The organism is Citrobacter sp. CK202, from assembly GCF_030333225.1.
GTDB lineage: Bacteria > Pseudomonadota > Gammaproteobacteria > Enterobacterales > Enterobacteriaceae > Citrobacter_B > Citrobacter_B koseri.
In genome coordinates, this window is the sequence record NZ_JAOWGI010000020.1 from 171,877 (window position 1) to 228,887 (window position 57,011).

Genomic DNA, 57,011 nt, shown 5'->3' on the forward strand with positions numbered 1-57,011 from the left:
ATATTAATGCCATTGAACGACAGAGTTCCCCCGGACTTATTAGCGGGACGATGCTTGTCATCGCAACAGTAGTCGGCGGGGGAATGTTCTCCCTGCCTATTGCGATGGCGGGAGTCTGGTTTCCCGGCGCCTCTGTTATTCTGATCGTTATTGCCATCATGATGTTATTAACCGGCCTGATGCTGGTGGAAGTGAACCTTCACTATGGTGCCGGAGCCAGTTTTAACACCTTTACTCAGGATCTATTAGGGCGAAAGTGGAATATCGTGGTTGGCATCGCCTTTGGTTTTGTACTCTATATTTTAACCTATGCGTATATCTCCGGGTCATCGGCGGTGATGGCGCAGACGGTGTTTAAATATAGCGGTTTTCGTTTCCCGGCAAACATCTCCGTTATTGTCGTCAGTATGCTGGTTGGCGTAATCGCCTGGTATAGCTCGCTGCTGGTCGGGCGGATCACCACCATTCTGATCGTCGGTAAGTTTGTGGCGTTCTTTGCCACGTTCTCCGGGCTAATCGGCCATATTGAGGTGGCGAAACTGGTCGATAGCGTCGCCATCGCACTGCCGAATACGCAATATCTGCCCTATATTCTGATGACGCTGCCGTTCTGCATTATCTCCTTTGGTTTTCACGGCAATGTGCCGAGTCTGGTGAAACTGTATGGCACCCACGGCGTATCCCATATTACGCGCTCCATCGTGATTGGCACCCTGTTTGCCGTGCTGCTCTATATCTTCTGGCTGGCGGTGACGATGGGCAATATCAGCCGCGCCGAGTTTTCGCCGATCATTGCCAAAGGCGGCAATATTGATGTGTTTGTGGAAGCCATCAGTGGGCTGTTTACCAGTCGCTATATGGATTTAATCCTGACCTTTTTCGGTAACTTTGCCGTTGCCAGTTCGCTGCTGGCCGCTACGCTGGGTCTGTTTGATTATATTGCCGATCTGTTCCACTTCCCGGATAACGGCATCGGCAGACTGAAAACCGCGCTGGTGACCTATTTCCCGCCCGCTGCCGTCTGTTTCTTTTTCCCGAATGGTTTTGTCCACGCGATTGGCTATGCGGGACTGGCGTTTACCATCTGGAGCGTGATCCTGCCGCCATTTCTGGTGAAAGCGTCCCGTAAGCGTTTTGCCACGGCGCGTTATACCGCCCCCTGTAACAATACGGTGCTGAATCTGGTGATTGTCGGCGGAGGGATTGTGTATCTGACGGTGGTGCTGGATGTGTTTGGTTTACTGCCGACGTTCCGTTAGCGGGAGGCGCTATGTTTCTGACATTACTCAGGTTACAGCATCCGCTGGTTTATCGTTACGCCTGGCTGAGGGTGTGGGTGGTGGTGTTAAGAAAATGCGGACTGCGCAAGAATAAAACTCACAAAAGCAATCAGGCCTGTCGCTGACAGGCCTGCCTGGATTTACACCCGGAAGTAGCGTGGTGGAATCAACGTTGAGAATGCGTCGATCTTCTTCACCATCTTTTTCCAGAACAACATAACAACAATCCTCTGTTTAAAATGCAGGCGCTATTTTAGTCAGCGCAGGCATTGCGTAAAAGATCGCCGCGTCGTTCTTATCGTGTGCGCGGTGTAAAGCTTTTTGTTCACTCTGCAAAATGTGGAGGAGTAACACGATCGGCAACCCTGCCGCCGGGTTGACAAGCGTTAAAATAGTACGGGCAATCCCAGCCCGCGTTTCACTTCCCGTAGCGTTGTCTGTGTGACCTCATGCGCCCGTTCACTGCCTTGTTGCAGTATCTGCATCAGCATGCCTTTATCCTGAATATAGGTTGCCCGCCGCTCGCGCATTGGGGCAATCAACTCCTGCAAACAGGTTTCCAGTTCGTTTTTACAGGTGCGATCGCCAAGCCCGCCCTGCTGATAATGCGCTTTCATCGCCGCGACTTTCGTTTTGTCCGGGTGAAAGGCATCCAGCCAGGTGAACACGACATTTCCTTCGATCTGACCCGGATCGCTGACGTTAAGGTGGTGAGGATCGGTGTACATGGCGCTAACCGCTTTGTGGATCGCATCTTCACTGGCGGAGAGTTGCAGGGTATTGCCGAGAGATTTTGACATTTTAGCGCCGCCATCAATGCTGGGCAGACGGCCGGTGTCGCTCAGAATCGCCTGACAGTGGCGTAGTAGCGGGGCAGGCAACAGGCTGTTCATCTTGTGTACGATTTCGTTAGTCTGCTCGATCATCGGCAACTGATCGTCTCCTACGGGCACATATTCCGCTTTAAACGCGGTGATATCCGCCGCCTGGCTGATGGGGTAGACCATAAATCCGACCGGTAACGAGCGGGTAAAGCCTTTCTGCGCAATTTCATTTTTCACCGTCGGATTACGCTCTACGCGGGCGACAGTGACGACATTCATATACAGCATGGTCAGTTCCGCCAGTGCAGGTAAGGCGGATTGCAGGCAGAGCGTGGTGAGTTCAGGGTCGATACCGGCGGCCAGATAATCCGCCAGCACTTCCGGGATGTTGTCGCGGATCTTTTGCGGGTTCGTACCGTTATCGGTCAGCCCTTGCAGGTCGGCAATCAGCACAAATTGTTGATGGGTATGCTGCAAAGCAACGCGCTGGCGCAGTGAGCCAATGTAGTGCCCGAGGTGCAGGGCGCCCGTAGGGCGATCGCCGGTCAGAATGGTGGGTTTTGTGTTCATTAAAGACTCCTTTACGTGAAAAAACCGAAAGACGTCTCTGGAACGCAATAGCCGCCTTTCGGCGGCTATTAATACGAGGATAAAACAGAACCGTGCCGCCTTTAGTCAGGCAGCCACCAGCGGTTATGGCGTTGGGGAATCGCAGTCTGTTTGTTCATAAAAATGACCGTATCACGGTTAAACGCAGGGGTAAACCTGCTATGTCAGGGTTGTTAATGGGCAACCTGTTCACTCTGCTTGCCATCAGCGCTCTTCAGCATTCTCTTTTTTGCGTAAACTGCCGCTGCTTAACAAGCTGAATCATGCTGATGACGGCGCCGAAAAATAAGGCCGCAGCGCCGCAAAGCGTTGCGCTGGCGATCGCCTCCGTGCCGCTGCCTAGCAGGCTGGTTAACAGTGGGCCGACGATCTGACCGATGCCGTAGGTAAGCGTGACAAGACCCAACAGATTGATATTCCCAGGCACGCTCAGTTGCCGCGCCAGCGGCATCACCAGAGAGGTTGTCCCCATGAACGTCGCGCCAAAACCAATGCTGCTGATAATGAGAAGCGGCAGTGCGTCGCTGGCGAGCGTGAGTATGACGCAGACCCCCTGAATCAGCAGATTCGCCGTCAGGCATTGTAATACGCCCCAGCGCTTTGCCGCCCACAGCCAGCCAAAACAACCGGGAACGATCGCCAGTCCCACCAGTGACCAGAGATGGGCGGTGAGTAGCGGCGAGCCCGCGTTTTTCGCCATCAGCGGCAGATAGGTGGCGACGATGATGTAGCCAAATCCGGCGAAGCCATACAGCAGCGCCAGTTGCCACCAGCGCATCAGCGGATTATGCGTCGGCGCCGGAGGAGCGGGCGGCAACGCGTGGGCGCGGGCAGGGATAAGGAACGCCAGGAGCAGCAGTAACACGGCGGAGATAACGGCAGCGCCTGACCACAGCGCATGGGAAGAAAGCGCATAGCGTAAACCGGTGATAACATACTCGTTGCCCAGCAAGATACCGGCGCCAACGCCGGAGAAAAGCGACGCAATCACAAACGGGTGACGGGTATGTTGCAGGACGATCATCGAGCCAAAAATCATCATTCCGGCGCTGGCGACCCCGGCCAGAAAACGGATCAGCATCACGATGGCAGGTTGCGTAAATATCGCCATCGCAAGGATTAATCCTCCGGTTGCTACCGCCGATGTCAACAGCATTGGCCGTAAGCGAGAAGGGAGGTGAAAGGCGCCGAAGGAGAACAACAGGCTGCCCGCCAGATACCCCGCGTAGTTGGCGCTGGCAATCCAGGAAAGCGCCGCGAAGGTAAACTGACCTTCAGACAGCAGGACCGGTAGCATAGGGGTATACAGAAAACGTCCGATCCCCATTCCCAGCGTTAGTACCATTAAGCCGAAGAGTGCCGTACTGATGGCATGACGGTTTGAATCGGCATTGCCCTGAACCATACTTGCTCTCACTTAGCGCGTTAATTTGTGTTTGTTATATTACATGTGTAAATGATAATAAAAAGTAAAAAATAGAGGGTGTGTGAGAGCCCGGCAAGGTATACGCGTTGGGAAATTCAGCAGGCGTCGATCGTTTTTACGCAGTGCCAGCCATCATCCACACAGCGATAGATGGATTCGGTATGACCGGGGATAATCCACCGCGTTTCTTCGCCGGGGGGACAGCGCAGGTAAATACATAACCCGCAGCCGCCGCGTAGCTGGCGTGGAATATCCGCCACCCGAAAGGTCATTCCCGCAGCCTGAAGCGCTTTGCGGGTCTGAATGACGCCCACCGTCGAATGAAATAAAAACAGATATTCCGTCATCCGCGTTTTCTCTGGCGTTGACCAATCAGCGCCGCACCAATGGCCCCGGCAAACTGCGCGTCAGGATGGGTGTAAACCGGCATCGCAACGTGTCTTTCCAGCATACGCGCGAATGCCGCACAGTGGCTGACGCCGCCGGTAAACAGCAAAGGTCCCCCGGCAGACAGTCGCCCGATAAAATTGGCGCTACGTCTGGCCATCGCGTTGATCACGCCGGAAAGAATAGCTTCTGGCGCAACGCCCGCAGAGCGCAGGCTGATCACTTCAGACTCGGCAAAAACCGTGCACATGCTGGTGATGGCATGAGGCTCAACGCCGTCGGTGATCGTATCCAGTTGATCCACGCTGGCGCCGAGGGTGCGCGAAATCACCTCCAGAAAACGCCCGGTTCCGGCGGCACATTTATCATTCATCAGAAAGTCGGTGAGATTACCGTCGTTATCCAGTTGAATAACCTTGCTGTCCTGGCCGCCAATGTCGATGACCGTGCGGGTTTCAGGAGCCAGGAAGCGCGCCCCCAGCCCGTGGCAGGAGATTTCCGTCACCTGTTTATCGGCAAAATCAACCAACTGGCGTCCGTAGCCGGTTAGCGTCAGAAACGGGCGCATGTCCAGCCCTGCGCTTAGCGTTTCCCACGCCTCGTGGATAGCATCGGCGGGGCGAAACGGCGTGGGGCAGAGGAAACGGCGTGTGATAACGCCCTCCGCCAGCAAAACGCCTTTTGTCGCCGTGGAGCCGGAATCAATGCCAATCGAATACGTCACGGGCGCTCCTTACAGCATTTCGATAAAGGCCGCGACGCGGGTGCTGAGTTGCCCGATATCCGAAGTGGAGTAGTCCGTTTCGATGGCGATATAAGGGATGTTGTGCTGCTGGCGTACGTGGCGCTTAATCGCCATAGACTCAACGGCATAGGTATGACAGGCCTGCAAAATCACATCCACGACGCCGTCCGCCTGATACTCCTTTACCATCTGGCTGAGCAACGTCAGCCGCTGGTCGTTGGGCGAAATGCAGGAACAGCCAATTGCGAGGTATTTGTCGGTCAGCGCGTCATAGACATCGCCCGTCTCTTCAACGCACTGTTCGGTGGCTTTTGCCCCCGTGCAGTTTTCAAATCCGACGACCCAACCGCCGTTTTCTTCAATGGCGCGTACCACTTTTTCTGCCGCGCCGCCAATCGGGCAGCCGGTGATCAGAATACGCGGACGGGCGTCCAGCCGCTTGCCGTCCTGCCACTCCTGGCGCACGCGGTCAGCCATGCCGTTGAGCTCGTCGATAAGCGCTTCTTTATCAAAACGAAACGTCGCGCCGTACACCACTTTCAGGATATCGCTGCCGCTAAGAGCAGGAGGATTAAGCTGGCCGACGCGGTAGAAATTGACCAGCGCGCGGCGTTCGCGGTTTTTCAATACGATCGCGTCGCGCAGGGCGGCTTCGCTGATGGGGTGGCCAAAACGCGTTTCCACAGCCTGTTGCAGACGCAGGATCTCTGCTTTCCATAACGCACGGGAGGCGGCGTCATTGGCGCTGTTGGGTAGTTGCATGACGTGTACGGCCTTAAATTCGGCCATGTATTCGTACATTTTCTTTTTGCCGTCGCAGGTGGTTTCGCCCACCACCAGATCGGAAAAATAAAAGTAGGGGCATTTGTCCGTTTTGCCGAAGCCGTAGCTGCTTTTGATTAGCGGACACAGGTTGCGCGGCAGATCCTTTTCGGCTTCTTCGATGGTTTCGTCCGATGTTGAACACAGGGAAACGACAACCGCGCCAGCCGCCATCGGGATCTCCTGCGGCATAAACGTGCAGTAGGTGCCGACCAGTGGAACCCCCTGTTCTTTAAGATCCATGACGGTGAGAAAGCCTTTCTGACGGGCGTCGGAGAACTGGTTAAAAATGGCGGGTAGATCGGTGATAAGCGACATGGTTTTCCTTCCCCGTAACACGGGAGACAATGAAAAGACCACGCATTATAACCCTGTAAAAACCAGGTGTTTATTGATCTGCTTAAAAGTTGGGTAACGTCAGCAGGGACGGTATTTGCGACAGCAGATACAACACCAGCCCGATGGAGCCGCCGACCAGCGTGCCGTTGACGCGGATAAACTGCAAATCTTTGCCGATGTTCAGCTCTATCTGGCGTGACATATCGCGGGCATCCCAGCTTTTTACTGTGTCGCTGATGTGGCGCGTCAGAAACGCGGCGAATTCCGGCGCGACCCGGTGCGCAGCCTGTTCCAGATGGCCGTTGAGCGAAGCGCGAAGGGCATCATCCGCCACCAGCGTTTCGCCGAACCATTGCCCGGCATGGGCGATCCGCTGCTTCACGCGGGAACCCTCTGCGTTAATATCTGCCTTCAGCCACTGGCGTAAATCAGCCCAGAGTTCACCAAGATAATGGTTAAACGCCTCATCTTCTTTCAGGTACGCTTTGATGCTTTCCGCCCGGGAGGCCATCTCTGGATCGTTTTTGAGTTTGTCGATCAGCTTAAAGGTGGCGCGATCGAAGGCGTGGCGGATCTGGTGCGCCTGGTCGTGGCTGATATCATCCAGCAGCGAATTCACTGCATCGGAAACCAGTTCTGCGCTGTGTTCCCCCAGCCATTCGGTCGGTAAAATTTTTGCTTTTAGCGGATGTTCCGTCTCCAGCCAGCGCACGATTTGCTGCGCGATAAACGCGCGTGAGCTGTCGCGCTGAAGCAGGGCGATCAACTGCGCGATCAGGGTGTCCAGCAGTACCTGATGACGATCGTTTTTGGTCATGCTCTCCAGCATTAACGCGCTGGTGCCAGAGAAGTCCACTTTATCGATCGCTTTGTGTACCGCCCGCTTGAGCAGGCGCTGAATACGTGCGTCGTCCGTCAGTTCGAGAAAACCGCTCATGATTTGCAGCAAATGCATCCCAACCCGCCGGGCGTTATCCGGCTGACTGAACCAGTTGCCGATCAGCAAGGCCGGTTCATGACGGCGAATGAGCGCGACCAGCGACTGGGTATCAAGAAATTTCTCCTGCACGAACTGGCCAAGATTTTCGCCGATTCGATCCTTATTACGCGGGATAATGGCGGTATGCTGCGCGATAAACGGGATCGGCACCCGACGAAACAGCGCCACGACGGCGAACCAGTCCGCCAGTGCGCCCACCATTGCCGCTTCCGCAATGGCTTTAATGCCGAGTACCCAAAAATTTGGCGGCAGGAAAAGCGTCGTGATGAACGTGGCGGCGGCAATCAGCAGCAGCGAGAGCGCCAGTCGTTTGGCGCGTTTGAGTTCAGCAATTTTATTCATAGCGTTAAGAATAGAGCCAGACGGGGGGATCGTGCAAAAGATCATCCCGGGCTACCTGCGGTGAAGGCCTTCTGGCGTAGCGCTATCAGGCATGAGTTTATTTCTCAGTTGCCAGTTCAGTCACCTCATACTGACGCACGCGCTGTAATAGCCCTTTCAATGTGAACACCGCCGCAATTCCTGCCACCACCGCCAGCAGATGAAACGGAATCTTGCCGCCGTTAAACCACAACCCACGTCCGACTTCGATAGCGACGGCCATGACTGTCAGGATGACGATATTCAGCGACGCTGAGACGGTGCCTTTAGGCAGAGTGTTGGAAAACAGCGTAAAGCGGAACAACGTCGAGAAAATCATCCCGATCCCGAAAGCGTACAGACTGGTGCCCAGCACTGACCACAGCCAGACATGAGGCCACAGCAGATTTCCTGCGATCAGGATGGCCAGACCGACAAGCTGTATCGGCGGCGCGCGCCAGATAAAACGCGGATCGCCGGGATCTTTCACCACCCGAGCGACCATCATATTGGCGATGATTACCGCACCAAACACCGGCACCTGCGCCCAGGCGAACTGCGCGGTGGTCATGCCGCCCGCGTCGATTAAGATTACTGGCGAGACCGCCACCCAACTCATTAGCGGGATGTAGCTCAGCGAAAGCGTTGCGGCGCCGAAGAGGAAAATCCGGTTGTGAAAAACGTGGCGAAAATCGCGGAGGACGGCGGGAATGCTAAACGGTGCCTCGCCGCGTTGTACCGTTTCTGGCATCGCCAGCGCCAGGCCGCACAGGGCGATCAGCCCCATCAGCGCAATAATGCCGAACAGGGCTTTCCAGTGGACAAAGTGCATTAGCGCAGCGCCTGAGAGCGGGCCGATAACCGGCGCAACCAGAACTATTGAGGTGATGATCGCCATCAGTTTTATGGCTTTGGTCTGGCCGAAGGCTTCCTGCACGGTAACGTAACCGACCGTGGCGATAAAACAGATGCTGGTGCCCTGAATGAAACGCGCGACCAGAAACTGTGTCATTGACGTTGTAAGGAGCGTGGCGGCGCAGGCAACGGTGAAAATAAGCGCGCCCGTAATCAGCACCGGTCGGCGGCCAATCCGGTCGGAAAGCGGGCCGAGCAACCACTGCAATGCCATCCCTCCGGCCAGATAGAGACTGACGGATGCCGGAGCCAGACTGACATCGGCATTGAAATCATGCACGACATGGATGATGCCCGGCTGAATCAAATCCGTCGACAGATAGGCGGCAAAGTCGTACAGAATCAGCGCCATCGGGAAAAATAGCGTTGTCGCGCGCCGGGAGAAAAATTGACGTATCCGTTGCATATAAATCGCACTCCATGTCGGAGAAAACCCTGAACGGGTACAGTGATACATTTCTGCGTGGCGTATTCAGAAAAAATGTACGCCTTGCAGAAAGGTGAATTTATCGTTGATAGCGCCTCGCAGCAACGCATAATACCGAATGTCGTTGGCATCCTGACAAGGTAAGGTGACGCCGGGTTGTTTAACACGCGATGGATTGCCATGAAAAAAGGAACGACATCCACTCCGCATGATGCGGTTTTCAAAACGTTTTTATGTCACCCCAACACCGCACGTGATTTTCTTGAAATCCATCTTCCTCTTGCGCTGCTTGAGCTTTGTGACTTGAGCACGCTGAAGCTGGAGTCCGGGAGCTTTATCGAGGAGGATTTGCGCGCTTATTATTCTGATGTGCTCTGGTCGCTGAAAACGACAGGGGGAGATGGCTATATTTATGTTGTGATTGAGCATCAGAGTTCACCGGATGCGCATATGGCGTTTCGTTTGATGCGTTATGCGATTGCCGCGATGCAACATCACCTGGATGCCGGGCATAAACGACTCCCTCTGGTGGTGCCGATGTTGTTTTATCACGGTATCGACAGCCCCTATCCCTATTCCTTATGCTGGCTGGATGAGTTTGCCGACCCGGAACTGGCGAGGCGGCTTTATGCTGCGGCCTTTCCGCTGGTGGATATCACCGTGACGCCGGATAGTGAGATCATGCAACATCGGCGTATTGCCTTGCTGGAGTTGATACAAAAACATATCCGCCAGCGTGACCTGATGGGGCTGGTGGAGCAACTGGCCTCACTTTTGGTGATGGGATACACTACCGACAGCCAGCTTAAAGTGCTGTTTAATTATATGATGCAGTGCGGCGATGCATCTCGTTTTAGCCAGTTTATTCACGAGGTGGCCGAACGTTCCCCCCAACACAAGGAGAGTCTGATGACGATAGCTGAACGATTACATGAAGCGGGTCGCCAGGAGGGTATGCAGCAAGGCTTACAGCAAGGCCAACGGGCTGAGGCGCAGCGTATCGCGCGTACAATGCTGGAAGACGGCATCGATCGCGATACGGTTTTACGTATCACCGGACTTGCTGTTGAAGAGGTTATCGCACTGAACCACTAAACACATATTCGCCAGCGCATCACAGGCCCGGTAAACGCCGTTCTGCCGGGCGGGCTTATTCCATCGCCACTTTCACCGCCTCTCCAAGTTTTTGCATCACTTCACGATGTTTCTCGTTCGGCGGTAACGCACAGTTGATGCGCACGCAGTTGCGATACTTCCCGGAGGCGGAAAACAGTGACCCCGGCGCGACCTGGATTTTCAGGCGGCATAGCTGTCTGGCGACGCAGACCATATCGATATGCTCCGGCAGCTCGACCCATAGCATAAAGCCGCCTTTTGGTCGGGTGACGCAGATCCCGCAGGGAAAATATTCGCGTACCCAGCAGGTATAGATCTCCATGTTGCGCTGGTAGATCTGGCGCATTCGCCGGACATGACGGTGATAGTGGCCCTCGCGGACGAAGGTGGCCGCCGCCAGCTGCGTGGCGGGAACGTTGGTGCCGATGACGGCGTATTTCATATGCAGCAGCCGATCGTGGTAACGACCCGGAGCGACCCAGCCCACGCGCAGGCCCGGCGCGACGGATTTGGTAAACGAACTGCACAATAGCACCCGACCATCGATATCCCAGGAGTGGATGGTGCGGGGGCGCGGGTAATCCGTCGCCAGCTCGCCATACACGTCATCTTCAAAAATCACAATATCGTGGCGCTGCGCGAGGCTGAGCACTGCCCGTTTGCGTGCGTCCGGCATAATAAACCCAAGGGGATTATTGCAGTTTGGTACGAGGATAACCCCTTTAATCGGCCACTGATCCAGCGCCAGTTCCAGTGCTTCAATACTGATACCGGTATCTGGGTCGGTCGGGATTTCAATGACTTTTATTCCTAAGCCGCGCAGGAGCTGCATGGTGCCGTAATAGGCGGGGGATTCGACGGCGACAATATCACCCGCCTGGCAGACGGTCAGCAGCGCCAGCGACAAACCGCTCTGGCTACCGTTGGTGATAACGATATCATCAGCGCTGACGACCGAACCGCTGTCAAGCATCAGGCGGGCGATCTGTTCCCGCAGTTCGCGGTATCCGGCCAGTTCATCGTAGCCCAGCACCGCCCCCAGGTTATGTTGCGCCACGCGGCTTAGCTCGCGCCAGAGCGGCTTCAGGCTGGGTTGATGGATATCGGGGACGCCGCTGCTGAAAGGAATGATTGATTTGTCGTTGTGCCCTTCCAACATGTCCAGCACCTGATCCCACTGGGTGATCTCTACCGGCCGCTGTACCGGGCGTGACATCAGCGGCACCGGCGGTTGCGCCTTGCGCGGGGCGACAAAGTAGCCGGAACGCGGCTGTGGAGTGATGAGCTGCAACGTCTCCAGCGTCTGATATGCCTGCTGTACGGTACTGATGCTCACCCCATGCTCCTGACTCAGGCTACGCACCGAGGGCAATTTTTCCCCGTGGCGATACAGCCCTTGCTCAATACGCTCGGCCAGCAGATTAGCCAGATGTTGGTAACGCGTCATGCTGTATTCCTCACTCTTGCCATACAGATGGAAAAACCAGTACAGAACGGTGGTCGAAATCGCGTTCAGATACCGTTTTAGCCAATCTGTATGGCAAAGAAAAGTATTTTTTGAATCTGTATTGTGGTGGTGAAAATCCGGGAAGATAAAGCCTCTGACCTGGTGGGGAGGTGGAGTATGGAATTTCACGAGAATCGCGCAAAACAGCCGTTTATTGGTTTTGTTCAGATCTGGCGGGCAATAAAAAGGTGGCGACTGCGGGCGCAGACGCAGCGCGTATTGCAACGCATGAACGATGAACAGTTAAAGGATGTGGGGCTGCGACGGGATCAGATTGAGTGATCCCCCGTAACACCACAGAGGCTGGGCTGTATTCAGTCCGGCCTTTTTTACATTCATGTAATTTATCAATTGATGCTTCCTTATCAGCTGTTTCTTGATACTTATCATGATAAGTATTATTTTCCCATCTGCTAAGAGGGGAAAGAGAGATGACTGAAGATGAGCTGTTTGCCCGTCGTCCGATGGGGATGCGCATGGCAATGGTGGTACGCCAGTGGCGTGCAATTATTGATGCTGCCATCACCGATACCGGCCTGACGCAGTCAAGCTGGACGGTGCTGATGCAACTGCATCAGTTGGGAGACAACGTCTCGGTCAGCGAACTGGCGGAGGTGCAGGGCATTGAGCTGCCACCGCTGATGCGTACCCTCACGCAACTGGAAAAACAGGGCTATCTGGTGCGTTCAACATCGCCATATGACAAACGCATTCGCCTGCTGACGCTGACAGCGCAAGGCCGTTCAAGGCTGGAAGAACTGAACCGGGTGATTGAGACCTATCAGCAACGCGTCACCCGCACTATCCCGGAAGCGGAACTTGCCGCCTTCAGCGCCACATTAAATCAAATCGCCTGCAATCTGCGGTTAATCCGCGAAGAAGATAATTAACTCTAAAAAACTATGATGACCCCAGAACAAAAATTTGCCCGTTGGGTAAGGGTGAGTATTGCCGCTTTCCTTGCGATATTCGCCTGGTTTATTGTTGCCGATATCTGGATCCCGCTGACGCCGGATTCCACCGTGATGCGCGTGGTGACGCCGGTCTCCTCGCGCGTCTCCGGCTATGTCTCGCACGTCTACGTACGCAACAATAGCCAGGTGAAAAAGGGCGACCTGTTGTATGAACTGGACCCAACGCCGTTTATCAATAAAGTTGAGGCCGCACAGATTGCCTTTGAGCAGGCGAAGCTGAGCAACCAACAGCTGGATGCGCAGATCGCCTCTGCGCGCGCCAACCTGCGCACCGCGCAATACACCGCCCGCAACGATAAGCTCACGCTTGATCGCTATCAGCGGCTGAGTGCGATGCAGAATGTTTCGCAGTCGGATCTGGATAAAGTGCGCACCACCTGGCAGACCAGCGAGCAGTCGGTGGCGGCGCTGAATGCCAGTATCCAGAACCTGCTGATCCAGCGCGGTGAACGCGACGACAGTCGCAATGTGACGCTGCAAAAATACCGCAATGCGCTGGAGGAGGCGCAACTGAACCTGGGCTGGACGAAGGTGCGGGCGGAAACCGACGGGACGGTGAGCAATCTCCAGCTCAACCCTGGGCTTTACGCCACCGCCGCTACGCCTTTGATGGCGCTGGTCAGTAACCAGACCGATATTGTGGCCGATTTTCGTGAGAAAAGCCTGCGTCACACCCGCGTAAATACCGATGCCGCAGTGGTGTTTGACGCCATGCCGGGCAAAGTGTTTCCTGCGCATGTGACCAGCAGCGACGCCGGGATTCTGGCCGGGCAGGAAGCGGTTAACGGACAGCTGTCGCAGCCGGAACAGTCAACGCGCTGGGTGCGCGATGCCCAGCGTATGCGCATTCACGTTGCGTTGGATACCCCGCTGGAGAAACCCCTGCCGACCGGCGCTCGTGCTACGGTGCAGTTGTATAACAGTGAGGGGATGTTTGCCCGCACCTTTGCAGGGGCGCAGATCCACCTGGTAAGCTGGCTTCACTATGTCTATTAACACCCTGGCCCACGTCTTTACGCCGCACGGGAATATTGTCTACACCGCCAATGATTTTCGCCAGACCGTGCGTATTTCCGTTGCCGGGACGATAGCGCTGAGTATCTCGACCTTTTACAACGTGCAGTACGGCGTGTTTTTTGTGGTTTATCCGCTGATGCTGTTGTCGCTGGTGCCGGTGTTTAACCGCCATGTGGCTCGTCAGTTTGTATTCAGCGCGGCGGTGAACTGCGTTGAAATGGTGTTGATTGTCGGCTATCTCTCACAGTGGCCGGTAATTATGACGCTGGTGGTGTTTGGCCTGTACGTGATGCGCTTTCGTTTTATGAGCAAGGGGCCGCTGTTTTTGCTCGGTTCGATGGGCGTGGTGTGCCAGAGCACGATGCTCAACTTTATGAGTTACCCTGGCACCAACTGGCACACGCTGATGTTCTCCAATATGGAGGCCTGCGTGATGGCGGTAGCCCTGAGCGCGCTGCTGCACTATCTGATCCCGGATGTCGAACCGCGTCAGCTGCCGCCGCGTATTGAGAAGGATGATGCCCGTATTCGCCATGAGTCGCTGCTTTCCGGCACCGTGGCGACGATGATCTTTGTGATTTTCCAGATCTGCGATTTGAGCGATTCGTTGTCGGCGCTGATGGCGGGAATTTTGATTTTGTTTCCGATGCACTATCGTGGCGCGGTGATCAGCTCTATCTGGCGCGTCGTCGGCGTGGTGCTGGCCTGCCTGTATATTCTGCTGGTGCAACTGCTTATTTATGACTTCAGCAACCATATGCTGCTGATGATGCCGCTGATCGGTCTCGGGCTAGGCTTCAGCGCTCGTCTGCATGTGATGGAAAAGGTTGGCGCGGGCGTCGGTTTTGCCAGTATCACCACCATCGGCATTATGTTCGGCCAGAACCTGCACCCGGACAGCGATCTGGTGTTCAGCGATCTGTACCGCATCACTTCAGTCACCGTCGCGCTGGTAGCGACGCTGACGATGGTGTTTCTGGTCCACCGCATCCTCAACTGCTTTGCAGCGACGCGGTTTGTGATTACTGAGTGAGTGGGGGGAGGGGGAGTGAGTGCCGGATGGCGGCTGCGCCTTATCCGGCCTACGTAGTTGATTTGTAGGCCCGGTAAGCGCAGCGCCACCGGGCAATCCAGAATGAGGGTTACTTCTTCAGCCCCGCAAACGCGGCTCTGATCTCGTCTTCCGGCAGTTGAATGCCGATAAACACCAGCGTGCTGTGCGGCTGTTCGTCGCCCCACGGGCGGTCCCAGTCGGCGCTGTACAGGCGCTGGACACCCTGGAACAGCAGGCGGTTCGGTTCGCCTTCAATCCATAGCATTCCTTTGTAGCGCAACAGTTTCTCGGCGGACTCCAGCAGCAGGTTTTCCATGACGCGGGAAACGTCGCTGATGTCTACCGGATAATCCAGCTCCACCACAATTGATGAGATATCGTTTTGTTTGTCGGCGATAAAGTGGAAGCGCGGTGTGGCGCTGACCACGTTCTCCTCCAGCATAAAGCCGTTGGTGTCGAACAACAGGGAGAGGTCGATATCGCCGTGCGTGACGGTGTAAACCGGGGCGCGGGCGTTGATGCGCGCTAAGCGTTCACGCAGTTTTTCGCTAACTCCCGCCACGTCGGTTTTGGTCAGCAGGATGCGGTCGGCATAACCGACCTGCGACTGGGCGATGGTGAACTGGTTCATCTGCTCGTCGGCGTGTACCGCATCGACCAGCGAAATCACGCCGTCCAGCAGGTAGCGCTGGCAAATCACGTCATGAGAGAAAAAGGTCTGAATAATCGGGCCGGGGTCGGCCATGCCGGTGCACTCAATCACCAGACGGTCGAAATGGATGTTGCCCTGGTCGAGGTTGTCGAGCAGGTCTAACAGCGCGTCTTCCAGTTCACTGGAGCGGGTGCAGCAAATGCAGCCGTTAGTCAGGGTTTTGATCTGGGTGGCGCGGTCGCCAATCAGCTGATCGTCAACGGAAACTTCGCCGAATTCGTTTTCGATAACGGCAATCTTGTAGCCGTGCTTTTCGTTAAGAATATGGCGCAGCAGGGTGGTTTTACCCGCGCCGAGAAAACCGGTGAGTAGGGTAACTGCAATCGGGGTCATCAGTGCCTCCATTAACAGCAGCGCATGCCGCCTTTTCCGTCGCCGCCGTAACGTGCCTGCTGGCGCTCGCGGAAGAATTCTTCATAGCTCATGTACGGCTTGTCTGGATGGTTAGTTTGCATATGCTCGACATAGTTGTCGTAGTCTGGAATGCCAATCAACATCTTCGCCGCCTGGCCGAGATATTTTTTTGCCTGACCTAAGTTACCAAACATTTTCTCATCCAGATATGAATAAAGCCCAGCGAACCGGGCGTTGGTTTTGCCGGATGGCGGCTTGCGCCTTATCCGGCCTACGTTAACTGCATTTTGTAGGCCGGGTAAGCGTAGCGCCACCCGGCATCCGATTAATGGTGTGAAGAGGTCTTCACGCCGCCTTCCGGCACCGGTACATACGGCGTCTCTTTATCGGTACGACCGTTGATGGTGCGGGCTTTCTGCCAGGTACGGAACCCATAGAAGATGATGCTGTACACCACCACCAGGAACAGAATACTCAGGCCTGCGTTGGTGTAGTTGTTCACGACGATGTGGTTCATATTGGCAATTTGCTGCGCGGTCAGGTCGCTGCCGTTGGCAATCTTCTCTTTGTACTGGTTAGCCATGTAGAAGAAGCCTTCCATCTGCGGGTTGGTGCTGAACAGTTTCAGACCCAGCGCCCAGGTGGTGCAGATCAGCAGCCATACTGCCGGGATAACGGTAACCCAGATGTATTTGGTGCGCTGCATTTTAACCAGTACCACGGTGCCCAGAACCAGCGCCACGGCGGCCAGCATCTGGTTGGAGATACCGAACAGCGGCCACAGGCTCTTAACGCCGCCCAGCGGATCAACCACGCCCTGATACAGCAGGTAGCCCCACAGACCGACGCAACCCGCAGTACCGATGACGCCAGCAACCAGAGAGTCGGTTTTCTTCAGGAACGGGACGAAGTTACCCAGCAGATCCTGCAACATAAAGCGGCCGGAGCGGGTGCCTGCATCCAGCGCGGTCAGGATGAACAGCGCTTCGAACAGAATACCGAAGTGATACCAGAAGCCCATATCAGCCATCGGCAACACTTTGTGGAATACGTGAGCGATACCGACCGCCAGCGTCGGTGCGCCACCTGCGCGGTTCAGTACCGACGGTTCGCCGATGTCTTTCGCGGTTTGCAGGATCTGCTCAGGCGAAATTACAAAGCCCCAGGAGCTGACGGTTGCCGCCGCGTGTGCGGTGACGTCTTTCAGCTGCGCCATAATCAGCGGCGCGTTCTCGCCACCCATTTCGTGCAGGTTCGGCATGGTGATACCGAGGCCCGCTGGCGGGGTGTTCATCGCGAAGTAGAGACCCGGTTCGATGATAGACGCCGCAACCAGCGCCATGATCGCCACGAAGGACTCCATCAGCATTGCGCCATAGCCGATGAAACGCGCGTCGGTTTCACAAGCCAGCAGTTTCGGCGTCGTACCGGAAGAGATCAGCGCGTGGAAGCCAGATACCGCGCCACAGGCGATGGTGATGAACAGGAACGGGAACAGCGCGCCTTTCCACAGCGGGCCTGTACCGTCGATGTACTGGGTCATCGCTGGCATTTTCAGCTCAGGGTTGAGGATCAGAATCCCCAGCGCCAGACCGACGATAACGCCGATTTTCAGGAAGGTTGCCAGATAGTCGCGCGGGGCGAGGATCAGCCATACCGGCAGCAGTGCGGAAATAAACGCGTAACCGATCAGCGCGAAGGTAATGGTGGTGTCTTTAAAGGTCAGCGCCGGGCCCCAGTACGGGTCGTGCGCAATCACGCCGCCGAAGTAAATAGAGGCAACCAGCAGCACGATGCCAATAACGGAGACTTCACCCACACGTCCCGGACGCAGGAAGCGCATGTAGATCCCCATAAACAGCGCGATAGGTACGGTTGAGCAAACGGTGAAGACGCCCCACGGGCTTTCGGCCAGCGCTTTTACCACGATCAGCGCCAGTACCGCGAGGATGATGATCATGATTAAGAAGCAGCCAAACAGGGCGATGGTGCCCGGCACCGGGCCCATCTCTTCTTTGATCATCTCACCGAGAGACGCGCCGTTACGGCGGGAAGAGATAAACAGCACCATGAAGTCCTGTACCGCACCGGCCAGCACTACGCCCGCCAGCAGCCACAGCGTACCCGGCAGGTAGCCCATTTGCGCGGCCAGAACCGGGCCGACCAGCGGACCGGCGCCAGCGATAGCGGCAAAGTGGTGACCAAACAGTACGTAACGGTTTGTCGGGACGTAGTTCAGGCCGTCGTTATTAATGACCGCAGGCGTAGCACGCGTTGGGTCGAGTTTCATCACCTTCTGGGCGATGTACAGGCTGTAGTAGCGATAAGCCACCAGATAAACAGAGACGGAAGCGACCACGATCCACAGGGCGCTGACGTGCTCACCTCTGCGTAAGGCGACGACCGAGAGGCAGAATGCACCGATGATTCCAAGAATCACCCAGGGTATGTGCTTGAATATCTTTTTCGTATCCATAGTAAAACCTGGTTTTTAAGATTAATAATTGGCCGAAGCCGTTGGGTTTGAGTCTGTGTTTGAGGAGGTAAATTGACTGCTATGCTGAGGTGATCCTGCCAGAGATACGCGCGCGTAAAGTAAGGTAAATAAGTGAGTGGTTATATGTGGGCTTAAGCGGTCAGGAGTGTCAGTGAGTGGTTTTTCCGACGGAGGGATGCGGTCATTTATGTGATTGAGATCACTAATTAAAATCCAGCATTTCTTTTTCGTCGATCGTGAACGGAGAATCATTCGTGCTGATATCGTCCCAACCAGTACGAATTCGGTAAAGTTTTCCCTTTCCAGGCCGAAAATTCTGGTATCTGTCTAGCGGAAAGAGAAAACATGTTAAAACGAATCAAGATTGTGACCAGCTTGCTGCTGGTCCTGGCAATATTTGGCCTTTTACAACTCACCTCAGGCGGTTTGTTCTTTAACTCATTGAAGAATGACAAAGAGAACTTCACCGTTCTGCAAACCATTCGTCAGCAACAGTCCACGCTGAACGCCAGCTGGGTTGCGCTGCTGCAAACGCGAAACACCCTGAACCGGGCGGGTATCCGTTACATGATGGATCAGAACAATATTGGCAGCGGCGCGACCGTTACCGATCTGATGCAAATTGCGACGACCTCTCTGAAACTGGCGGAAAAACACTGGGCTGAGTACGAGGCGTTGCCTCGCGATCCGCGCCAGAGTGAAACGGCGGCAGTGGAGATCAAGCGTAACTACGATATCTACCATAATGCGCTGGCGGAGCTGATCCAGCTGTTGGGCGCAGGTAAGATCAACGACTTCTTCGATCAGCCCACTCAGGGTTATCAGGACGGTTTTGAGAAGCAGTATGTTAACTACATGCAGCAGAACGATCGTCTGTATGACATTGCGGTAGAAGATAATAACCGTTCATACAGCCAGGCGATGTGGGTACTGGCGAGCGTGTTAATCGTTGTGCTGCTGGTGATCGTCGCCGTCTGGTTCGGCATTAAGCTCTCCCTGATCGCGCCGATGAACCGTCTGATCGAAAGTATTCGTCATATTGCGAACGGCGATCTGGTGAAACGCATTGATGTGGAAGGCTCTAACGAAATGGGACAACTGGCGCAGAGCCTGCGTCATATGCAGGGCGAGCTGGTTCGTACCGTCGGTGATGTGCGTAACGGCGCGAATGCGATTTACAGCGGCGCCAGCGAAATCGCGATGGGCAACAACGATCTCTCTTCCCGTACTGAACAGCAGGCCGCCTCTCTGGAAGAGACCGCCGCCAGCATGGAAGAGCTGACCGCCACGGTGAAACAGAACGCCGAGAACGCGCGCCAGGCCAGCCATCTGGCATTGAGCGCGTCTGAAACCGCGCAGAAAGGCGGTAAAGTGGTGGATAACGTCGTGCAAACGATGCGTGATATTGCTTCCAGTTCGCAGAAAATTGCTGACATCATCAGTGTGATCGACGGTATTGCTTTCCAGACCAACATCCTGGCGCTGAACGCGGCGGTAGAAGCGGCGCGTGCGGGCGAACAGGGTCGTGGTTTTGCCGTGGTAGCGGGTGAAGTTCGCAACCTGGCGCAACGCAGTGCGCAGGCGGCGCGTGAGATCAAGAGCCTGATTGAAGACTCCGTCAGCCGTGTGGATGTTGGCTCAACGCTGGTCGAAAGCGCCGGTGAAACGATGGATGAAATCGTGAACGCGGTGACGCGTGTGACCGATATCATGGGGGAAATCGCCTCGGCATCTGATGAGCAAAGCCGTGGTATCGACCAGGTTGGCCTGGCGGTAGCGGAGATGGATCGCGTTACCCAGCAGAACGCCTCGCTGGTGGAAGAGTCTGCCGCCGCCGCTGCCGCGCTGGAAGAGCAGGCCAGCCGCTTGACGCAGGCCGTTGCCGTATTCCGCATTCAGCAGGAACAGCAGCGTGCGCGTGATGCCGCAGCGGTGAAACCGGCTTCTGCGTCTGTACTGCCGCGTAAAGCAGCCGTCGCGGATAGCGGCGATAACTGGGAAACCTTCTAAGCCGTCATGCCGGATGGCGCTGGCGCTTATCCGGCCTACGGGCAGGGAGCTGCTGTGATGCCGGATGGCGCTGGCGCTTATCCGGCCTACGGGTAGGAGGCTGCTGTGTTGCCGGATGGCGCTGGCGCTTATCCGGCCTACGGGTAGGAGGCTGCTGTGTTGCCGGATGGCGCTGGCGCTTATCCGGCCTACGGGTAGGAGGCTGCTGTGTTGCCGGATGGCGCTGGCGCTTATCCGGCCTACGGGTAGGGAGCTGCTGTGATGCCGGATGAATCCGGCATACGGTATGGATGCGGTGCTTGTAGGCCCGATAAGGCGACAGCCGCCATCGGGCGCTTCAGACCAGCCTCAGGCGCATGGCGCAGCGTGATTCATACGCCAGACCGTGCGCCGTTTCTTCCTCTCGCTTTTGACGTAACCCTGGCGACAGGCGCTCATCATCCAGCACCACAAATCCCATTCGCGCATAGAGCGGCGCATTCCACGCCACGTCCCGAAAGGTGGTAAGCGTCAGCGCATCAAAACCGCTGCTGCGCGCCTGCTCCGCGACGAACGCAATCAGTTGACGGCCAATGCCTTTTCCCTGCCATTCACACAGCAGAGACACCTCGGCGATAAACAGCGATGAATCCAGCGCTTCGGCCAGTAAAAAACCGACAGGACGCTCATCGGCCAGCGCCAGCCAGCTCAATCCTTTTGCGGCGTGTTCCCGGTGTTGTTCAACTGAAATAACAGGGCCGTCGGCTATCCATGCCAGCGCAGGCACGTCCCGAAAGCGTTGACCCGCAGAGCGTTCAATGGCGGGCATGACGGTGATATCAGCCAGCGTGGTAGGGCGAAAAGTCATCTTCATGAGCGGGAGTATAGCGTGGATTGCGCAGGCCCGATAAACGTTGTGTTATCGAGCCTGTACTAAGTTTAGCCTTCGGCATTCACCACTTTAATCTCAACCATCCCGATACCCAGCTTACGCGGGGAGTGGCCGAGAATATTGCCTTCATTGGTCGATACCGGGTCGGGCGGCACAATCACCAGCGTACTGGCATTTGACGGGTTATCAAAATGCAGCGTTGTTGTGGTGACTTCGTTCTCTAACACCAGCGTCTGTTCTTCCTTGCCTACGCGAACAGGAATAGGGCGATTAGCATTCGCGCCAAAGGCTTTGGCGGTGATCACCAGATCGAATTTCTTCGGTAACGGCGTGTTGTATTCAATCTTCACTTCATCACCCAGTTGCGCATTAGACCAGCGCCCCCACGATTCCGGTCGTGAAATCCCGCTGAACTGCTTCACCTCTTCCGGCGCGCCAGCCACGTTAAAGATAAAACTGTCGGCTTTGTAACGAATATCGTTATCGACGATCTTCAACGTATCAACGTTGCCTTTGTAACGCTCCATATCGATAACCGTATCTTTAAACGCCGTTTTGCCTTTCCACTGTGCTTTATCGACGTGCTGGACGCTTTGTTGCCCGCCCAGTTGCCCTTGTGAAACGCACCAGTCGGTGGAGAGCGCCAGCTCCGGCGCCCACAGCTGCGCCATTTTGTAGCAGCGATCGACCCAGACGAAGTTATCGCGTGGGGCAAAATTAGCCAGCTGGAAACGCAGCGGGGCGGAGTATTCACTTTCCGGCAGCGGTTCGACGCGCTTATCCGACACCCGCAACAGCAGCGGCAGGCGGAAGTGGCTCCCTGAGAAAGCGATCATGTCTTTATCCCGATCGACGGTAAAATCCTTCATCTCTTTCGGGAAGTTCCACAGGCGAATAATGTCCGGCTTCATCGCCAGGATCTTCTCTTTGCTGTTCAGGAAGACTTCCGACAGCGACTGACCGGAGAGGCTGCTGCGCCCCAGGCCGATAAAGTTATCCCCGCCCAGAATATCCAGCACGGTCGCGCCGTTATCCATCGTGTTGCGTTTCACCGCCAGCGTATCCTGCTGAGGCTGGTCGCCGCGCAGCACGAAGAACAGGTTGTTGCGATCCTGTTTGTTCAGGTACTTCCACGCGGTGTTGTTCATCGCCAGATGGTCGGAGGAAACCACGATGACGGTATTTTTAAACCACGGCGACGCTTTGATTTTATTGATAAATTCGGCGATGTTCTCCTGGCTGCAACTGACGGCGCTAAAGGACTGGTTCGGCTTACCGTCGAAGTCGTAACGCTTGCGGTTACAGGTGCGTGAGATAAACCCGTCCGGGTGGTGAGTATCCACCGTCAGCGTAAACAGCGAGAAACGCTGGCCGGAGCGAGAGAGTTCTTCAAACTTTTTCCATGCCTCGTCGAGCACCGTATCGTCGTAAAAACCCCAGTCGTTACGATAGCTCGGGTCTGCCACCACGGTTTTTAACTCTTCCGCACCATACAGGTGGTCGAAACCGTGGGATTTGAGGAACACGTCTTTTCCGGCGAAACGCAGATTTGCGCCCTGCACAAAATAGTTCTGATAGCCGGAGTTTTTCAGGATATCGCCCAGACAGATATTCTGCGGGAAGAAGCTGGATACGGAAGCCGACGCGTTGCCTTCAAACGGCGCAAACAGCGGGATGCCGCACTGCGAGGCGACCATTCCGGCGATGGTGTAATCTGTGCCCGGCAATTGCATGGTGTGGCTGAAATCCAGCCCTTCGTTTTTCAGCGCTCCGAGTTCCGGCGTGAGATCCGGGAAGGCATCGTTATCAAAATAGGTGCGCTCCAGGCTTTCACCGTAGATATAGACCAGGTTGAGCTGCGGATTCGGGATCGTTTTCGACGGTTCTTTGTAATAAGCCGGGAAGTCCGGGTCGCCATCGCGCGACTGGGATTTGACCAGTTCGGAGATCTGGCGGAATGCCGGGCTGGCATCCACCGATCCCAGCGCCAGTAAGAGCGCCAGCAGGCTGTAGCCAAAATGGTGAGGATGGTGGCGACGCCTGCGCAGAACCCAGCCTAACGCGCCAAATACGGCGGCCAGCGCAAGTACGATACCGGCGCCGGGCAGAATATATTTGCTGACGCCGGCACCCGTCAGGCTGTTGGTCAGCGTGTAGAGAACCGCATCGTTAATGCCGTCACCGGTAAAGTAATCACTGGCATAGAGCGTAATATTTAAGACAACAAAAAGCCCAAGTACCGCTAAAATGGCGGCAAACCACCAGGTGTTGCGACCCGCTTTCCACGCATAAATCAGCACGGACGCGAGAAACAGGGCGATGGAAAGTAACTCAGACAACTGATGATCCTCAATAAATCTGCATTCGGCAGGCGGCGTAATCTCTTTTCAGGACATACAATGTAATGGCGATGTCATATTGCTGCAATTATGGTGACATTAAAATGTGCAGTGATTAAGAATTGGTTTAGAACCTGGCTTTTTTGATCGTCGTCACTTCCCGTGATGCGGGGAAGGCGAGACAGAGAGAAGTAGAAAGAGAGAGGTCAGGCCGCGCTCAACGCTAAACGGTTGAAACGCGGCATGTTGGCGCATCAGGAAATGAAGTTCATCCCCTGTTTTAACACCAGATCGCAGGCTTTGGTTTTCACTTTTTCCGCCAGCGGCGTGCTGCCAATGTTATCCAGGCTAAGCTGTTCGCCGTTTTGGGTATTCAGCAGACCCTGAATGCCATCCAGATAATTGGTGTCCTGCTTCTGTTCGGCGGCGCCAAGTCCCAGTTTATCCAGCACCTGGTTTTTAACGTTTTCCGCATTGGTAACGGAAGTCAGTTTCTGTTTCGCGCAATACTGCAAAATACCCGCCGCGTTGTTCATGTTATCAGCGCTTAATGCCTGATTGCCGCCATTCAGCAGGCTGGTCAGAGAAGACAGCGACATGCCGCCCTGCTGTGAAGAGCTGCTTTGTTTGCTCAGTTCGCTGGCGGCGCTGGAGAGAGAATCCTGCCAGGACGCGGCGAAAGCGCTGGTGGCGATAAACGCGCTGGCGGCAACCGCGCAGCACAGAAGACGTTTTGTGGTTTTCATCGTTATGACTCGTGTGTGTGTACCTTTCGTCGCAGTATAGCGCTTGCCTGGGTCGGAATGGTCTTAATACTCTTTGCCGGTGACGCGGCTACGGTAGCTTTCCCAGTTGAAGATCACCCATAGGCTGTTGCCCAGACGCATACGATCCATTACGCGTTCGCCAAGGAGTTTGGTCATCTCATCCATATTGCTGTTGGTTAACATCCCGGTAGGGCGTTTGGATGATGAGCGGCGATCGACGATCTGGTTGATGATCACTTTTTCATAGCGGGATTCGGTCTGCATACCGATCTCGTCGATCACCAGCAGATCCACATTGCTGAGATCGTTGAGCAACTGCTCTTCGCTGGTTTCGCGATTGCTAAAGGTGCCTTTCATCGCGGACATAATATCGGCGACGGTAATGATCAAAACCGATTTTCCGCGCAGCAGCAGTTCATTGCAGATTGCCGCCGCGAGATGGTTTTTCCCGGTGCCGGGTTTGCCCGAAAAGATAAAGCTGGCGATGTTGCCGTCGAATTCTTCGACGTACTGCCGCGCTTTGCTCAGCGCGTTCATCTGCCCGTCGTTCTCAACACGATAGTTATCAAACGAGCAGTTTTGATGCAGCGGACGGATGCCGGAACGGTTGAACGTGCGCTGCATTTTCATCGCCCGGTTTTCACGCGCCAGCGCTGCCGCACGCATTTCGCCTTGCTCTTTCTGCCATGCCAGCAGTTCTTCGCCCGTTTTGAATGCAGGCTCAACATTTGCTGGCATCATTTTTTGCAGACGTTTCATCAGGTCGCCAACGTTTTTCATCGTTACCCTCGAAAACCAGGTGGAATATGGTCGTCAGGTTCGCTGACGTTGTTCACATCACGTTTCGGCATACCGCCGTTACTGGCCCGGCTGATTTGCACGCTGCGCGCCAGCTTTTGCTGCCACTGGATGTGGTGAAAAATCTTACCTTCCGCTTGCCAGTAAGCCACAAACGAGGTCAGCTCTTCGGCGGTGACGGGTTCCCTTAGCGCGACGCCCCACAGCGCGGCCTGCCGCTGGAAGTCAGCATCCGGCTGCCAGTCTGCGTACATGGCGAATTTCCCCAGCGGAACGGCCACAGGCGCGGCCTGGGAGTCTTCGTAGAGTTGAGCATCCAGTGTGACATCGCTTCCCGGGCGCGATAACTTTTCCTCCAGTGCCAGCAGTTCCGCCAGACGTGCCGGCGTCACGGCATAAAACGCGGGCGCGTTATTGGCGAAGACCGCCACCGCGCCGCTTGCCGATTTTGCCAGCACCGCGTTGTGATCGTGTAATAAGGCGTCAATACCGATGACGTCCGGGGTCAAAATTCTGGAAGACATAATGTTTCTCAACAGGGAACCACAACCGAGAAGGAATACTGTTTTTATAGTAACACACAGACGGGAGATATCGGCAGGGTGAGGGAAAGCAGCCTCACCCTGCCTGAGTGCAGGGAGAAAAGCATCATACCCGTGGGCGTTTGCGATACAGCCACAGACCGGGAACGGAAAGCCCGATGGAAAGCGCACCGACAATAGAGGAGGCTTTCAGGAAATTGGTCAGCAATGTGATCATCAACGGTTCGCTGTAGCCAAAGTGGCTGATTTTGACGGCGGATATCATTGCCGTATAGGCGGATATCCCCGGAAACATCGGGATGACTGCTGCGACGGTAAAGACTTTGGGGTGCGCCAGATACCAGCGTGACCACTGAATGCCGATGCTCCCTACCAGCAGCGAGGCCATAAATGTCGACCATTCGATATTAAACCCGGCGGTCATCATCACCATGCGTGAGCCGTGGCCCAGCGCGCCGAGCAGCGCACACCAGGGGAGCGCCCGGTGCGGCACGTTGAACACCATCGCAAAGCCCACTGCCGGGATTGCGGAGAGAATCATGTCCTGCATCAGCGCCAGAAGAAAATCGATTACACCCATCCGCGTAGCCCCCACAGCGTCATCGACATCACCACGCCGACGCACGTCGCCAGCGTTAACAGACTGGCAATCGCCCAGCGCGCCAGACCGGTATTAATGTGGCCCTTAAACATATCCGCAACGGAATTAATCAGCGGAAACCCCGGCACCAGCAGTAAGACGCTGGCGGCCATGGCGATGGTCGGGGTATGGCTGAAAGTGGGCAAGCGAAGCAAAAGGCCGGAAATGGTAGTGGCGACAAAAGCGGTGATGCAAAAGTTGATTTGTGGGTGTAAATGCCGGTGCGCCAGCATCTGGCGAATATACATCGCCACCATGCTGGCGAAAAAGGTGATCACCGCGCCATCCCATCCGCCGTTATTCAGTTTGCAGAAACAGGCGCAGGAAAGCCCGACCATCAGCGATACCAGCCAGCGCGGGTAGCGCAACGGTCTGAGCTGGCTAAAGCGCTTCTCTACGCCTTTTATATCCAGCAAATTATGTTCGGCCAGGATGACAATATGCTGCACCTCCGTGACAACGTGCATATTAATGCCGCGATCCTGGTTCTTACGTGTCGATGTCAGACACTGCCCATCTTTAATGGTGGTGAGAACGATAGCGTTGGAGGAGATGGCGCTTTCCACGCTGTCCATCCCTAACGCCAGCCCCAGGCGGGTGGAGAGTTCATCAACCAGCGCGCTCTCTGCGCCGTGTTGCAGTAAAAAAAGCCCGCATTGAATACATAACCGTGTAACCGTTCGCTGTAACGACTGCTCTGTTTGCATGACTCGCCCTGACTGAAAAGACGCGTTGCGTACCATCTGAATGACGAAAGTCTTCTTTGTATCATGAAGCCCGACCCTTTTGGCTCTGGCTAAGATCAATTTTGTGATGAAAAAAGAGGCAGGATGCCAGACAATCAGTCGCTGAATGTCATAATTGCAGTATATTGAATGCCTTACGTCGAACGTGAATGACAGGGAATGAAGTATCGTCTGTAACCTCTGAAATTAATGAGACGATATTCTTTTCTTGTGCTTCCTGAAAGCATAATTATCTGATGCGAAACATAGCGTGAGTTTATTAAATTCCCCTTGCATATGTTAGAAATGCTAATGATCTAATTTAGTTAATTTAATTGTACCGCAATTATTTTTAGCGGTAATTATGCAATAATAGTTTGGTGATTTTATACTATGCGGATCATTGTATAGAGTCGTTATTGCTATAACATTTCAAATAAAAGCCAAGGATAAACAATTCACTTCGTCTATTACCACGTCTGTTTTTCTCATTAATTATATTATTTATTAATGAGTGAACAGGAGGGGAGACCTGTGGATATGGAGGAGATATGTTGCCAGGATGCCGCAAAAACATAATTATTATCAGTAAAATACCTGTTATACAGACGGGGTTAAAAGAGGTGGTGCAGGGCCATTTCCCTGCTTATGAACTGATGTACTGCCGTTCCGTAGAAGAACTGACATTAATGCAGCTGCGCCGCTCCGATGTAGTGATTACGGATTTAACGGGAGAATGTAAACATCCCCGCGCTGTCTGCGAGCAATTTTACGCTTTATTATCTCAATACCATGATATTCACTGGGTATTTCTTGTTTCCCGTGCGTTTTACTCACAGGCGATTGAGCTTCTGATGAGCCCCTTCAGTACGTTGCTGTCTGACGTTGAACCGGTTGAGAATCTGGTAAACGTGATTGAAGCAGGCAATGCCCATACGGACAGGATCAGTAAGACGCTGCTATCTCCCGCTCTGCCAGATGTCTCGAGTTTTGGCCATCGTCCGGTTGTTCTTACGCTGTCGGAACGGAAAGTGTTACGGCTTCTGGGTAAGGGTTGGGGGATTAATCAGATAGCGATGTTGCTTAAGAAGAGTAATAAAACGATTAGCGCGCAGAAAAACAGTGCGATGCGACGTCTGTCAATACACAGCAATGCTGAGATGTATGCCTGGATAAACAGTTCTCAGGGAGCAAGAGAATTGAATTTACCTTCAGTTTATGGAGATGCTACTGAATGGAAAACCGAATTGCCAAGGGAAATGTCGCACTCATAGAGAAGTGCGTAATGAGCAGTATTGGAATGAAGAGTTTATTTGACGCGTTTCCTGATTGCCAATATAAACTTCATATTTTTCCAACTCAATCTGCTTTCCAGAAAGCGATGTTAAGTACTCCCTTTTCCGTCGTTATTTTTTCACTTTCTGCGATGCGGGAAGATCGCCGGATGGGGCTGGCTTATCTGGCGGAACTGGCTGTGAATTTTCCTCGTGTGCGCCGACTGGTCATCGCGGATGATGATGCGGAAGCCCGGTTAATTGATTCGCTGTCGCCTTCGCCGTTAGATGGGGTCTTAAGTAAAGCGTCGTCACTGGCCAGTTTGCAGGAAAAGCTCTTTTTATTATTGAACAGTAAGCGAGAGGTGACGGAACACACTCTGAACCTCTGGTATCTCAATCAGAGTCGAATGATAAGCCCCACTGAGCGTGAAATTCTGCGTTTTATGTCGAATGGTTATTCGATGCCACAGATAGCCGTCCAGCTGGAACGCAATATCAAGACGATTCGCGCCCATAAATTTAATGTGATGTCTAAACTGGGCGTCAGCTCAGATGCCGGATTGCTTGATGCGGCGGATATCCTGCTGTCTCTGCGCGCCGAAAAGCCGGGTCGCTTATCCGCGTAATTCTGTAGTCGCTCTGTATTTACAGGTTGCTTGTGCCGGGTTTATCGCCCGGGCACAAATAGCATCACTGGCACACATCAATCCAGGTTGCTGAAGTGAGTTCTGCCATTCTGTCGGGGGAAATTCGGACTGCACTGTGCGTTGCCCCTGCTGCTGGTAAGACTTCAGCATAATGTTTTAATGAGACGTCGCAATAGACGGGCAGAGGCGCTTCCAGCCCGAAAGGGCAGACACCGCCGACCGGGTGCCCTGTGGCGATCACGACTTCATCGCTGCTGAGCATTCGCGCTTTTGCGCCAAACGTGCTCTTGAGTTTCTTATTGTCCAGGCGGGCATCGCCTTTGGCGACAACCAGAATAATGTCGTCTTTCACCTTAAGCGAAAGCGTTTTCGCTATCTGTCCTGGCGCAACATTATGCGCTTTCGCTGCCAGTTCCACCGTCGCCGTACTCTGATTTAATTCGATGATTTCAATATCCGGGGCACGTTCGGCCAGAAACTGCCGTACCGATTGCAGACTCATTCTTTTCTCCTGACGCTGTATTAGCAGTCCTGTTTTTCAGAAAACCGCGTGGCGTAATTTGTCATAAGGAAAGCGGCACTGTAAATAATTTATGTAATAAACCAGCAGCATGAGCGATTTTTCGATCGTCTTCACATTCACGGAAACCGGTTACAGTAACCGGTTGCAGTCCGGCGGGCGGGGATTAATACTGAACCTGTCACTTCCTCTGTATCACATAATAAGAGCCATTTATGAAACTTCATTCTCTCTGCTGTATCGCTGGTGTTCTCCCCGGCGCGGTCGCGAAAAGTAGTAATGGACCCTTACACGGCGGTGCTGCTGCCAGCACGTCTATGTTGTTTTGACTGACAGGAGAACGCTATGTCTACCAACCATGCTGTGTTTAATGTGATTTTTCGGTTTGTCGAAAACTACGTGAGTCCCGTTGCCGGACGTATTTCCTCACAACGTCATGTTATGGCTATTCGTGATGGTTTCATTTCGGCAATGCCGTTTATGATTGTCGGCTCCTTCCTGCTGGTTTTCGCCTATCCTCCTTTCTCACCGGACACCACCTGGGGATTTGCCCGTGGCTGGCTGGCGCTGGCGAAACAGTTTGAAAGCCAGATTTTGACGCCGTTTGATATGACGATGGGGATCATGTCCATCTATATCTGTGCGGCCATTGCCTATAACCTGGGCAAACACTATGTTAAATCGCATCAGTTAGATCCGTTTATGTGCGCCATGCTCTCGATCATGGCCTTCTTGCTGGTTGCCGCGCCGAAAACAAACGGCACTATGCCGGTTGACAGCCTGGGCGGAACGGGGATTTTTACCGCGATTCTGGTGGCGATTTACTGTGTTGAAATGATGCGCTTCCTGAAGGCGCATAACATTGGCATTCGCCTGCCCGACCAGGTGCCGCCGATGATCAAGAACTCCTTTGATCTGCTGATCCCGGTGCTGGTGGTGGTTCTGACCTTGTATCCGCTGAGCCTGGCGATCCAGTCGCAGTTCGATATGCTGATCCCACAGGCGATCATGGCGATCTTTAAACCGCTGGTTTCCGCTGCGGATTCATTGCCCGCTATTTTGCTGGCGGTGCTGATTGGGCATCTGCTGTGGTTTGCGGGGATTCACGGAGCGGCGATTGTCTCCGGGATGCTGCAAATGTTCTGGCTGACCAATCTCGGTATGAACCAGACCGCGTTGGCGCAGGGGGCGCCGTTGCCGCACATTTTCATGGAAGCCTTCTGGACTTTCTTCATCGTCATTGGCGGTTCTGGCGCTACGATGGGGCTGGTGATTTGTTATTTACGCAGCCGTTCCGTACATTTGCGCTCTATTGGCCGCTTAAGCGTCGTGCCGAGTATCTTTAATATCAACGAACCGGTTATTTTCGGGACGCCGATTGTGATGAACCCGGTGTTCTTTATCCCGTTCCTGCTGGCGCCAATGGTGAACGCCGTGCTGGCGTGGGCGGCGATGAAACTGGATCTGATTGGGCGGGTGATTTCCGTGGTGCCGTGGACTGCGCCCGCACCGGTTGGCGCTGCGTGGGCATTGGGCTGGGACTACCGTGCGGCGATCCTGGTGGTCATACTGGCGCTGGTGTCCGCCATCATATACTTCCCGTTCTTTAAGGTTTATGAGAAGCAGCTTCTGGCGCAAGAGGCAGAAGAGGCCGGGCGTGCAGAAGAGGAGAGTCAGCAGATGGCCTGACGTGTTGAACAAGGCGCTGCGGCGCCTTGTTTATTTCAGCGTACAGTCACCGCATTGCTGAACGTCTGGCAACCGGTAGCGTTGACAGCAGGTTCGGCGCACCAGCAGACCTTCGCGAGGGACGACGGTACGCCACAGCGGGTTATCCTGGCCACTGGAAAGCTGCTTTTCGAAGAAGCAGCTCTGGCGCAGCGTTGCCAGCAAGGCTTCGCCAAGTAGCGGTTTCATTTCGGTCAGATACCAGTTGATCAGATACCCGGTGTTACTCCAGATAAGCTTACCGTTAATATCGCCGGTTGATTCCAGTGCCTGAACGACCGGCATCAGCGCAGAGACGATCAGCGTTTCCATTCTCTGTTGAGGAGAATGCGCGGTTGCCCGCTCGTCCTGATGCACATCAACCCAAAAACAGGCTGCGCGTCCGGTTTCGTGGAACTCAACGTGCATGTGCTCGGGCGAAACGTCAATGGCCCTTTCCTGGGTGAGCAGGGCAAGCATCAGAGGCGGTACCATCAGACCGATATACCATTGCGCCCAAAGCGAAATGAGCGGCTTATTTTCGCGTGGTTGCATCGGTTGATGACGATAAATATGGTCGGAATAGATAGCCAGCAGGGAGCGCATCGTACCCGGTCGAGCCCACTGCGCCAGCGTCATGGCGCCCGTTGGGTGCGGTTCGTCCAGCCGAATAAAATCAAGCAGATGTTCGCGCGTCCGGGTTATCGTTTCACGCACGGCTTCAGCCAGCGAGGGCATCTCAGGCTGGAGATGGGCTCGCCAGGTGACATCTTCAATGATCGGTGCGGAACGGTAAGGCATAGCGCTGTATATAAGGATAGTAATCTAAATGATAATGATTTCTAATCCTAATGATAGCGATAGTCGATGGCAAGCGCTTTGTCGTGACGCTGTGCGCGGTAGCACGATGATATCGCCCTGTGTCAGACCGTACGCAGTTCGTCACTCGCAAGAATGTTGTTGCGCCCCAGGTTTTTGGCTTCATACAGCGCTTTATCCGCCTTGACGATTGCAGCCTCCATGTCCTGACCCAGTAGCGGCGCGATGCCAACGCTGATGGTGACATTGGTCGCCACGCTGACATTAAACATATGTGGGATTTTGAGATCGTAGACCTTCTGGCGAATACGTTCGGCGGTCGTGCGCGCCTCCTGTGGATCGGTCGCGGTCAGCAGGACCATAAACTCTTCGCCGCCAAAACGGGTGACAATATCCCGGGAACGGACAGCGTCACGAATCGCGGCTGAAACGCGAATGAGAGCCTGGTCGCCCATCATGTGCCCATAGTGATCGTTATAAGCTTTGAAGTGATCGATATCCAGCAGCAATACGTAGTGTTCTTCGTGCGTTTCCAGAGCAAGGAGCGTATTCAGCTTATTTTGCAGGCCGCGGCGATTATACAGGCCAGTCAAAGGATCGAGCATACTCAGCCCGTTCAGCGTTTCTCTCTCTTCCAGCAGTTTGTACATCAGCTGTTGAGCGAAATCGTCATAGCGTTTTTGAATAACATGCTGGATGGCAATGCCCGCCATCGGGAGCGCCATGAGATAAATAATCCGTATGCCGTGTTCGCTGCCATTAAGCCACAGGCAGGCCAGAACGGAAGGCAATGAATGGAACGTAAACGCAATGATATTATTAGCAAAGGCGATGGAGCCAATAAATAACACGCAGAGAAGGGCGATGAGTAGAAAAGTATAATCGCTATGGTTCATAGCATTATATTTCAGTGTGATATGCCAGGCCCACAATATGCCTGATATAACAGAAATAAAGGGGATATTAATCTTTTTATGCGTATATTTTCCGTGCCATATCAGAAGTAACGTACTTGCAACAAAGAGCAGTATTGCCGGGACTGAGACAGCCCTGACCTCATAAAGAGGAAAGACAAGCGTAAACAGCCCGGACACCGCATTGAGAAACAGAAAAAGGCGTAAAGAGAATTGATATTTTTTGGTGCGTAGTGCGCGCCAGGATTGAGCTGTCATATCTGAATGTCGTTATTTATCTATGAATTACGCTGGTTGGGGCCAAAATGAAAAATAACGTGCGGGAAAAAGCCCGCATAAATAAACGTTTTTATTGTTTGTAAGTTAACCACCGCCCAATCTATCACCTTGCTGAATTCATGTCATCAATTGTTAAGACAATCTCATACAAGGAAGTGTGACGAACTGCTGACAAATGAGAAATTTTATCATATGCTATTGGTTATCATTATCGGTATCAGAGGTAAAGCCATGTTGCAGCGTACACTGGGCAGTGGATGGGGGATATTGTTGCCGGGTATTTTTATTACCGGACTGGCGTTTGCCGACCTCTCCATTGACGCATGGAAGGTACTGATTGTATTAGGATTACTGCTGACTTCGTTGATGCTGTATCACAAACGCTTACGGCATTTCGTCCTGCTGCCGTCATGTGTCGCGCTGATCAGCGGCATGGTGCTGGTTATGATGAATTTGAATCAGGGATGAACAAACAAGACGTAAAGCAGAGAAGGGAAATAAGATAATTGGTGCGAGGGGGGGGACTTGAACCCCCACGTCCGTAAGGACACTAACACCTGAAGCTAGCGCGTCTACCAATTCCGCCACCTTCGCACAGTCATCTTACTTTTTTGATATCGCCTCGTTGGTGCGAGGGGGGGGACTTGAACCCCCACGTCCGTAAGAACACTAACACCTGAAGCTAGCGCGTCTACCAATTCCGCCACCTTCGCCCAGTGCGAGCAATATCAACGTGGTTTTGGTGCGAGGGGGGGGACTTGAACCCCCACGTCCGTAAGGACACTAACACCTGAAGCTAGCGCGTCTACCAATTCCGCCACCTTCGCATACCATCGATTCTTAAAAAGAATCGCTACCACGGAGGCGCATTCTAGTGGTTTTCAGCTTTTCGTCAATAGTTAATTACGCAGGATGGATTGATTGCTGCAAAAATGGGCGCTAACCGCAGGCCGGATAAGCGAAGTGCCATCCGGCATCCGCAAACCATGCCGGATGGCGGTGCAGGCACTTTATCCGGCCTACGATGACCACTCTATTTCTTCGCCTGGCGCGTCATCACCGTGCGGTAAACTTTAAAGCGCCCGGTTTGCGCAATCACTTCGTGGAAGCCAAACGTTTCATCCAGCACTTTCGGGTAGGGCAGGAAGGCGTTAGCCACGATGCGCAACTCACCGCCGCTGTTGAGGTGGCGAACCGCGCCGCGAATCAGCGTTTGCGCGGCATCCAGGCTGGTTTGTATTCCATCGTGGAACGGCGGGTTAGAGATGATCATATCAAAACGCCCTTTTACGTCAGAAAAGACGTTACTGGCGAACACCTCACCCTCAACGCCGTTTGCCGCAAGCGTTGCGCGACTGGCCTCAACGGCAGGCGCGGAAACATCACACAGGGTTAAACGCACTTTTGGCGAGTGGCTGGCTAAGGCCGCAGAGAGCACGCCTGCGCCGCAACCGACATCCAGCACTTTGCCTTTGGTATGTGGCGTCAGCGTGGAAAGCAGCAACTGGCTGCCGACATCCAGACCGTCGCGGCTGAAAACGCCGGGCAGCGTTTTGATGGTCAGATCGTTAATGCGGTACTCGCCCCAGTATTTTTCCGCATCAAAGACAGGCTGTTTTTCCAGACGGCCATGATACAGCCCGCAGCGGCGCGCGCTGTCGATTTTGTTCAGCGGCGCGTAGTCGGCCAGCATTTGCTCTGCGCTGCGAACGCCGCTACGGTTTTCGCCCACCACGAAGATGTCGGTGCCGAGCGGCAGCAGCGACAGGATATTCATCAACTGGAACTGGGCTTCAGGTTTATTTTTCGGCCAGTAGTAGATCAGCGTGTCGCAGTCCGCGACGTCGTCAGCGTGGGCGACCAGGCTAAAGCGCGCCTTCTCGCCCATCAGCTGGCTTAACAACTGCCAGTGGTGGAATTGTTGCGTATGCACGCGGCTGGCGGCGCTTTCGAAGCGGGCTGGCAGGTCATCCTGCAAATCTCCGGCAAACAGAATACGGCTTTGTTCGAAATCATCACTGTGGCGCAGCAAGACTTCACTTGCCGGGGTAAAAGCAGACATGAAAGGTTCCTCTATTGTTCCTGGCGGCGATTATAGTTGTTTGTTGGCGCAGTTTCGACGAATTTGCTATATTTGCGCCCCTGACAGACAGGAGCGTTTCGCTATGACATCCCGACGAGACTGGCAATTACAGCAACTGGGCATTACCCAGTGGTCGCTGCGTCGCCCTGGCGCGCTACAGGGGGAAATCGCGATTTCCCTTCCTGCGCACGTTCGTCTGGTGGTCGTGGCGGAAGAATTACCGGCGCTGACCGAACCCTTGATGAGCGATATTTTGCGCGCATTGACCGTCAGTCCCGACCAGGTATTACCGTTGACGCCTGACCGCGTCGCCATGCTGCCGGAAGGCAGCCGGTGCAACAGTTGGCGGCTGGGTACTGAAGAGCCTTTGCTGCTGGAAGGCGCTCAGGTGACAAGTCCTGCGTTTAATGAATTACGGGCAAACCCAACGGCACGCGCCGCACTATGGCAACAAATTTGCGCATATGAACACGATTTCTTCCCTCAATCCGACTGATTTACCTGCTGCGTTTCTGATTGAAAAACGCGCCCATGCGTTTCCGTGGAGTGAAAAAACCTTTGCCAGCAATCAGGGCGAACGTTACCTCAACTATCAACTGACGGTCGGCGGAAAGATGGCGGCGTTCGCGATTACGCAGGTGGTGCTGGATGAGGCGACGCTGTTCAATATTGCGGTCGACCCGGATTTTCAGCGTCGGGGGCTGGGGCGAGAACTGCTGGAACATCTGATTGATGAACTGGAAAAACGCGGCGTCCTGACGTTATGGCTGGAGGTGCGCGCCTCAAATGCCGCCGCCATCGCACTCTATGAAAGTTTAGGTTTTAATGAGGCAACGGTGCGCCGTAATTACTACCCGACGGCTGACGGGCGTGAGGACGCGATAATCATGGCATTGCCAATCAGTATGTAAGACAAGGTGGAATGATGAAGTGGGACTGGATTTTCTTTGATGCCGACGAAACGCTGTTTACGTTTGACTCGTTTACCGGCTTACAGCGGATGTTTCTCGACTATAGCGTCACCTTTACCGCTGAAGATTTTCAGGACTACCAGGCCGTCAATAAACCGCTGTGGGTGGATTATCAGAACGGCGCTATCACTTCGCTTCAGCTTCAGCGCCAGCGCTTTGTCGGCTGGGGCGAGCAGCTGAACGTCCCGCCTGAAGAGTTAAATGATGCGTTTATGAATGCTATGGCGGAGATTTGCGCACCGCTGCCGGGCGCAGTTTCGCTGGTTAACGCTCTGCACGGTAAGGTGAAGATGGGCATCATCACCAACGGATTCACCTCATTGCAGCAAATTCGCCTTGAACGAACAGGGCTTCGCGATCGTTTTGATCTGCTGGTTATTTCTGAAGAAGTGGGCGTGGCGAAGCCCGATCCGCGCATCTTTGATTACGCGCTGGAGCAGGCGGGCAGCCCTGACCGCTCTCGCGTGTTAATGGTCGGCGATACCGCAGAGTCTGATATTCTCGGCGGCATTAACGCCGGGCTTTCCACCTGCTGGCTGAATGCGCACCATCGCGAGCAGCCTGCGGGCATTGAACCGACCTGGACCGTGGCGTCATTAAGCGAACTGGAGCAACTCCTGTGTAAACACTGATTGCCTCCCCCCCGTTGATGGGTAAAATAGCCGCAATTTTTCGTATTCAACATGCGTGGTCAGACGCCGCGCTTACTCAAGAAGATTGAACTATGACGTTGTCTCCTTATTTGCAAGAGGTGGCTAAGCGCCGCACTTTTGCCATTATTTCTCACCCGGATGCCGGTAAAACCACTATCACTGAGAAGGTATTGTTGTTCGGACAGGCTATCCAGACTGCCGGGACGGTAAAAGGCCGTGGCTCCAGCCAGCATGCAAAATCTGACTGGATGGAAATGGAAAAGCAGCGTGGTATTTCTATTACCACGTCGGTAATGCAGTTCCCGTATCATGATTGCCTGGTCAACCTGCTGGACACCCCCGGGCACGAAGACTTCTCGGAAGATACCTACCGCACGCTGACGGCGGTGGACTGCTGTCTGATGGTGATTGACGCGGCAAAAGGCGTCGAAGATCGTACCCGTAAGCTGATGGAAGTAACCCGCCTGCGCGATACGCCGATCCTCACCTTTATGAACAAACTCGACCGTGACATCCGCGACCCGATGGAGCTGCTGGATGAAGTTGAGAACGAGCTGAAAATCGGCTGTGCGCCGATCACCTGGCCGATTGGCTGCGGTAAGCTGTTCAAAGGCGTCTATCACCTTTATAAAGACGAAACTTACCTGTACCAGACCGGTAAAGGCCACACCATCCAGGAAGTGCGCATTGTAAAAGGTCTGGATAACCCGGAACTTGACGCTGCCGTAGGGGAAGACCTGGCGCAGCAGCTGCGCGACGAGCTGGAACTGGTGCAGGGCGCGTCCAACGAGTTCGACCATGAGTTGTTCCTGGCAGGTGAAATCACCCCGGTCTTCTTTGGTACTGCGCTGGGTAACTTCGGCGTTGACCATATGCTGGACGGCTTAGTGGAGTGGGCGCCTGCGCCGATGCCGCGCCAGACCGATACCCGTACGGTAGAAGCGAAAGAAGAGAAGTTCACCGGTTTCGTGTTTAAGATTCAGGCCAATATGGACCCAAAACACCGCGACCGCGTGGCGTTTATGCGTGTGGTCTCCGGTAAGTACGAGAAAGGCATGAAAATGCGTCAGGTACGTATCGGCAAAGACGTGGTGATTTCTGATGCGCTGACCTTTATGGCGGGCGACCGTTCTCACGTTGAAGAGGCGTATCCGGGCGATATTCTGGGCCTGCACAACCACGGCACCATTCAGATCGGCGACACCTTCACTCAGGGCGAAATGATGAAGTTCACCGGTATTCCGAACTTCGCGCCGGAGCTGTTCCGTCGTATCCGCCTGAAAGATCCGCTGAAGCAAAAACAGCTGCTGAAAGGGCTGGTTCAGCTGTCTGAAGAAGGCGCGGTACAGGTGTTCCGTCCGATCGCCAACAACGATCTGATCGTGGGCGCTGTCGGCGTGTTGCAGTTTGACGTGGTGGTTGCCCGTCTGAAGAGCGAATACAACGTTGAGGCTATCTATGAATCCGTCAACGTCGCTACCGCACGCTGGGTTGAATGTACTGACGCGAAGAAATTCGAAGAGTTCAAGCGTAAGAACGAAGTACAACTGGCGCTGGATGGCGGTGATAACCTCACCTATATCGCACCGACAATGGTTAACCTGAACCTGACGCAGGAACGCTACCCTGACGTTCAGTTCCGCAAAACGCGCGAGCACTAATTGTCCCTCCAGGGCGCGTCATCCGGCGCGCCCTGTTACTTTCCCTGCCTTTTTAACCGCTTGCGGAATGTTCTTAAATCCCTCAGTTTTTCTTATGGTTGCTTGTTTTTTAAGCGTATCAGCAAGCGATTTTGCGATTGTGATCTATATTTAACAAAGTGATGACATAAATGACGACTTTTAACACTGTTCAATGCGTGAATACTGGTTGTTAAGGCCGTCATTTATCTTGTCTGCGATATTAATAACTGAATAAAGATGGGATTAGCGCCGCGATTCTGCATAAGTATGTTGATTGTGACGGCTGCCATCCATACAGGAATGAATCGATGACGACGACAAGACTGAAGATTTCTAAAACTCTCCTGGCCGTAATGTTGACCTCCGCTGTCGCGACCGGTTCTGCATTTGCGGAAACCTCTACGCTGGATAAGGCACAGTCCAGCGCAGAAAGCGCGGGACAGAAAGTCGATAGCTCTATGAATAAAGTCGGTAACTTCATGGATGACAGCGCCATCACCGCAAAAGTGAAAGCGGCGTTGGTGGATCATGAAAGTATTAAGAGCACCGATATCTCGGTCAAAACCGATAACAAAGTGGTGACATTAAGCGGCTTTGTTGAAAGCCAGGCTCAGGCTGAAGAAGCCGTGAAAGTGGCGGAAGGCGTTGAGGGTGTGACCTCCGTCAGCGACAAACTGCATGTTCGCGACAGCAAGTCCGGCACGATGAAAGGCTATGCCGGGGATACGGCCACTACCAGCGAGATCAAAGCGAAACTGTTGGCGGATGACATCGTGCCTTCCCGCAAAGTGAAAGTCGAAACCACCGACGGCGTGGTGCAGCTCTCAGGAACCGTAGATTCTCAGGCGCAAATCGACCGTGCTGAAAGTATCGCAAAAGCGGTTGATGGTGTGAAAAGCGTCAAAAATGACCTGAAAACTCAGTAATTCGTCTTAATTCGCCCTCCCGACGTTTGTCGGGAGGCGCAATGTACACCACACTAAAAATATCGCGAATGAGCAACCTGAACGCTCATATCAAGCGGTCGACATTAACTATGGTAAAGGAGAGGCTTATGTTTCGTTGGGGCATTATATTTCTGGTTATCGCGTTAATTGCCGCCGCTCTGGGTTTTGGTGGACTGGCAGGCACCGCGGCTAGCGCAGCGAAAATTGTCTTCGTCGTCGGGATTGTCCTGTTCCTGATCAGCCTGTTTATGGGCCGTAAACGACCCTAGCACGTCACCCGTAATACCCATGATTCATGCTAAGCCAGTCCATCGGACTGGCTTTTACGGTTTTAGCTATCGCGAATTTGCGTTACTTTGTCATTCTATAAAATAAAACACAGGAAGGCAGAGGTGGGGCAGCGAATACCCGTGACGCTCGGCAATATTGCGCCATTATCATTAAACGCGTTCCGACCAGGCCGAATGGCTCTGGTGTGCGAGGGCGGAGGGCAGCGGGGAATCTTTACCGCTGGCGTGCTGGATGAGTTTATGCGCGCGAAGTTCAATCCGTTCGACCTCTACCTCGGCACCTCTGCCGGGGCGCAAAACCTTTCCGCCTATCTCTGTAACCAGCCCGGCTATGGGCGCAAAGTTATTATGCGTTACACCACGAAGCGGGAGTTCTTCGATCCGGTGCGTTTTGTTCGCGGGGGGAACCTGATCGATCTCGACTGGCTGGTGGACGCGACATCCGGGCAGATGCCGCTGGCGATGGACACCGCCGCGAGTCTGTTCGATAGCGGAAAATCCTTCTATATGTGCGCCTGTCGTGGGGATGACTACACGGCGAACTATTTCTCGCCAACGAAGCAAAACTGGCTCGATATTATTCGTGCGACCAGCGCGATTCCGGGGTTCTACCGTACAGGCGTGGCGCTGGATGGCATCAATTATCTGGACGGCGGGATCAGCGATGCGATCCCGGTACAGGAGGCGGCAAAGCGTGGCGCGAAAACGATTGTGGTGATCCGCACGGTGCCTTCGCAAATGTACTATACGCCGCAGTGGTTTAAGCGCATGGAGCGCTGGCTGGGGGAGAGCAGTTTGCAGCCGCTGGTGAATCTGGTACAGCATCACGAAACCAGCTATAGCGCCATTCAGCGTTTTATTGAGAAGCCGCCGGGTAAGCTGCGTATCATTGAAATCTACCCGCCGAAACCGCTGCAAAGCATGGCGTTGGGCAGCCGTCTTCCTGCGCTGCGCGAAGATTACAAAATCGGACGCCTGTGCGGGCGCTATTTTCTGGCGACGGTGGGGAAACTGCTGGCGGAGAAACCGCCGCTCTCCCGCCACACGCCGAAGATTGTCATTCCTGGCCCGGTGGTGGTGCCTCCGGCGGCGGTGGCCAACGATATGCACGTAGCAACGGTCAGCGGCGCGGCGCAGGCCAACGACACTACCTTCAATAATGAGGATCTGGCGTGAGTTGCCGATTTATCGACACGCATTGTCATTTTGATTTTCCGCCTTTCACCGGTGATGAAGCGGCCAGCATTCAGCGTGCCGCTGACGCGGGGGTTGGCAAAATCATTGTTCCAGCGACGGCTGCGGCCTGTTTTTCACGCGTGCTGGCGCTGGCGGAGCGCTTCCCGCCGCTGTTCGCGGCGCTGGGGCTGCACCCTGTGTTTATTGAGCAGCACGCAGATGACAGTCTGGATCGCCTGCAACAAGCGCTGGATCAACGCCCGCAGAAAGTCGTGGCGGTAGGGGAGATCGGGCTGGATCTTTACCGCGATAATCCTCAGTTCGATGAGCAAGAGCGGCTCCTGGAGGCGCAGCTTAAACTGGCGAAACGCTACGATCTGCCAGTGATACTTCACTCGCGTCGCACCCATGACAAGCTGGCGATGCATCTCAAACGCCACGCCCTGGCGCGAACCGGGGTGGTACACGGTTTTTCCGGCAGTCTGCAACAGGCGGAACGCTTTATTCAGTTAGGCTACAAAATTGGCGTTGGCGGCACGATTACTTATCCGCGCGCCAGTAAAACGCGTGATGTGATGGCGCAACTGCCGCTGGATGCATTGCTGCTGGAGACCGACGCGCCGGATATGCCGCTAAATGGTTTTCAGGGGCAGCCAAACCGCCCGGAACAGGCGGCACGGGTATTCAGCGAGCTGTGCGCGCTACGCGATGAACCCTCTGAGGTGATAGCCGAAACGCTGTATCGCAATACGACGGCGCTATTTCGTCTCTGATTGCCGGATGCGACGCAAAAGCGTCTTATCCGGCCTACGGGCCGACATCATTTGTGGGCCGGATAAGGCGGCCAACGGGTCGACATCATTTGTAGGCCGGATAAGGCGCAGCCGCCATCCGGCGATTCATAAATATAAAGCAGGGAAAATCAGGTTATGCACCCCGTGCGCCCATAAGGCGTTTGCCAGTTGTTGCACGTCGTCAGGCGTTGCGCCCGGCCACGCTTTTGCTTCGCCATACACCCCATGCGCATGGAAAGCGTTTAACCGGACGGGAATATCGCCCAGACGGGAGATAAACGCGGCCAGCGGCGCTATCTGTTGCAGGTAATCCACCTGACCAGGAATCACCAGTAGCCGTAGCTCGGCCAGCTTGCCATGCTCCGCCAATATCCTGATGCTGTGTTTGATCTGCGTGTTATCCCGCCCGGTAAGACGCTGATGGCAGGCGCTATCCCAGGCTTTTAGATCGAGCATCGCGCCATCACAAACGGGCAGCAGTTTCTGCCAGCCGGTTTCGCTCAACAGGCCATTGCTGTCGACCAGACACGTCAGCGTACATAGTTGCGGGTCAGCCTTGATCGCGGCAAACAGCGCGCAAATAAACGGTAACTGGGTGGTGGCTTCGCCCCCGCTGACGGTGATGCCTTCAATAAATGGCGACGCCTTACGGATATGGCCCAGCACCTCATCGACGCTCATCGTCTGCGCCATCGGCGTGGCCTGCTGCGGGCACATCCGCAAACAGGTATCGCACTGCTCGCAGACGTCAGCCTGCCACACCACTTTCCCCGCGCTGAAGCCCAGCGCCTGATGAGGGCACTGGGGAACGCACTCACCGCAGTCGTTGCAGCGCCCGATCGTCCACGGATTATGGCAATTCTTACAGCGCAGATTGCACCCTTGTAAGAACAGAGCCAGACGACTGCCGGGGCCGTCCACGCAGGAGAACGGTATGATTTTACTGACTAAACACTTCATCCTTCGAACTGCCTCTTTGTTGGCTGCACTTATTCACCCCAGTCACGTACTACGTGTACGCTCCAGGGGATTCATTCGCTTGCCGCCTCGATGCCTCTCGGATGATTTTGCGTTAGGAAGCGCATCTGCTGTTCATGACTTATTACGCGTGCTTGTCGTTCCAGAATGCGCGTATTGCGCGCGGCTTCTTCCCCCAGCCAGGTGGTGTTTGTTCGCGATCCTTCGGCGCGATATTTTTCCAGATCCGACAGGCGCACCATATACCCGGTAACGCGCACCAGATCGTTGCCGCTGACGTTGGCGGTAAATTCACGCATGCCGGCCTTGAACGCGCCCAGACAAAGCTGCACCAGCGCCTGAGGATTCCGCTTGATGGTTTCGTCCAGCGTCAGGATGTCGCTGATCCCGGCATGGTAGTGCGCATGATGGGGGGCGACGGTTTGCAGGTGGGTAATGGGGTCGGGTTCATCGCCGTACGGTAAACGCGCGCCCGGCGTCGTACCGATATCGGAGCTGATGCCTGACTGGGCATGCAGCATCGCCCGCTGTTTCCAGCCATGCTTAACGGGCGTGTTTGCGACGAAATCGGCCAACTGCGCGCTGATGCGATAGCCCAGCGCATTGGCCGCGTCGTCTTTCCCGTAGCGCGCGTTCATCCCCGCGTTTTCACACAGCAGGTTTACCGCTTCGGCCAGGCCATACATCCCAAACATCGGTACAAAACGTCCGGGATCAAGCAACCCTTCCTGCACCAGGAAGCTATTCTCAAAGAAATGTGATTGTTCATAGAGGAAGTCACATCGGGCATCAATGATGGCGATCTGCTGCTGGCAGTAGTGCGGTAGCGTGCGCGTAAAGAAGTCATCGACAGAGGTGCTGCGCTCTGCAACGGCTTTCAGATTGATCCTGACCAGCGTGCTGCCGCCGCCCGCAAGCGGCAGAGAGTTGTAACAACTGACGACGCCATATTGACCTTTTGTGAAAATTTTATCATTTACCGGGCCATTAGAAATATGCGGTTTGCTGCATTCACAAATGTTTTTAGCGACATCAAGCAGTAAATTATCCGGTGTGATATCGGGATCGTAGATAAACGTCAGGTTAGGTGAAACCTGCTTTAACTCAGCATCGGCACGTAAAATAGCGCGGGTGACAGGCGTGTCGGCCGGGCCAATATTGGCATGCATAAAGGCGTCCGGCAGCGTTCTGTCGAGATAGCGCCAGAAACGTTTTATTCGAATATCGATCTCGTCTTGTGTTAGAATTTTAACATACGGCTGCAACAGCGCATCCAGTTGCCCCAGATAGACCGGCATCGATGTTACGGAAGGAACGTGATGGTAGAGGATGGTCAGCAAAGATAGCGCGTCATCCAGATCTTTTGCGCCTTCCAGCTCCAGCCACTGTGAGCCATTAGCCAGAAAACGGGCGTAATCGGGCAAAACATAACGAGGTTTGAACGGGGCATGACCTTCGAACATATCGCAGATAACCCCGTCGTCCAGCGCCTGGCGAGCCTCTGCGGGCAAGGCCGGATAAGGCAAAGCGTTCTCAGCTTCCAGCGCCAGAAAATGACGTTTTTGTTCGGGGCTGAGCACCGGACTGGTCACAATTTGCTGGCAACGATGTTGCAGCGCGGTTTCGCATGAAGTGGGCATCTTCGTTTCCTTTTTTGTGCCGAAGGTTAAGCGCCATTGTAGGAAGTTGCGTGATGATGGCTTTTGATCAGGATGCGCCTGTTGCCCACTCGCGAGGCCGGGAAAGGTCATTTATTTGAAGTAGATCTCGTTACAGTAATGCAAATTTGTACGTAGTTTTCATTAACTGTGATGTATATCGAAGTGTAATGGCGAGCGGATGTTAGAATACTAACAAACTCGCAAGGTGAAATTTTATACCGGCGATGAGCCAGGAGAATGTAATGACTGATTTAACCGCAAGCAGCCTGCGTGCGCTGAAACTGATGGACCTGACCACCCTGAATGACGACGACACCAATGAAAAAGTGATCGCGCTGTGTCATCAGGCGAAAACCCCGGTTGGGAATACTGCCGCTATCTGCATCTACCCGCGTTTTATTCCGATTGCGCGTAAGACTCTGAAAGAGCAGGGTACGCCGGATATCCGCATTGCGACCGTCACCAACTTCCCGCACGGTAATGACGACATCGACATCGCGCTGGCAGAAACCCGCGCAGCCATCGCGTACGGCGCGGACGAAGTTGACGTGGTATTCCCGTACCGCGCATTGATCGCCGGTAACGAGCAGGTGGGCTTCGATCTGGTGAAAGCCTGTAAAGACGCCTGTGCGGCGGCAAACGTGCTGCTGAAAGTGATCATCGAAACCGGTGAACTGAAAGAAGAAGCGTTAATCCGTAAAGCGTCTGAAATTTCCATCAAAGCCGGTGCGGATTTCATCAAAACCTCTACCGGTAAGGTTCCGGTTAACGCAACGCCGGAAAGCGCACGCATCATGATGGAAGTGATCCGCGATATGGGTGTTTCCAAAACCGTTGGTTTCAAACCGGCTGGCGGCGTGCGTACCGCTGAAGATGCACAGCAGTTCCTGGCCATTGCTGACGAACTGTTTGGCGCTGACTGGGCGGATTCCCGTCACTACCGTTTCGGCGCATCCAGCCTGCTGGCAAGCCTGCTGAAAGCGCTGGGTCACGGGGACGGCAAGAGCGCAAGCAGCTACTAAGCCTTATATTGCCGGAGTTGTAGTGACGTAGGCCGGATAAGGCGCAGCCGCCATCCGGCATCAATACGACTGCCGGGTGGCGCGTTGCTTACCCGGCCTACAATGGCCTTCTACTCTTTTCCCCTGGGGGTTACCGTGTTTCTCGCACAAGAAATTATTCGTAAAAAACGTGATGGTCATCCGTTAAGCGACGAAGAGATCCGCTTCTTTATCAATGGTATTCGTGATAACACCATCTCTGAAGGGCAGATTGCCGCTCTGGCGATGACCATTTTCTTCCACGATATGTCGATGCCTGAACGTGTGTCGCTGACCATGGCGATGCGAGATTCAGGAACCGTTCTGGACTGGAAGAGTCTCAACCTTAACGGCCCCATCGTTGACAAACACTCCACCGGCGGCGTGGGTGATGTGACTTCGCTGATGCTTGGCCCTATGGTGGCGGCCTGCGGCGGCTACATTCCAATGATCTCCGGGCGCGGCCTCGGTCATACCGGCGGTACGCTCGACAAACTGGAAGCAATCCCGGGATTTGATATTTTCCCGGACGACAACCGTTTCCGCGAAATCATTAAAGACGTGGGTGTGGCGATTATTGGGCAGACCAGTTCGCTCGCACCGGCGGATAAACGTTTTTACGCCACCCGCGACATTACCGCGACGGTGGACTCCATCCCGCTGATCACCGCTTCAATCCTCGCGAAAAAACTGGCGGAAGGACTGGATGCGTTGGTGATGGACGTGAAAGTAGGCAGCGGCGCCTTTATGCCAACCTATGAACTTTCTGCGGCGCTGGCTGAAGCCATCGTTGGCGTTTCCAACGGCGCGGGCGTGCGCACAACTGCGCTGCTCACCGACATGAATCAGGTGCTGGCCTCCAGCGCCGGTAACGCCGTCGAAGTGCGCGAAGCGGTGCAGTTCCTGACAGGTGAATACCGCAACCCGCGTCTGTTCGACGTCACGATGGCGCTGTGCGTGGAGATGCTGATCTCCGGCAAGCTGGCGAAAGATGACGCTGATGCGCGAGTGAAACTACAGGCGGTGCTGGATAACGGCAAAGCGGCGGAAATCTTTGGTCGCATGGTAGCGGCACAGAAAGGGCCGAGCGATTTCGTTGAAAACTACGCGAAATACCTGCCGACGGCGATGCTCAGCAAAGCCGTCTATGCCGATACTGAAGGTTTTGTATCCGCAATGGACACTCGCGCGTTGGGCATGGCGGTGGTCTCAATGGGCGGCGGTCGTCGCCAGGCGTCGGACACCATTGATTACAGCGTCGGCTTTACCGACATGGCGCGTCTGGGCGACAGCGTTGACGGGCAGCGTCCGTTGGCTGTTATCCACGCCAAAGACGAAGCCAGCTGGCAGGAAGCGGCGAAAGCCGTCAAAGCGTCAATCAGCCTTGACGACAAAGCGCCTGAAATTACACCGACAGTCTATCGTCGTATTACCGAATAGCTGTATACTGATCTGATCGCTTTTTTGCAGCGCAAGATGTATGGAGAACAAGATGAAACGTGCATTTATTATGGTGCTGGACTCCTTTGGTATTGGTGCAACTGAAGATGCGGATCGCTTTGGCGACGTAGGTTCAGATACCCTGGGCCATATTGCAGAAGCCTGCGCCAGGGGCGAGGCCGACAATGGCCGTAAAGGCCCACTGAATTTGCCTAACCTGACCCGCCTGGGTCTGGTGAAAGCGCATGAAGGTTCTACCGGTAAAATTGCTGCGGGTATGGACGGCAATGCGGAAGTGATTGGCGCGTACGCGTGGGCACACGAGCTCTCTTCCGGTAAAGATACCCCGTCTGGCCACTGGGAAATTGCGGGTGTTCCGGTTCTGTTTGACTGGGGCTACTTCAGCGACCACGAAAACAGCTTCCCGCAGGAACTGCTGGATAAGCTGGTAAAACGTGCCAACCTGCCGGGTTATCTCGGTAACTGTCACTCTTCCGGTACGGTCATTCTGGATCAGTTGGGCGAAGAGCATATGAAAACCGGTAAACCGATTTTCTATACCTCCGCTGACTCCGTATTCCAGATCGCCTGCCATGAAGAGACCTTTGGGCTGGATAAACTGTACGAGCTGTGCGAAATCGCCCGTGAAGAGCTGACCGAAGGCGGCTACAACATTGGCCGCGTTATCGCGCGTCCGTTTATCGGCGATAAGGCCGGTAACTTCCAGCGTACCGGCAACCGTCACGATCTGGCCGTTGAACCGCCGGCGCCGACCATCTTGCAGAAACTGGTCGACGAGAAAAAAGGGCATGTGGTTTCCGTCGGTAAGATTGCGGATATCTACGCCAACTGCGGCATCACCAAAAAAGTGAAAGCCACTGGCCTGGACGCGCTGTTCGACGCCACCCTTAAAGAGATGAAAGAAGCGGGCGACGAGACGATCGTCTTTACCAACTTTGTTGATTTCGACTCCTCCTGGGGGCATCGCCGCGACGTAGCGGGCTATGCTGCGGGTCTGGAGCTGTTTGACCGCCGTCTGCCGGAACTGATGGAACTGGTCGGTGAAGATGACATTCTGATCCTGACCGCCGACCACGGTTGCGACCCGACCTGGACCGGTACGGACCATACTCGCGAGCACATTCCGGTGCTGATTTATGGCCCGAAAGTGAAAGCGGGCTCGCTCGGTCACCGTGAAACCTTCGCGGATATCGGTCAGACGCTGGCAACGTACTTCGGTACGTCGCCGATGGACTACGGCAAAAACATGCTGTGATGCAATTGCCCGGTGGCGCAAGCTTACCGGGCCTACGGTTTTGTAGGCCTGATAAGGCGTAGCCGCCATCAGGCAATAACAACGAGATAAGGATAAAAGATGGCAACTCCACATATTAACGCAGAAATGGGTGATTTCGCTGACGTCGTTTTGATGCCGGGCGACCCGCTGCGTGCGAAGCACATTGCTGAAACTTTCCTTGAAGACGTGCGTGAAGTGAACAACGTTCGCGGCATGTTAGGTTTCACCGGGACGTACAAAGGCCGTAAGATCTCCGTCATGGGTCACGGTATGGGTATCCCGTCCTGCTCCATCTATACCAAAGAGCTGATCACCGATTTCGGCGTAAAGAAAATCATTCGTGTCGGTTCCTGTGGTGCGGTACGCAACGATGTGAAACTGCGCGATGTGGTGATTGGTATGGGTGCCTGCACTGATTCCAAAGTTAACCGTATCCGCTTCAAGGATCATGATTTTGCAGCGATCGCTGACTTTGACATGGTGCGCAACGCGGTAGACGCGGCGAAAGCGCTGGGTGTTGACGCACGCGTGGGCAACCTGTTCTCCGCCGATCTGTTCTACTCTCCTGACGGCGAAATGTTCGACGTGATGGAAAAATACGGCATCCTGGGCGTGGAAATGGAAGCGGCAGGTATCTACGGCGTAGCGGCTGAGTTTGGTGCGAAAGCGCTGACCATCTGCACCGTGTCTGACCATATCCGTACTCACGAGCAGACCACTGCCGCTGAACGTCAGACGACCTTCAACGACATGATCAAAATCGCGCTGGAATCTGTTCTGCTGGGCGATAAAGCGTAAAAAAGAAGGGGGCACTTTGCCCCTTACGCCTGATGGCGCTTCGCTTATCAGGCCTACAAAATATTTTACGTGATTTGTAGGTCGGGTAAGGCCTGGCCGCCACCCGACATAAATGCTGCACAATCCTTTGTCAGCACTCTGAAGGGGCAGTTTGCCCCTTTTTCCTGCCTGTTTATTTACCGCCCTTTGGCGATTAATGCGTTAGCAACTCCCAGCTTAAATTACTCTCCATCTCAGTATTGTCGCTGACGTTACGGAACTGCTTTTCGTTCAGCACTGGCGTTAGCGTTAACGTAAAGTTCAACTGCTGCCCGCGCGCGGCTTCATTGTTCTCGATAGCGATAATGGCTTCGTTATTGTGCAGCAGCTGTGTATCAGCATGGCCGTCTGCGGGAATGAACTCATTGCGATCGGTTGTTTTCCCGATCATATAGCTGCGGCCATCCAGTATCATTTGGCTGGCTTTCAACGCCAGCCCCCCGCCGTTACCGAAAAGAAATCGCCCTTGTGGGCCTGCGGCGCCATGTACAAATAGCGCCATCACCTGTGGTTGCGGGCAATAGATGCTGACATTGATATCGCGCGAGGGCATTTTAAACCAGTTTTGCTGTGAGCCGACGTTGTCATTTCGCTGCATCGGGGGAAAGGCCACGGTAGCGCGAGAGAGCGATACCTGGCAGTTCTCGTCTGCCCATGCTATGCGTGACCCCAGCGCTGCTAACGTACATACTGCAATGATCCACTTTCCGTATGACTTCATTGGCAAATACCCTCCGCCGTTTCGTAAAACGCCTCTTTATTCTGCACATTGCTTAATGTGTAAGTGATTTTGCAGATACGGTTCATATTGTCATCAACGCTATAGAGCGTTGGCGTTTCGTCAATATTGCTAATAAAGACGCGGCCGCTGTCCACTGCGCTGACCAGGTAGTTTCCTTTTTCATCAACAACAGACGTGCCTTTAGGAAGCCAGGAGCCATCCTGCTGTTTTATCTTCAGCATGACGCGACGGGTGTTTAGCACGTTAAAATCCAGGTCGCTGACGGTAGCATGAGCGGGCACCAGTAGCTTTGTTCCGTTAGCCAGATCCATATTTTTGGGCAGCGTATTTGCGTTCACCTCAATACGTGACTTACGCCACTCCGTCAGCCCTGGCACCACGGCCTGCCCCCAGAAATCTGTCCAGACCGGGCCTTGCGGCGTTGCGATTTCGATGCCGCTTTCCGGTTCGCTCAGGTGGGCAATACCAAAGGTATCTTTAATGGTATAGGGGGAGAAGGTTACCCCCTGGCGATGCAGGGCAATGCCGCCCGACAGCATTGCGCTGTAGGTACGCTGATCGTCATTGTTGGTTGTTGCGCCAACGCTCATCTGCGTGTAGTGCAGGTTGCTGTTGATGTTGCCGTTGAGGGTGTTGAGATCGTTTCCGATATCGCGATCCGCCGAAACGGAGTAGCTGGTATTGTCGCTGAGAGGACCACTGCTGCGTAAGCCATATGTCGTTCGGTCGCCCTGATTGCGCATATATGCGTTAATCGACTGCGACTGGAAAGGAATGTTGAGGTTGATGTAAAACACATCATCGTCATAGTTGTCATTGTTGATGTCGTCATGATCGTTATCGTTGCTAACAGAGTGCTGCCAGTTCACGTTTATTGACGCGTATTTAAATGTTTTTCCCCATGAAAGACTCACGTAACTGGAGTCTTCATAATCATCCGTGGCCTGATTATAGCTATAGGCTAACGAGAAGGTTCCTGCTGTTCTGCCGCTCCAGTTCACATTGGCGCTATAGCTGCTTTGATAGCTTGCGCTGTCGTCGTCCATCGCCTCGGACAACTCACGATAGTCGTCAGAATAACGCGCGGTGCTGACCCCAACAGAGACATGGCCGGGAAGTGTCAGCTGGTTTTGAATTTCCGCCTTTATACCGCTGCGCGTATCGCCGAAGGATTCACGGCTGCCCAGCAGACTGGCAAATACTTGCCATTTCTCGTTTGAACTCCACTCCAGCATTGCACCGCTTGCCTGATAATCCTCGGCAAGAACCCCCGCCGCCAGCAAACTTGTTTGTGGGGTAAGGCGCCAGCCGTCTGAAATGTTATATACCCAGGGGTCGCTGTAATCGCTGTCGACGTTGCGCACCTGGCCTACTGACATCATAAGCCCTTGTGGTCGCGGAAGGCCGTTCAGGTTGATTGAGGAGGCAGGTACGATGAAACTGGTTGTGACGTTGTCGGTTTCGACGATGCTGACCTGAAGATCGGCGTTATTTAACAGGATGGGGACATTGTCCAGCCTGAATGCCCCCGCGTTTACCAGCGTGGAATAAACAAGCTGCCCCGCCTGGCGGACTTCTACTCGCGCCTGGTTCGTGCGGGCAATCCCCGTCACGGTGACGCCTGAATTATCAGAGGTCATGCTGGACTCGGGGAGTAACTGAATGCCGCTGAGGGATGTTCCAGAAAACAGCGCCGATCTGGAGCTGATTTGCCCAACCTGGACACGCATCTGTTGCGCTTCAAAAACGTGTTCGCCATAAGTGAATAAATTTTTAGCGCTGCGATCGCCGTCAGAGTCCAGCAGAAAATAGCGGCTGCGCAATGCCCAGTTGGCCAGATTGGCGCCCGCTTCTATATCGCCCTGCGTGTAGTTATGGCTGTCGCCGCCGTTGTATTCATTTCGCGTGGAAAACAGGCTGTAGTTGAGCAGCCCGGCGCTGCCGCCGTGGCTATAGTTTTTCTCCCGGGACGCGCTATTTTCCAGTGCGTCGGGCGGGACAGTTAACTCCAGCATCTCCTTACCGGGAAGGGACTTTATGACGGCGGAGGGATAATCTTTTTGCAGGTCATGACAGTGTTCTTGCAGGGAAATCCCCAGAGGACGTAGCCCGATCGCTGTCAGAAAATCGTCATCTACGCAGAGTTGCCCTTGTTCGTCAAATTTGGCGCCCAGCGAACCTTTTTCTGACCCGTTTACGTTGATTAGAACGCTATGTACACCGGGCAAAAAACGCGGCTCTTCTGCGAAGTAATTTGCGATATTTTTACTGATGCCGCGCGTATTGAGTATATCGGTACTGAACGTTACCTCACGGGCTAACGCCGTTGAGGTTAATAACGTACATGAATATAACGCGATCTGAATATGGCGAGACAGCAGGTTGATTCCTTTCATATACACTTACTTTGTCCCCGTTTTTTATTGATTATGGTGTTAACGGCGCAGTGAAATTGGGTATGTCGATGCCGTAGCGGCTGGCCGGGAAGAAGCGTACAGATTGATCGGAAATGATGGATTTCTTGACGGTTACATCCAGAACTTCTCCGGGTAAAATATAGGTTTTTGCGATTTCCCCGGCCGTTTGCGAAGGTAAAAAAATCACCTGTTGCGCCAGGCGCACCACATAGGCGGAAGGGTTGCTGACTTTAATATGCTGCCCGGAGCCGGACCATTTCAGCAGTTTCCACGCATCGGTGACGACCGGTAAATTTTTGGGGCGAATTAATACCGGCAGATCCTGACGCAGATTGAAGTTAACTTTCATTGCGCCTTTAGACACGCCTGATGGCGGGATGCCTTCAAAGGTGACGCGTTTATAGTGCTCTTTGGTTAGCGGGGCGCTGCTTTCCATAATAAAGCGGACCTGCTGTTCCTGACCGGGTTCCACGCGTACGACGGGCTGTGTGACGTTGACGGTGATGCCACTGTCATCTTTTACATCTTCTATTGTGGTGTACAGCAACATCGGAACCGTATCGCTGTTTTTGACATTTATCGTTCCGCCATTATGGCTTTCTTCAATAACCAGTAGCGTGGAGGCGGGAACCATTCCTGCCGCATAAGCCTGAGATAAAGGTAAACAGAGAAGCGTGGCGGCAAATATATACGCTTTAACGGTACAAGATTTGTCAGACATTATTGTAATTCCTTCTATTGGAAAAACTCCCCACCCATCCATGTAGGGAGTTGTTGTACAGATATGATTAATAACGATGTGATTAGATATATCTCAGGGTAATGGTGGCGGAACCTGAAATATCGGTATCATCGCTAATGGCCAGTTTGGTGGTATTATCTACAGCCAGAGAAACCTTAAGCGGATAAGTTGCATTGCTATAGGCTGCTGGTTCCAGCGTGCCTTTGGCGCCGACGGTGATGATATCCTGCGTCCCTTCCTGGTTCCGAAAAGAAGTTGCCGTTGTCGCCTTAGCCCACGAACCCATACTTGCGGCGGCGCCTATAATATAGTCAACGTCAAAGGTGTCTTCGCCATTGACGGCTTGCGCGCTTGCTGCCTTGGCAGAATCGATGGATACGGCATAGGCGCCAATGTTGACATTGCCTGCTGTTTTACCTACGCCGAATGAGACTCCTTTACCTTTAATGATGCCGGTTATCCAGATCTCTGCGTTGCTATCCGCTTTGTTATCGGTCAGCGTCCAGCCTACTTTTGTGGCGCTGGGGCACTCGATGACCAGATCGGTGTCTTTCGTGGCGATATCGTTGACGGCCGTTGAGCTAAGGTCGCTGATCAGATGCGAGCCGAAATCAAGTGCGTTGCCGCCGTTGACAGTCGCGGTACAGCCACCGACCAGCAGTTTCCCCGTTACGCGCAGTTCAGTAGTGGAGCCATCGGCCGCCCATGCGTTAGACATGGTCAGTGCCGCGATTGCGGTGGCAAGAAGTGCTTTTTTCATTTGTTGATCCTTAACTTGAATTGTGTGATGGTACGAAAAGGCATGTTACTTGCCTTCTGAATACGTTTTATATCAACCAGATAGCTATGGAATATGGTTGGGATAGAGTTATATTTCAGAAGTAATATATTATCTGGACACAGCAGACAGTGGTTTTAGTTTTATTTAAAATTGATTTCTGGTGATCTTTGTTATTTTTTGTTTTAGAGTTGCTGCTATTTTGTATGCGGTTGGAATATGGCGAGAGTGTATGTTTATATATTCACGCGGTGAATATTATTGATAAATAATATGCCAGCCTGAGCGTTAATCGGCAGGCTGTTAATGTATTGCTGATGGTTATTGAGAAAGTAACGTGCCGCCCTTGTTAAGGGGAAACGGGCACGTCCTGGAGAGGGTTAACGCACCGCCCGCGCAATCCACGCCGACAATTCCCGTAGCTCTTTTTCCTGCTCTGGAAAATCGACTAACAGCGCATCACACTCCTGTTGCAGCATATCCGCACGGTACAGACACCCCTGTAAACGGCCCGCCAGCGCTTCCAGCGGCGCAGGATTAAGGTTGTCGGTAAAAACCTGAGTGCGCGTGATGTGCCCTTTTTCAACGTCGAAGTGCAGTTCAACGCCGCCCCAGATAAAGCGTTCGTCCAGAAGATGCGTAAAAGCTGGCGCCTGGCCGAAGTTCCATTCCCAACTGCTCTGGCGAGCAAACGTTTCGGCAAAATTGGGCAGATCCGGCGTTTTATCTGGAGAGATTATTTCGGCTTCCACGCGTTCGCCGTAGTGGCTGAAGAACGCCTCGGTAATGGCGTCGCAGATGTGTTCATGGGTAATACCAGGCAGCAGTTCGACCAGATTGGCGACGCGCCCGCGTACGGAAGCGATCCCTTTGGCCTGTAATTTTTTCTTATCAGGATTGAGGTAGTTCGCCAGACGGCTGAGATCGGCATTCAACAGCAATGTGCCGTGGTGGAAGCCGCGATCTTTGGTTTCCCGATAGGCGGAGCCGGAAACCTTGCGGTCGCCTTCCGGCGTTTTCACCACCAGATCGTTACGACCGGAAGCCTCTGCGGTAACGCCCAGCGCGTTCAGCGCATTGAGCACTATCGCGGTGGAGATCGTTTTGTCGTACTCCGGCTTCCCGGCCATAAATGTAAAACAGGTATTGCCGAGATCGTGGAACACCGCGCCGCCGCCGCTGCTGCGACGCGCCAGCCGGACATTGTCTTCTTCCATGCGCCGGGTGTTGCACTCTTTCCACGGGTTTTGCGCCCGGCCGATGACGACCGTATCAGCGTTGCGCCACAGGAACAAAACGCGCTGTGTCGCGGGCATCTGGCGAAAAATACACTCTTCAACCGCCAGGTTGAACCAGGGATCGTAAGAGTCAGAGATAAGCAGACGTAATGTCGTCATGGCAGTATTCCTTTTCGTGGTCTCAACTATATTAACGACAAAGCGGCGGCTATCCTATGGTTCTTTCTTCTCGCTCTCTTCCTCTTCCGGTACGGATTTACTGGCGGTGAGCAGGAAAGGCGATTGCTGCCAGCGCGTGCGTTTGCCCTGTAGCAAGGTGCGCGTGAGCACCACGCCAATTGCCAGTGACAGGAGCAGCATCAGGCGTAAAATGTTGGTGGTGTTATCGACCTGTTTCGCTTCGGTCGCCAGCGTATGCGTATCCAGCGTCAGGCGCAGGTAGCCCAGCGGGCCATTTTTACCCTGAATAGGTTCGACAATCTGCTGATTAAAATAGCCGCCCGCTTTTTTACCGTCCAGCGCCAGCCTGTCGCGCACATTGACGCTTTCGCCTGCGCGCGTAATAAGATCGCCTTGCTCGTCGTAGACGCCAGCATCCAGAATGCGGCTCTCTTCCGTTAGCTGGCGGAGTACGACGGCGATCCGCTTCTCATCCGGCGTTTCGGTGCGCATCAGCGGCGCGATATTTAAGGTCACCTGGCGCGCCAGCGTGCGGGCCAGTTCTTCGAGCTGCGGATTGCGCTGCCGTTGATGGTTTTGACTGAACCAGGACGCCCCCTGCATCAGCCCGACGAGCAGTGCGAGACAGAACAATACAATCACTGCACGATGAAGCCGGAATTTCAGTTTTGCGCGAGCCATATTCCACCTGCTGAAAATTTGAGGCTTAATGTTGCCAGAAGCGATGGTTACAGGGTAGCCTCATGCGTTATTTTCCCCAGGATGATTCCCGACCCGAACGATTTTACAGGAGCTTTAATGCCTAACATTACCTGGTGCGATCTGCCTGAAGATGTTTCTTTGTGGCCTGGTTTACCCCTTTCATTAAGTGGTGACGAGGTGATGCCACTGGATTACCACGCAGGCCGTAGCGGCTGGCTGCTGTACGGTCGCGGGTTGGATAAGCAGCGCTTAACGCAGTACCAGAGCAAGCTGGGCGCGGCGATGGTGATCGTGGCGGCCTGGTGCGTTGAAGATTATCAGGTGATTCGTCTGGCAGGTTCCTTAACGCCGCGCGCGACGAAACTGGCGCACGGCGCCGGGCTGGACGTCGCGCCGCTGGGCAAAATTCCGCATCTGCGTACGCCAGGCCTGCTGGTTATGGATATGGATTCGACGGCGATTCAGATCGAATGCATCGATGAAATCGCGAAGCTGGCCGGGACGGGCGAAATGGTTGCGGAAGTCACGGAACGCGCGATGCGCGGCGAACTGGATTTTACCGCCAGCTTACGCAGCCGTGTGGCGACGCTGAAAGGCGCGGATGCCGATATTCTGCGCCAGGTGCGCGAGAATTTGCCGTTGATGCCGGGTCTGACGCAACTGGTGCTGAAGCTGGAAACGCTCGGCTGGAAAGTGGCGATCGCCTCCGGCGGGTTTACCTTTTTTGCGGAATACCTGCGTGAAAAGCTGCGTTTAACCGCGGTGGTGGCGAACGAGCTGGAGATCATCGACGGGAAATTTACCGGCAATGTCATTGGCGATATCGTCGATGCCCAGTACAAAGCTAACACGCTGACCCGCCTGGCGCAGGAGTATGAAATTCCCGTGGCGCAGACGGTGGCGATTGGCGATGGCGCTAACGATCTGCCGATGATTAAAGCGGCTGGGCTGGGGATTGCGTACCACGCCAAACCGAAAGTGAATGAAAAGACGGAAATCACGATTCGTCACGCTGACCTGATGGGGGTGTTCTGCATTCTCTCCGGCAGTATGAATCAAAAATGATTGAATTGCCGGATGGCGCAGGGCCTACGGGAAAGTGACTGTAGGCCGGATAAGCGCCAGCGCCATCCGGCAACTGCA

General features: G+C 54.1%; 54 protein-coding genes and 3 tRNA genes (1 of these 57 running past the window's edge). 24 read left to right on the forward strand and 33 right to left on the reverse strand.

Annotated elements, in window-relative coordinates; genetic code table 11:
- A protein-coding gene (locus OGX84_RS04405; RefSeq protein WP_012134247.1) for an aromatic amino acid transporter crosses the window boundary here: on the forward strand, positions 1-1,259 show its 3' portion. It extends 4 nt beyond the left edge of the window; only the last 1,259 of its 1,263 coding nucleotides appear in the window; its start codon lies beyond the left edge, outside the window; it ends in the stop codon at positions 1,257-1,259.
- A gap of 407 nt (positions 1,260-1,666) precedes the next feature.
- On the opposite strand, the gene trpS is transcribed toward OGX84_RS04405, so the two are convergent.
- The 7 genes from trpS to mdtM all read right to left on the reverse strand — a co-directional run bounded on the left by trpS (position 1,667) and on the right by mdtM (position 9,113).
- Positions 1,667-2,674 carry a tryptophan--tRNA ligase gene (gene trpS / locus OGX84_RS04410; RefSeq protein WP_058668523.1) on the reverse strand — a complete coding sequence of 336 codons (1,008 nt, stop codon included), beginning with the start codon at positions 2,672-2,674 and terminating at the stop codon, positions 1,667-1,669.
- A gap of 253 nt (positions 2,675-2,927) precedes the next feature.
- Positions 2,928-4,118 carry an MFS transporter gene (locus OGX84_RS04415; RefSeq protein WP_112001239.1) on the reverse strand — a complete coding sequence of 397 codons (1,191 nt, stop codon included), beginning with the start codon at positions 4,116-4,118 and terminating at the stop codon, positions 2,928-2,930.
- Positions 4,119-4,234: 116 nt separating this feature from the next.
- Positions 4,235-4,486 (reverse strand): putative Se/S carrier protein, encoded by a 252-nt coding sequence (locus OGX84_RS04420; protein WP_012134241.1) that lies wholly within the window; start codon positions 4,484-4,486, stop codon positions 4,235-4,237.
- Positions 4,483-5,250 (reverse strand): putative 2-hydroxyacyl-CoA dehydratase activator YjiL, encoded by a 768-nt coding sequence (yjiL, locus tag OGX84_RS04425; RefSeq protein WP_112001237.1) that lies wholly within the window; start codon positions 5,248-5,250, stop codon positions 4,483-4,485. The genes OGX84_RS04420 and yjiL overlap by 4 nt, the downstream gene beginning before the upstream one ends.
- A 9-nt stretch (positions 5,251-5,259) precedes the next feature.
- A complete protein-coding gene (locus OGX84_RS04430; protein ID WP_286457488.1) occupies positions 5,260-6,411 on the reverse strand; it encodes a double-cubane-cluster-containing anaerobic reductase in 1,152 nt (383 codons plus the stop codon).
- Between the two features lie 82 nt (positions 6,412-6,493).
- Complete coding sequence (locus tag OGX84_RS04435) at positions 6,494-7,774, reverse strand: DUF445 domain-containing protein (RefSeq protein ID WP_058669144.1); 1,281 nt, start codon at positions 7,772-7,774, stop codon at positions 6,494-6,496.
- 97 nt (positions 7,775-7,871) lie between these two features.
- Positions 7,872-9,113, reverse strand: a complete 1,242-nt coding sequence (mdtM, locus tag OGX84_RS04440; RefSeq protein WP_112001233.1) for a multidrug efflux MFS transporter MdtM — start codon at positions 9,111-9,113, stop codon at positions 7,872-7,874.
- A gap of 201 nt (positions 9,114-9,314) precedes the next feature.
- Here mdtM and OGX84_RS04445 point away from each other — a divergent pair, with 201 nt between their 5' ends.
- Positions 9,315-10,229, forward strand: coding sequence for an Rpn family recombination-promoting nuclease/putative transposase (locus OGX84_RS04445; RefSeq protein WP_012134232.1), 915 nt, complete (start codon positions 9,315-9,317; stop codon positions 10,227-10,229).
- 55 nt (positions 10,230-10,284) lie between these two features.
- Here the strand turns inward: OGX84_RS04445 and OGX84_RS04450 are convergent, their stop codons facing one another.
- A complete protein-coding gene (locus OGX84_RS04450) occupies positions 10,285-11,697 on the reverse strand; it encodes an aminotransferase-like domain-containing protein (protein ID WP_047459146.1) in 1,413 nt (470 codons plus the stop codon).
- A gap of 177 nt (positions 11,698-11,874) precedes the next feature.
- Here OGX84_RS04450 and OGX84_RS04455 point away from each other — a divergent pair, with 177 nt between their 5' ends.
- The 4 genes from OGX84_RS04455 (at position 11,875) to OGX84_RS04470 (ending at position 14,781) form a co-directional block, all read left to right on the forward strand.
- Positions 11,875-12,039, forward strand: a complete 165-nt coding sequence (locus OGX84_RS04455) for a DUF1127 domain-containing protein (RefSeq protein WP_112001232.1) — start codon at positions 11,875-11,877, stop codon at positions 12,037-12,039.
- A 149-nt stretch (positions 12,040-12,188) separates the two neighbouring features.
- A complete protein-coding gene (locus OGX84_RS04460) occupies positions 12,189-12,647 on the forward strand; it encodes a MarR family winged helix-turn-helix transcriptional regulator (protein WP_012134229.1) in 459 nt (152 codons plus the stop codon).
- 12 nt (positions 12,648-12,659) lie between these two features.
- Positions 12,660-13,727, forward strand: a complete 1,068-nt coding sequence (locus OGX84_RS04465; protein ID WP_012134228.1) for an HlyD family secretion protein — start codon at positions 12,660-12,662, stop codon at positions 13,725-13,727.
- Positions 13,717-14,781: a DUF2955 domain-containing protein gene (locus OGX84_RS04470; RefSeq protein WP_112001230.1), complete on the forward strand. Its 1,065-nt coding sequence runs from the start codon at positions 13,717-13,719 to the stop codon at positions 14,779-14,781. The genes OGX84_RS04465 and OGX84_RS04470 overlap by 11 nt, the downstream gene beginning before the upstream one ends.
- Positions 14,782-14,890: 109 nt before the next feature.
- Here OGX84_RS04470 and yjiA read toward each other — a convergent pair whose 3' ends face one another.
- The 3 genes from yjiA to btsT all read right to left on the reverse strand — a co-directional run bounded on the left by yjiA (position 14,891) and on the right by btsT (position 18,344).
- On the reverse strand, positions 14,891-15,847 hold the full coding sequence (gene yjiA / locus OGX84_RS04475) for a GTPase (protein WP_024130743.1): 957 nt from the start codon (positions 15,845-15,847) through the stop codon (positions 14,891-14,893).
- A gap of 11 nt (positions 15,848-15,858) precedes the next feature.
- Positions 15,859-16,062 carry a YbdD/YjiX family protein gene (locus OGX84_RS04480; RefSeq protein ID WP_024130742.1) on the reverse strand — a complete coding sequence of 68 codons (204 nt, stop codon included), beginning with the start codon at positions 16,060-16,062 and terminating at the stop codon, positions 15,859-15,861.
- A 131-nt stretch (positions 16,063-16,193) separates the two neighbouring features.
- Entirely contained in the window at positions 16,194-18,344 is a 2,151-nt protein-coding gene (gene btsT / locus OGX84_RS04485; protein WP_104867810.1) for a pyruvate/proton symporter BtsT, read from the reverse strand.
- Between the two features lie 366 nt (positions 18,345-18,710).
- On the opposite strand from btsT, the gene tsr reads away from it, so the two are divergent.
- Positions 18,711-20,375 carry a methyl-accepting chemotaxis protein gene (gene tsr, locus OGX84_RS04490; protein WP_012134223.1) on the forward strand — a complete coding sequence of 555 codons (1,665 nt, stop codon included), beginning with the start codon at positions 18,711-18,713 and terminating at the stop codon, positions 20,373-20,375.
- 337 nt (positions 20,376-20,712) lie between these two features.
- On the opposite strand, the gene OGX84_RS04495 is transcribed toward tsr, so the two are convergent.
- The 7 genes from OGX84_RS04495 to OGX84_RS04525 form a co-directional block, all read right to left on the reverse strand.
- Positions 20,713-21,228 carry a GNAT family N-acetyltransferase gene (locus OGX84_RS04495; RefSeq protein WP_112001228.1) on the reverse strand — a complete coding sequence of 172 codons (516 nt, stop codon included), beginning with the start codon at positions 21,226-21,228 and terminating at the stop codon, positions 20,713-20,715.
- A 65-nt stretch (positions 21,229-21,293) separates the two neighbouring features.
- Positions 21,294-23,585 carry a phosphatidylglycerol--membrane-oligosaccharide glycerophosphotransferase gene (gene opgB / locus OGX84_RS04500; RefSeq protein ID WP_058668532.1) on the reverse strand — a complete coding sequence of 764 codons (2,292 nt, stop codon included), beginning with the start codon at positions 23,583-23,585 and terminating at the stop codon, positions 21,294-21,296.
- Positions 23,586-23,839: 254 nt separating this feature from the next.
- The gene (locus tag OGX84_RS04505) at positions 23,840-24,331 is read right to left on the reverse strand and encodes a YjjA family protein (RefSeq protein WP_112001226.1); all 492 of its coding nucleotides are present in this window, start codon (positions 24,329-24,331) and stop codon (positions 23,840-23,842) included.
- A 63-nt stretch (positions 24,332-24,394) separates the two neighbouring features.
- A complete protein-coding gene (gene dnaC / locus OGX84_RS04510) occupies positions 24,395-25,132 on the reverse strand; it encodes a replicative helicase loader DnaC (RefSeq protein WP_049008305.1) in 738 nt (245 codons plus the stop codon).
- Positions 25,133-25,134: 2 nt separating this feature from the next.
- On the reverse strand, positions 25,135-25,674 hold the full coding sequence (gene dnaT / locus OGX84_RS04515; RefSeq protein WP_047459119.1) for a primosomal protein DnaT: 540 nt from the start codon (positions 25,672-25,674) through the stop codon (positions 25,135-25,137).
- 124 nt (positions 25,675-25,798) lie between these two features.
- Complete coding sequence (locus OGX84_RS04520) at positions 25,799-26,272, reverse strand: threonine/serine exporter (RefSeq protein WP_012134217.1); 474 nt, start codon at positions 26,270-26,272, stop codon at positions 25,799-25,801.
- Complete coding sequence (locus tag OGX84_RS04525) at positions 26,263-27,039, reverse strand: threonine/serine exporter family protein (protein WP_024130740.1); 777 nt, start codon at positions 27,037-27,039, stop codon at positions 26,263-26,265. Before OGX84_RS04525 ends, OGX84_RS04520 begins: the two co-directional genes overlap by 10 nt.
- Positions 27,040-27,608: 569 nt before the next feature.
- Here OGX84_RS04525 and OGX84_RS04530 point away from each other — a divergent pair.
- On the forward strand, positions 27,609-28,331 hold the full coding sequence (locus OGX84_RS04530) for a LuxR C-terminal-related transcriptional regulator (RefSeq protein ID WP_012134215.1): 723 nt from the start codon (positions 27,609-27,611) through the stop codon (positions 28,329-28,331).
- Positions 28,292-28,960, forward strand: a complete 669-nt coding sequence (gene bglJ / locus OGX84_RS04535) for a DNA-binding transcriptional activator BglJ (RefSeq protein WP_049008312.1) — start codon at positions 28,292-28,294, stop codon at positions 28,958-28,960. The genes OGX84_RS04530 and bglJ overlap by 40 nt, the downstream gene beginning before the upstream one ends.
- A gap of 64 nt (positions 28,961-29,024) precedes the next feature.
- Here bglJ and OGX84_RS04540 read toward each other — a convergent pair whose 3' ends face one another.
- Positions 29,025-29,483 (reverse strand): YbaK/EbsC family protein, encoded by a 459-nt coding sequence (locus OGX84_RS04540; protein ID WP_112001225.1) that lies wholly within the window; start codon positions 29,481-29,483, stop codon positions 29,025-29,027.
- Between the two features lie 363 nt (positions 29,484-29,846).
- Between OGX84_RS04540 and OGX84_RS04545 the strand changes: the two genes are divergently transcribed.
- Positions 29,847-31,190: a PTS sugar transporter subunit IIC gene (locus tag OGX84_RS04545; protein WP_024130738.1), complete on the forward strand. Its 1,344-nt coding sequence runs from the start codon at positions 29,847-29,849 to the stop codon at positions 31,188-31,190.
- Between the two features lie 30 nt (positions 31,191-31,220).
- Here OGX84_RS04545 and fhuF read toward each other — a convergent pair whose 3' ends face one another.
- Together fhuF and OGX84_RS04555 are read right to left on the reverse strand one after the other, a co-directional pair.
- Entirely contained in the window at positions 31,221-32,009 is a 789-nt protein-coding gene (gene fhuF / locus OGX84_RS04550) for a siderophore-iron reductase FhuF (protein ID WP_112001224.1), read from the reverse strand.
- A gap of 122 nt (positions 32,010-32,131) precedes the next feature.
- Positions 32,132-33,199 (reverse strand): GGDEF domain-containing protein, encoded by a 1,068-nt coding sequence (locus OGX84_RS04555; protein ID WP_012134209.1) that lies wholly within the window; start codon positions 33,197-33,199, stop codon positions 32,132-32,134.
- A gap of 252 nt (positions 33,200-33,451) precedes the next feature.
- Between OGX84_RS04555 and OGX84_RS04560 the strand changes: the two genes are divergently transcribed.
- Positions 33,452-33,688, forward strand: a complete 237-nt coding sequence (locus OGX84_RS04560) for a DUF1435 domain-containing protein (protein ID WP_146235386.1) — start codon at positions 33,452-33,454, stop codon at positions 33,686-33,688.
- 39 nt (positions 33,689-33,727) lie between these two features.
- On the opposite strand, the gene OGX84_RS04565 is transcribed toward OGX84_RS04560, so the two are convergent.
- The 4 genes from OGX84_RS04565 to rsmC all read right to left on the reverse strand — a co-directional run bounded on the left by OGX84_RS04565 (position 33,728) and on the right by rsmC (position 35,282).
- A tRNA-Leu gene (locus OGX84_RS04565) sits at positions 33,728-33,814 on the reverse strand.
- 32 nt (positions 33,815-33,846) lie between these two features.
- A tRNA-Leu gene (locus OGX84_RS04570) sits at positions 33,847-33,933 on the reverse strand.
- Between the two features lie 27 nt (positions 33,934-33,960).
- Positions 33,961-34,047, reverse strand: a tRNA-Leu gene (locus OGX84_RS04575).
- Between the two features lie 206 nt (positions 34,048-34,253).
- A complete protein-coding gene (gene rsmC, locus OGX84_RS04580) occupies positions 34,254-35,282 on the reverse strand; it encodes a 16S rRNA (guanine(1207)-N(2))-methyltransferase RsmC (protein ID WP_047459087.1) in 1,029 nt (342 codons plus the stop codon).
- Between the two features lie 103 nt (positions 35,283-35,385).
- Between rsmC and OGX84_RS04585 the strand changes: the two genes are divergently transcribed.
- The 8 genes from OGX84_RS04585 to OGX84_RS04620 all read left to right on the forward strand — a co-directional run bounded on the left by OGX84_RS04585 (position 35,386) and on the right by OGX84_RS04620 (position 41,795).
- Positions 35,386-35,799 (forward strand): DNA polymerase III subunit psi, encoded by a 414-nt coding sequence (locus OGX84_RS04585; protein WP_024130737.1) that lies wholly within the window; start codon positions 35,386-35,388, stop codon positions 35,797-35,799.
- Positions 35,768-36,214 carry a ribosomal protein S18-alanine N-acetyltransferase gene (gene rimI / locus OGX84_RS04590; RefSeq protein WP_012134203.1) on the forward strand — a complete coding sequence of 149 codons (447 nt, stop codon included), beginning with the start codon at positions 35,768-35,770 and terminating at the stop codon, positions 36,212-36,214. Before OGX84_RS04585 ends, rimI begins: the two co-directional genes overlap by 32 nt.
- 14 nt (positions 36,215-36,228) lie before the next feature.
- Complete coding sequence (gene yjjG, locus OGX84_RS04595) at positions 36,229-36,906, forward strand: pyrimidine 5'-nucleotidase (RefSeq protein WP_024130736.1); 678 nt, start codon at positions 36,229-36,231, stop codon at positions 36,904-36,906.
- 92 nt (positions 36,907-36,998) lie between these two features.
- Complete coding sequence (prfC, locus tag OGX84_RS04600; RefSeq protein WP_012134201.1) at positions 36,999-38,588, forward strand: peptide chain release factor 3; 1,590 nt, start codon at positions 36,999-37,001, stop codon at positions 38,586-38,588.
- Positions 38,589-38,917: 329 nt separating this feature from the next.
- Positions 38,918-39,535, forward strand: coding sequence for a molecular chaperone OsmY (gene osmY / locus OGX84_RS04605; protein WP_047459081.1), 618 nt, complete (start codon positions 38,918-38,920; stop codon positions 39,533-39,535).
- Between the two features lie 128 nt (positions 39,536-39,663).
- Positions 39,664-39,825, forward strand: a complete 162-nt coding sequence (locus tag OGX84_RS04610; protein ID WP_047459078.1) for a DUF1328 domain-containing protein — start codon at positions 39,664-39,666, stop codon at positions 39,823-39,825.
- Positions 39,826-39,948: 123 nt separating this feature from the next.
- On the forward strand, positions 39,949-41,022 hold the full coding sequence (locus tag OGX84_RS04615; RefSeq protein WP_112001221.1) for a patatin-like phospholipase family protein: 1,074 nt from the start codon (positions 39,949-39,951) through the stop codon (positions 41,020-41,022).
- On the forward strand, positions 41,019-41,795 hold the full coding sequence (locus OGX84_RS04620; RefSeq protein WP_104867803.1) for a metal-dependent hydrolase: 777 nt from the start codon (positions 41,019-41,021) through the stop codon (positions 41,793-41,795). The genes OGX84_RS04615 and OGX84_RS04620 overlap by 4 nt, the downstream gene beginning before the upstream one ends.
- Before the next feature lie 126 nt (positions 41,796-41,921).
- On the opposite strand, the gene OGX84_RS04625 is transcribed toward OGX84_RS04620, so the two are convergent.
- Positions 41,922-42,776, reverse strand: coding sequence for a YjjW family glycine radical enzyme activase (locus OGX84_RS04625; protein WP_112001219.1), 855 nt, complete (start codon positions 42,774-42,776; stop codon positions 41,922-41,924).
- 71 nt (positions 42,777-42,847) lie between these two features.
- Positions 42,848-44,434: a YjjI family glycine radical enzyme gene (locus tag OGX84_RS04630; protein WP_112001218.1), complete on the reverse strand. Its 1,587-nt coding sequence runs from the start codon at positions 44,432-44,434 to the stop codon at positions 42,848-42,850.
- A gap of 263 nt (positions 44,435-44,697) precedes the next feature.
- Between OGX84_RS04630 and deoC the strand changes: the two genes are divergently transcribed.
- The 4 genes from deoC to deoD all read left to right on the forward strand — a co-directional run bounded on the left by deoC (position 44,698) and on the right by deoD (position 49,030).
- A complete protein-coding gene (gene deoC / locus OGX84_RS04635) occupies positions 44,698-45,477 on the forward strand; it encodes a deoxyribose-phosphate aldolase (protein ID WP_024130733.1) in 780 nt (259 codons plus the stop codon).
- 135 nt (positions 45,478-45,612) lie between these two features.
- On the forward strand, positions 45,613-46,935 hold the full coding sequence (gene deoA, locus OGX84_RS04640; protein WP_112001217.1) for a thymidine phosphorylase: 1,323 nt from the start codon (positions 45,613-45,615) through the stop codon (positions 46,933-46,935).
- Positions 46,936-46,987: 52 nt separating this feature from the next.
- Positions 46,988-48,211, forward strand: coding sequence for a phosphopentomutase (deoB, locus tag OGX84_RS04645; protein ID WP_024130731.1), 1,224 nt, complete (start codon positions 46,988-46,990; stop codon positions 48,209-48,211).
- A gap of 99 nt (positions 48,212-48,310) precedes the next feature.
- Positions 48,311-49,030: a purine-nucleoside phosphorylase gene (deoD, locus tag OGX84_RS04650; protein ID WP_012134191.1), complete on the forward strand. Its 720-nt coding sequence runs from the start codon at positions 48,311-48,313 to the stop codon at positions 49,028-49,030.
- A gap of 193 nt (positions 49,031-49,223) precedes the next feature.
- On the opposite strand, the gene OGX84_RS04655 is transcribed toward deoD, so the two are convergent.
- The 6 genes from OGX84_RS04655 to OGX84_RS04680 form a co-directional block, all read right to left on the reverse strand.
- Positions 49,224-49,790, reverse strand: a complete 567-nt coding sequence (locus OGX84_RS04655) for a DUF1120 domain-containing protein (RefSeq protein WP_112001216.1) — start codon at positions 49,788-49,790, stop codon at positions 49,224-49,226.
- On the reverse strand, positions 49,787-52,207 hold the full coding sequence (locus OGX84_RS04660) for a fimbrial biogenesis outer membrane usher protein (RefSeq protein ID WP_112001215.1): 2,421 nt from the start codon (positions 52,205-52,207) through the stop codon (positions 49,787-49,789). Before OGX84_RS04660 ends, OGX84_RS04655 begins: the two co-directional genes overlap by 4 nt.
- Positions 52,208-52,238: 31 nt before the next feature.
- A complete protein-coding gene (locus OGX84_RS04665; protein WP_047459060.1) occupies positions 52,239-52,949 on the reverse strand; it encodes a fimbria/pilus chaperone family protein in 711 nt (236 codons plus the stop codon).
- A gap of 82 nt (positions 52,950-53,031) precedes the next feature.
- Entirely contained in the window at positions 53,032-53,730 is a 699-nt protein-coding gene (locus tag OGX84_RS04670; RefSeq protein ID WP_112001213.1) for a DUF1120 domain-containing protein, read from the reverse strand.
- Positions 53,731-54,128: 398 nt separating this feature from the next.
- Entirely contained in the window at positions 54,129-55,145 is a 1,017-nt protein-coding gene (gene lplA, locus OGX84_RS04675; protein WP_286457495.1) for a lipoate--protein ligase, read from the reverse strand.
- Between the two features lie 54 nt (positions 55,146-55,199).
- Complete coding sequence (locus OGX84_RS04680) at positions 55,200-55,847, reverse strand: YtjB family periplasmic protein (protein ID WP_012134185.1); 648 nt, start codon at positions 55,845-55,847, stop codon at positions 55,200-55,202.
- Positions 55,848-55,964: 117 nt separating this feature from the next.
- Here OGX84_RS04680 and serB point away from each other — a divergent pair, with 117 nt between their 5' ends.
- On the forward strand, positions 55,965-56,933 hold the full coding sequence (serB, locus tag OGX84_RS04685) for a phosphoserine phosphatase (RefSeq protein ID WP_024130729.1): 969 nt from the start codon (positions 55,965-55,967) through the stop codon (positions 56,931-56,933).
- Positions 56,934-57,011 lie beyond the last annotated feature (78 nt).

Excerpts from the sequence above, each read along its gene's own strand:
- trpS (WP_058668523.1), bottom strand. The coding sequence starts at position 2,674 with ATGAACACAAAACCCACCATTCTGACCGGCGATCGCCCTACGGGCGCC.
- OGX84_RS04415 (WP_112001239.1), bottom strand. The coding sequence starts at position 4,118 with ATGGTTCAGGGCAATGCCGATTCAAACCGTCATGCCATCAGTACGGCA.
- OGX84_RS04420 (WP_012134241.1), bottom strand. The coding sequence starts at position 4,486 with ATGACGGAATATCTGTTTTTATTTCATTCGACGGTGGGCGTCATTCAG.
- OGX84_RS04430 (WP_286457488.1), bottom strand. The coding sequence starts at position 6,411 with ATGTCGCTTATCACCGATCTACCCGCCATTTTTAACCAGTTCTCCGAC.
- OGX84_RS04435 (WP_058669144.1), bottom strand. The coding sequence starts at position 7,774 with ATGAATAAAATTGCTGAACTCAAACGCGCCAAACGACTGGCGCTCTCG.
- mdtM (WP_112001233.1), bottom strand. The coding sequence starts at position 9,113 with ATGCAACGGATACGTCAATTTTTCTCCCGGCGCGCGACAACGCTATTT.
- OGX84_RS04445 (WP_012134232.1), top strand. The coding sequence starts at position 9,315 with ATGAAAAAAGGAACGACATCCACTCCGCATGATGCGGTTTTCAAAACG.
- OGX84_RS04450 (WP_047459146.1), bottom strand. The coding sequence starts at position 11,697 with ATGACGCGTTACCAACATCTGGCTAATCTGCTGGCCGAGCGTATTGAG.
- OGX84_RS04455 (WP_112001232.1), top strand. The coding sequence starts at position 11,875 with ATGGAATTTCACGAGAATCGCGCAAAACAGCCGTTTATTGGTTTTGTT.
- OGX84_RS04460 (WP_012134229.1), top strand. The coding sequence starts at position 12,189 with ATGACTGAAGATGAGCTGTTTGCCCGTCGTCCGATGGGGATGCGCATG.
- OGX84_RS04465 (WP_012134228.1), top strand. The coding sequence starts at position 12,660 with ATGATGACCCCAGAACAAAAATTTGCCCGTTGGGTAAGGGTGAGTATT.
- OGX84_RS04470 (WP_112001230.1), top strand. The coding sequence starts at position 13,717 with ATGTCTATTAACACCCTGGCCCACGTCTTTACGCCGCACGGGAATATT.
- yjiA (WP_024130743.1), bottom strand. The coding sequence starts at position 15,847 with ATGACCCCGATTGCAGTTACCCTACTCACCGGTTTTCTCGGCGCGGGT.
- OGX84_RS04480 (WP_024130742.1), bottom strand. The coding sequence starts at position 16,062 with ATGTTTGGTAACTTAGGTCAGGCAAAAAAATATCTCGGCCAGGCGGCG.
- btsT (WP_104867810.1), bottom strand. The coding sequence starts at position 18,344 with ATGGATACGAAAAAGATATTCAAGCACATACCCTGGGTGATTCTTGGA.
- tsr (WP_012134223.1), top strand. The coding sequence starts at position 18,711 with ATGTTAAAACGAATCAAGATTGTGACCAGCTTGCTGCTGGTCCTGGCA.
- OGX84_RS04495 (WP_112001228.1), bottom strand. The coding sequence starts at position 21,228 with ATGAAGATGACTTTTCGCCCTACCACGCTGGCTGATATCACCGTCATG.
- OGX84_RS04505 (WP_112001226.1), bottom strand. The coding sequence starts at position 24,331 with ATGAAAACCACAAAACGTCTTCTGTGCTGCGCGGTTGCCGCCAGCGCG.
- dnaC (WP_049008305.1), bottom strand. The coding sequence starts at position 25,132 with ATGAAAAACGTTGGCGACCTGATGAAACGTCTGCAAAAAATGATGCCA.
- dnaT (WP_047459119.1), bottom strand. The coding sequence starts at position 25,674 with ATGTCTTCCAGAATTTTGACCCCGGACGTCATCGGTATTGACGCCTTA.
- OGX84_RS04520 (WP_012134217.1), bottom strand. The coding sequence starts at position 26,272 with ATGGGTGTAATCGATTTTCTTCTGGCGCTGATGCAGGACATGATTCTC.
- OGX84_RS04525 (WP_024130740.1), bottom strand. The coding sequence starts at position 27,039 with ATGCAAACAGAGCAGTCGTTACAGCGAACGGTTACACGGTTATGTATT.
- OGX84_RS04530 (WP_012134215.1), top strand. The coding sequence starts at position 27,609 with ATGTTGCCAGGATGCCGCAAAAACATAATTATTATCAGTAAAATACCT.
- bglJ (WP_049008312.1), top strand. The coding sequence starts at position 28,292 with ATGGAAAACCGAATTGCCAAGGGAAATGTCGCACTCATAGAGAAGTGC.
- OGX84_RS04540 (WP_112001225.1), bottom strand. The coding sequence starts at position 29,483 with ATGAGTCTGCAATCGGTACGGCAGTTTCTGGCCGAACGTGCCCCGGAT.
- OGX84_RS04545 (WP_024130738.1), top strand. The coding sequence starts at position 29,847 with ATGTCTACCAACCATGCTGTGTTTAATGTGATTTTTCGGTTTGTCGAA.
- fhuF (WP_112001224.1), bottom strand. The coding sequence starts at position 32,009 with ATGCCTTACCGTTCCGCACCGATCATTGAAGATGTCACCTGGCGAGCC.
- OGX84_RS04555 (WP_012134209.1), bottom strand. The coding sequence starts at position 33,199 with ATGACAGCTCAATCCTGGCGCGCACTACGCACCAAAAAATATCAATTC.
- OGX84_RS04560 (WP_146235386.1), top strand. The coding sequence starts at position 33,452 with ATGTTGCAGCGTACACTGGGCAGTGGATGGGGGATATTGTTGCCGGGT.
- rsmC (WP_047459087.1), bottom strand. The coding sequence starts at position 35,282 with ATGTCTGCTTTTACCCCGGCAAGTGAAGTCTTGCTGCGCCACAGTGAT.
- OGX84_RS04585 (WP_024130737.1), top strand. The coding sequence starts at position 35,386 with ATGACATCCCGACGAGACTGGCAATTACAGCAACTGGGCATTACCCAG.
- rimI (WP_012134203.1), top strand. The coding sequence starts at position 35,768 with ATGAACACGATTTCTTCCCTCAATCCGACTGATTTACCTGCTGCGTTT.
- yjjG (WP_024130736.1), top strand. The coding sequence starts at position 36,229 with ATGAAGTGGGACTGGATTTTCTTTGATGCCGACGAAACGCTGTTTACG.
- prfC (WP_012134201.1), top strand. The coding sequence starts at position 36,999 with ATGACGTTGTCTCCTTATTTGCAAGAGGTGGCTAAGCGCCGCACTTTT.
- osmY (WP_047459081.1), top strand. The coding sequence starts at position 38,918 with ATGACGACGACAAGACTGAAGATTTCTAAAACTCTCCTGGCCGTAATG.
- OGX84_RS04610 (WP_047459078.1), top strand. The coding sequence starts at position 39,664 with ATGTTTCGTTGGGGCATTATATTTCTGGTTATCGCGTTAATTGCCGCC.
- OGX84_RS04625 (WP_112001219.1), bottom strand. The coding sequence starts at position 42,776 with ATGAAGTGTTTAGTCAGTAAAATCATACCGTTCTCCTGCGTGGACGGC.
- OGX84_RS04630 (WP_112001218.1), bottom strand. The coding sequence starts at position 44,434 with ATGCCCACTTCATGCGAAACCGCGCTGCAACATCGTTGCCAGCAAATT.
- deoC (WP_024130733.1), top strand. The coding sequence starts at position 44,698 with ATGACTGATTTAACCGCAAGCAGCCTGCGTGCGCTGAAACTGATGGAC.
- deoB (WP_024130731.1), top strand. The coding sequence starts at position 46,988 with ATGAAACGTGCATTTATTATGGTGCTGGACTCCTTTGGTATTGGTGCA.
- deoD (WP_012134191.1), top strand. The coding sequence starts at position 48,311 with ATGGCAACTCCACATATTAACGCAGAAATGGGTGATTTCGCTGACGTC.
- OGX84_RS04655 (WP_112001216.1), bottom strand. The coding sequence starts at position 49,790 with ATGAAGTCATACGGAAAGTGGATCATTGCAGTATGTACGTTAGCAGCG.
- OGX84_RS04660 (WP_112001215.1), bottom strand. The coding sequence starts at position 52,207 with ATGAAAGGAATCAACCTGCTGTCTCGCCATATTCAGATCGCGTTATAT.
- OGX84_RS04665 (WP_047459060.1), bottom strand. The coding sequence starts at position 52,949 with ATGTCTGACAAATCTTGTACCGTTAAAGCGTATATATTTGCCGCCACG.
- OGX84_RS04670 (WP_112001213.1), bottom strand. The coding sequence starts at position 53,730 with ATGAAAAAAGCACTTCTTGCCACCGCAATCGCGGCACTGACCATGTCT.
- lplA (WP_286457495.1), bottom strand. The coding sequence starts at position 55,145 with ATGACGACATTACGTCTGCTTATCTCTGACTCTTACGATCCCTGGTTC.
- OGX84_RS04680 (WP_012134185.1), bottom strand. The coding sequence starts at position 55,847 with ATGGCTCGCGCAAAACTGAAATTCCGGCTTCATCGTGCAGTGATTGTA.
- serB (WP_024130729.1), top strand. The coding sequence starts at position 55,965 with ATGCCTAACATTACCTGGTGCGATCTGCCTGAAGATGTTTCTTTGTGG.